This window comes from Curtobacterium luteum (genome assembly GCF_014646995.1).
Classification (GTDB): domain Bacteria; phylum Actinomycetota; class Actinomycetes; order Actinomycetales; family Microbacteriaceae; genus Curtobacterium; species Curtobacterium luteum.
Genome location: NZ_BMOI01000002.1, coordinates 124,496 through 180,933, shown reverse-complemented (window position 1 = coordinate 180,933; position 56,438 = coordinate 124,496). Strand labels below are relative to the sequence as shown.

At 71.5% G+C, this 56,438-nt stretch carries 52 protein-coding genes and 1 pseudogene (1 of these 53 cut by a window edge); 22 read left to right on the top strand and 31 right to left on the bottom strand.

Annotated features, from left to right (window positions below):
* A protein-coding gene (locus tag IEY20_RS04245; protein WP_175328137.1) for a GNAT family N-acetyltransferase crosses the window boundary here: on the bottom strand, positions 1-356 show its 5' portion. Its footprint begins 187 nt before the window's first position; the window shows 356 of its 543 coding nt (coding positions 1-356); the start codon lies at positions 354-356; its stop codon lies beyond the left edge, outside the window.
* A gap of 22 nt (positions 357-378) precedes the next feature.
* Between IEY20_RS04245 and IEY20_RS04240 the strand changes: the two genes are divergently transcribed.
* On the top strand, positions 379-582 hold the full coding sequence (locus tag IEY20_RS04240; RefSeq protein WP_175328138.1) for a hypothetical protein: 204 nt from the start codon (positions 379-381) through the stop codon (positions 580-582).
* Positions 583-1,014: 432 nt separating this feature from the next.
* On the opposite strand, the gene IEY20_RS04235 is transcribed toward IEY20_RS04240, so the two are convergent.
* From IEY20_RS04235 to IEY20_RS04225, 3 genes are all read right to left on the bottom strand, one after another.
* Positions 1,015-1,425 carry a DUF2087 domain-containing protein gene (locus tag IEY20_RS04235; RefSeq protein WP_188888926.1) on the bottom strand — a complete coding sequence of 137 codons (411 nt, stop codon included), beginning with the start codon at positions 1,423-1,425 and terminating at the stop codon, positions 1,015-1,017.
* A 122-nt stretch (positions 1,426-1,547) separates the two neighbouring features.
* Positions 1,548-2,870 carry a GNAT family N-acetyltransferase gene (locus IEY20_RS04230; protein ID WP_175328139.1) on the bottom strand — a complete coding sequence of 441 codons (1,323 nt, stop codon included), beginning with the start codon at positions 2,868-2,870 and terminating at the stop codon, positions 1,548-1,550.
* A 117-nt stretch (positions 2,871-2,987) separates the two neighbouring features.
* Positions 2,988-4,478: a cryptochrome/photolyase family protein gene (locus IEY20_RS04225; RefSeq protein WP_175328140.1), complete on the bottom strand. Its 1,491-nt coding sequence runs from the start codon at positions 4,476-4,478 to the stop codon at positions 2,988-2,990.
* A 165-nt stretch (positions 4,479-4,643) separates the two neighbouring features.
* Between IEY20_RS04225 and IEY20_RS04220 the strand changes: the two genes are divergently transcribed.
* A complete protein-coding gene (locus IEY20_RS04220; protein ID WP_175328141.1) occupies positions 4,644-5,531 on the top strand; it encodes an SDR family oxidoreductase in 888 nt (295 codons plus the stop codon).
* A 36-nt stretch (positions 5,532-5,567) separates the two neighbouring features.
* Here IEY20_RS04220 and IEY20_RS04215 read toward each other — a convergent pair whose 3' ends face one another.
* Positions 5,568-6,095, bottom strand: coding sequence for a hypothetical protein (locus tag IEY20_RS04215; protein ID WP_175328142.1), 528 nt, complete (start codon positions 6,093-6,095; stop codon positions 5,568-5,570).
* 136 nt (positions 6,096-6,231) lie between these two features.
* Between IEY20_RS04215 and pnuC the strand changes: the two genes are divergently transcribed.
* Together pnuC and IEY20_RS04205 are read left to right on the top strand one after the other, a co-directional pair.
* Positions 6,232-6,897 carry a nicotinamide riboside transporter PnuC gene (gene pnuC / locus IEY20_RS04210; RefSeq protein WP_175328143.1) on the top strand — a complete coding sequence of 222 codons (666 nt, stop codon included), beginning with the start codon at positions 6,232-6,234 and terminating at the stop codon, positions 6,895-6,897.
* Between the two features lie 112 nt (positions 6,898-7,009).
* Positions 7,010-7,744: a hypothetical protein gene (locus IEY20_RS04205; protein WP_175328144.1), complete on the top strand. Its 735-nt coding sequence runs from the start codon at positions 7,010-7,012 to the stop codon at positions 7,742-7,744.
* Here the strand turns inward: IEY20_RS04205 and IEY20_RS04200 are convergent.
* Positions 7,698-8,924, bottom strand: coding sequence for an ABC transporter permease (locus IEY20_RS04200; protein ID WP_175328145.1), 1,227 nt, complete (start codon positions 8,922-8,924; stop codon positions 7,698-7,700). The genes IEY20_RS04205 and IEY20_RS04200 overlap by 47 nt on opposite strands.
* Entirely contained in the window at positions 8,921-9,868 is a 948-nt protein-coding gene (locus IEY20_RS04195; protein ID WP_175328146.1) for an ABC transporter ATP-binding protein, read from the bottom strand. Before IEY20_RS04195 ends, IEY20_RS04200 begins: the two co-directional genes overlap by 4 nt.
* Positions 9,869-9,956: 88 nt before the next feature.
* On the opposite strand from IEY20_RS04195, the gene IEY20_RS04190 reads away from it, so the two are divergent.
* Positions 9,957-10,379 (top strand): chemotaxis protein CheY, encoded by a 423-nt coding sequence (locus tag IEY20_RS04190; protein WP_175328147.1) that lies wholly within the window; start codon positions 9,957-9,959, stop codon positions 10,377-10,379.
* Positions 10,376-10,699, top strand: a complete 324-nt coding sequence (locus tag IEY20_RS04185; RefSeq protein WP_031272560.1) for a winged helix-turn-helix domain-containing protein — start codon at positions 10,376-10,378, stop codon at positions 10,697-10,699. The genes IEY20_RS04190 and IEY20_RS04185 overlap by 4 nt, the downstream gene beginning before the upstream one ends.
* A gap of 150 nt (positions 10,700-10,849) precedes the next feature.
* Here IEY20_RS04185 and IEY20_RS04180 read toward each other — a convergent pair whose 3' ends face one another.
* Genes IEY20_RS04180 through IEY20_RS04165 form a run of 4 tightly spaced genes read right to left on the bottom strand, consistent with a single transcriptional unit; the run spans position 10,850 to position 15,756 of the window.
* Complete coding sequence (locus IEY20_RS04180; RefSeq protein ID WP_175328148.1) at positions 10,850-12,520, bottom strand: glycoside hydrolase family 13 protein; 1,671 nt, start codon at positions 12,518-12,520, stop codon at positions 10,850-10,852.
* Between the two features lie 50 nt (positions 12,521-12,570).
* Positions 12,571-13,476: a carbohydrate ABC transporter permease gene (locus tag IEY20_RS04175; protein ID WP_175328149.1), complete on the bottom strand. Its 906-nt coding sequence runs from the start codon at positions 13,474-13,476 to the stop codon at positions 12,571-12,573.
* A complete protein-coding gene (locus IEY20_RS04170) occupies positions 13,476-14,447 on the bottom strand; it encodes a carbohydrate ABC transporter permease (protein ID WP_175328150.1) in 972 nt (323 codons plus the stop codon). Before IEY20_RS04170 ends, IEY20_RS04175 begins: the two co-directional genes overlap by 1 nt.
* A gap of 10 nt (positions 14,448-14,457) precedes the next feature.
* Positions 14,458-15,756, bottom strand: coding sequence for an ABC transporter substrate-binding protein (locus tag IEY20_RS04165; RefSeq protein WP_175328151.1), 1,299 nt, complete (start codon positions 15,754-15,756; stop codon positions 14,458-14,460).
* Between the two features lie 134 nt (positions 15,757-15,890).
* Here IEY20_RS04165 and IEY20_RS04160 point away from each other — a divergent pair, with 134 nt between their 5' ends.
* The gene (locus IEY20_RS04160; protein WP_175328152.1) at positions 15,891-17,072 is read left to right on the top strand and encodes an ROK family protein; all 1,182 of its coding nucleotides are present in this window, start codon (positions 15,891-15,893) and stop codon (positions 17,070-17,072) included.
* On the opposite strand, the gene IEY20_RS04155 is transcribed toward IEY20_RS04160, so the two are convergent.
* Positions 17,047-17,673, bottom strand: a complete 627-nt coding sequence (locus IEY20_RS04155; protein WP_229727871.1) for an NUDIX hydrolase — start codon at positions 17,671-17,673, stop codon at positions 17,047-17,049. The two genes, IEY20_RS04160 and IEY20_RS04155, sit on opposite strands and share 26 nt — an antisense overlap.
* Before the next feature lie 72 nt (positions 17,674-17,745).
* Positions 17,746-18,705 carry an NADP-dependent oxidoreductase gene (locus IEY20_RS04150; protein ID WP_175328153.1) on the bottom strand — a complete coding sequence of 320 codons (960 nt, stop codon included), beginning with the start codon at positions 18,703-18,705 and terminating at the stop codon, positions 17,746-17,748.
* Positions 18,706-18,809: 104 nt separating this feature from the next.
* Between IEY20_RS04150 and IEY20_RS04145 the strand changes: the two genes are divergently transcribed.
* From IEY20_RS04145 to IEY20_RS17020, 5 genes are all read left to right on the top strand, one after another.
* Complete coding sequence (locus IEY20_RS04145) at positions 18,810-19,325, top strand: MarR family winged helix-turn-helix transcriptional regulator (protein WP_175328154.1); 516 nt, start codon at positions 18,810-18,812, stop codon at positions 19,323-19,325.
* Positions 19,326-19,479: 154 nt separating this feature from the next.
* Positions 19,480-20,601, top strand: coding sequence for a glycoside hydrolase family 5 protein (locus tag IEY20_RS04140; RefSeq protein ID WP_175328155.1), 1,122 nt, complete (start codon positions 19,480-19,482; stop codon positions 20,599-20,601).
* A 64-nt stretch (positions 20,602-20,665) separates the two neighbouring features.
* Complete coding sequence (locus tag IEY20_RS04135; RefSeq protein WP_175328156.1) at positions 20,666-21,211, top strand: cysteine hydrolase family protein; 546 nt, start codon at positions 20,666-20,668, stop codon at positions 21,209-21,211.
* Positions 21,212-21,256: 45 nt separating this feature from the next.
* Positions 21,257-21,520 (top strand): type II toxin-antitoxin system prevent-host-death family antitoxin, encoded by a 264-nt coding sequence (locus IEY20_RS17025; RefSeq protein ID WP_229727861.1) that lies wholly within the window; start codon positions 21,257-21,259, stop codon positions 21,518-21,520.
* 28 nt (positions 21,521-21,548) lie between these two features.
* Complete coding sequence (locus tag IEY20_RS17020; protein ID WP_229727859.1) at positions 21,549-21,788, top strand: type II toxin-antitoxin system RelE family toxin; 240 nt, start codon at positions 21,549-21,551, stop codon at positions 21,786-21,788.
* Between the two features lie 19 nt (positions 21,789-21,807).
* On the opposite strand, the gene IEY20_RS04125 is transcribed toward IEY20_RS17020, so the two are convergent.
* From IEY20_RS04125 to IEY20_RS04075, 11 genes are all read right to left on the bottom strand, one after another.
* Positions 21,808-22,239: a hypothetical protein gene (locus IEY20_RS04125; RefSeq protein ID WP_175328158.1), complete on the bottom strand. Its 432-nt coding sequence runs from the start codon at positions 22,237-22,239 to the stop codon at positions 21,808-21,810.
* Between the two features lie 79 nt (positions 22,240-22,318).
* Complete coding sequence (locus tag IEY20_RS04120; RefSeq protein ID WP_188888925.1) at positions 22,319-23,641, bottom strand: alpha-hydroxy acid oxidase; 1,323 nt, start codon at positions 23,639-23,641, stop codon at positions 22,319-22,321.
* A complete protein-coding gene (locus tag IEY20_RS04115) occupies positions 23,638-25,101 on the bottom strand; it encodes a rhamnulokinase (RefSeq protein WP_175328159.1) in 1,464 nt (487 codons plus the stop codon). The genes IEY20_RS04120 and IEY20_RS04115 overlap by 4 nt, the downstream gene beginning before the upstream one ends.
* Before the next feature lie 8 nt (positions 25,102-25,109).
* Entirely contained in the window at positions 25,110-27,212 is a 2,103-nt protein-coding gene (locus IEY20_RS04110; RefSeq protein ID WP_175328160.1) for a bifunctional aldolase/short-chain dehydrogenase, read from the bottom strand.
* A gap of 4 nt (positions 27,213-27,216) precedes the next feature.
* A complete protein-coding gene (gene rhaI / locus IEY20_RS04105; RefSeq protein ID WP_175328161.1) occupies positions 27,217-28,386 on the bottom strand; it encodes an L-rhamnose isomerase in 1,170 nt (389 codons plus the stop codon).
* Positions 28,387-28,577: 191 nt separating this feature from the next.
* Positions 28,578-30,893, bottom strand: coding sequence for an alpha-L-rhamnosidase (locus IEY20_RS04100; RefSeq protein ID WP_175328162.1), 2,316 nt, complete (start codon positions 30,891-30,893; stop codon positions 28,578-28,580).
* A 122-nt stretch (positions 30,894-31,015) separates the two neighbouring features.
* Entirely contained in the window at positions 31,016-31,888 is an 873-nt protein-coding gene (locus IEY20_RS04095) for a carbohydrate ABC transporter permease (protein ID WP_229727869.1), read from the bottom strand.
* A gap of 5 nt (positions 31,889-31,893) precedes the next feature.
* Positions 31,894-32,748, bottom strand: a complete 855-nt coding sequence (locus IEY20_RS04090; protein ID WP_083882108.1) for a carbohydrate ABC transporter permease — start codon at positions 32,746-32,748, stop codon at positions 31,894-31,896.
* 80 nt (positions 32,749-32,828) lie between these two features.
* On the bottom strand, positions 32,829-34,154 hold the full coding sequence (locus IEY20_RS04085) for an ABC transporter substrate-binding protein (RefSeq protein WP_175328163.1): 1,326 nt from the start codon (positions 34,152-34,154) through the stop codon (positions 32,829-32,831).
* Between the two features lie 498 nt (positions 34,155-34,652).
* Positions 34,653-35,744, bottom strand: a complete 1,092-nt coding sequence (locus IEY20_RS04080; RefSeq protein ID WP_175328164.1) for a LacI family DNA-binding transcriptional regulator — start codon at positions 35,742-35,744, stop codon at positions 34,653-34,655.
* A gap of 124 nt (positions 35,745-35,868) precedes the next feature.
* Positions 35,869-36,879, bottom strand: coding sequence for a LacI family DNA-binding transcriptional regulator (locus IEY20_RS04075; protein WP_175328165.1), 1,011 nt, complete (start codon positions 36,877-36,879; stop codon positions 35,869-35,871).
* A gap of 155 nt (positions 36,880-37,034) precedes the next feature.
* On the opposite strand from IEY20_RS04075, the gene IEY20_RS04070 reads away from it, so the two are divergent.
* From IEY20_RS04070 to IEY20_RS04055, 4 genes are all read left to right on the top strand, one after another.
* Complete coding sequence (locus IEY20_RS04070; RefSeq protein ID WP_204620550.1) at positions 37,035-38,393, top strand: MFS transporter; 1,359 nt, start codon at positions 37,035-37,037, stop codon at positions 38,391-38,393.
* A gap of 59 nt (positions 38,394-38,452) precedes the next feature.
* Positions 38,453-38,794: an L-rhamnose mutarotase gene (locus tag IEY20_RS04065; RefSeq protein ID WP_175328196.1), complete on the top strand. Its 342-nt coding sequence runs from the start codon at positions 38,453-38,455 to the stop codon at positions 38,792-38,794.
* Positions 38,795-38,865: 71 nt separating this feature from the next.
* Positions 38,866-39,777 (top strand): metallophosphoesterase, encoded by a 912-nt coding sequence (locus tag IEY20_RS04060; RefSeq protein WP_175328166.1) that lies wholly within the window; start codon positions 38,866-38,868, stop codon positions 39,775-39,777.
* Positions 39,778-39,921: 144 nt separating this feature from the next.
* Entirely contained in the window at positions 39,922-40,950 is a 1,029-nt protein-coding gene (locus IEY20_RS04055; RefSeq protein ID WP_175328167.1) for an NADP-dependent oxidoreductase, read from the top strand.
* Between the two features lie 28 nt (positions 40,951-40,978).
* On the opposite strand, the pseudogene IEY20_RS04050 reads toward IEY20_RS04055, so the two are convergent.
* From IEY20_RS04050 to IEY20_RS04040, 3 genes and pseudogenes are all read right to left on the bottom strand, one after another.
* Positions 40,979-41,864 (bottom strand): annotated as a pseudogene (locus IEY20_RS04050) (ABC transporter permease).
* Positions 41,851-42,807, bottom strand: coding sequence for an ABC transporter ATP-binding protein (locus IEY20_RS04045; protein ID WP_175328169.1), 957 nt, complete (start codon positions 42,805-42,807; stop codon positions 41,851-41,853). The pseudogene IEY20_RS04050 and the gene IEY20_RS04045 overlap by 14 nt, the downstream one beginning before the upstream one ends.
* Complete coding sequence (locus IEY20_RS04040; protein WP_175328170.1) at positions 42,804-43,868, bottom strand: LolA family protein; 1,065 nt, start codon at positions 43,866-43,868, stop codon at positions 42,804-42,806. The genes IEY20_RS04045 and IEY20_RS04040 overlap by 4 nt, the downstream gene beginning before the upstream one ends.
* Before the next feature lie 170 nt (positions 43,869-44,038).
* On the opposite strand from IEY20_RS04040, the gene IEY20_RS04035 reads away from it, so the two are divergent.
* Positions 44,039-45,520 (top strand): FGGY-family carbohydrate kinase, encoded by a 1,482-nt coding sequence (locus IEY20_RS04035; protein WP_175328171.1) that lies wholly within the window; start codon positions 44,039-44,041, stop codon positions 45,518-45,520.
* Positions 45,521-45,542: 22 nt separating this feature from the next.
* Here IEY20_RS04035 and IEY20_RS04030 read toward each other — a convergent pair whose 3' ends face one another.
* Positions 45,543-46,673: a zinc-binding dehydrogenase gene (locus IEY20_RS04030; RefSeq protein ID WP_175328172.1), complete on the bottom strand. Its 1,131-nt coding sequence runs from the start codon at positions 46,671-46,673 to the stop codon at positions 45,543-45,545.
* A 347-nt stretch (positions 46,674-47,020) separates the two neighbouring features.
* On the opposite strand from IEY20_RS04030, the gene IEY20_RS04025 reads away from it, so the two are divergent.
* Genes IEY20_RS04025 through IEY20_RS04010 form a run of 4 tightly spaced genes read left to right on the top strand, consistent with a single transcriptional unit; the run spans position 47,021 to position 51,365 of the window.
* Positions 47,021-47,677, top strand: coding sequence for a DUF2291 domain-containing protein (locus IEY20_RS04025; protein WP_022903662.1), 657 nt, complete (start codon positions 47,021-47,023; stop codon positions 47,675-47,677).
* Positions 47,674-49,203, top strand: coding sequence for a sugar ABC transporter ATP-binding protein (locus IEY20_RS04020; RefSeq protein WP_175328173.1), 1,530 nt, complete (start codon positions 47,674-47,676; stop codon positions 49,201-49,203). The genes IEY20_RS04025 and IEY20_RS04020 overlap by 4 nt, the downstream gene beginning before the upstream one ends.
* A 20-nt stretch (positions 49,204-49,223) precedes the next feature.
* Positions 49,224-50,342: an ABC transporter permease gene (locus tag IEY20_RS04015; protein ID WP_022903660.1), complete on the top strand. Its 1,119-nt coding sequence runs from the start codon at positions 49,224-49,226 to the stop codon at positions 50,340-50,342.
* Positions 50,343-50,381: 39 nt separating this feature from the next.
* Entirely contained in the window at positions 50,382-51,365 is a 984-nt protein-coding gene (locus IEY20_RS04010; protein ID WP_175328174.1) for a D-ribose ABC transporter substrate-binding protein, read from the top strand.
* 220 nt (positions 51,366-51,585) lie between these two features.
* On the opposite strand, the gene IEY20_RS04005 is transcribed toward IEY20_RS04010, so the two are convergent.
* The 3 genes from IEY20_RS04005 to IEY20_RS03995 form a co-directional block, all read right to left on the bottom strand.
* Positions 51,586-52,080, bottom strand: a complete 495-nt coding sequence (locus IEY20_RS04005) for a ribose-5-phosphate isomerase (RefSeq protein WP_175328175.1) — start codon at positions 52,078-52,080, stop codon at positions 51,586-51,588.
* On the bottom strand, positions 52,077-53,816 hold the full coding sequence (locus IEY20_RS04000) for a dihydroxyacetone kinase family protein (protein ID WP_175328176.1): 1,740 nt from the start codon (positions 53,814-53,816) through the stop codon (positions 52,077-52,079). Before IEY20_RS04000 ends, IEY20_RS04005 begins: the two co-directional genes overlap by 4 nt.
* A 71-nt stretch (positions 53,817-53,887) precedes the next feature.
* Positions 53,888-55,201 (bottom strand): RbtT/DalT/CsbX family MFS transporter, encoded by a 1,314-nt coding sequence (locus IEY20_RS03995; protein WP_217504241.1) that lies wholly within the window; start codon positions 55,199-55,201, stop codon positions 53,888-53,890.
* Between the two features lie 203 nt (positions 55,202-55,404).
* Between IEY20_RS03995 and IEY20_RS03990 the strand changes: the two genes are divergently transcribed.
* Positions 55,405-56,373: a sugar-binding transcriptional regulator gene (locus IEY20_RS03990; RefSeq protein WP_175328177.1), complete on the top strand. Its 969-nt coding sequence runs from the start codon at positions 55,405-55,407 to the stop codon at positions 56,371-56,373.
* Positions 56,374-56,438: the final 65 nt, after the last annotated feature.

The following is a 56,438-nucleotide window of genomic DNA, read 5'->3' as shown; positions in this document are numbered from 1 at the left end:
GTCGCGTACCCGTGGCCCCAGGACGTCCGGAGGAACTCGAACGCCAGCTCGGGGTCCCCGGACCGGGCGACGCTGTCCCGCACCAGGCCGCAGTACCCGATCGGGGCCTCGTCCTCGACCAGTTCCACGACGAGGAGGCCCGGCGTCGGCTCCGGCTCGTAGCCGAGGATCCAGGCCTCCATGTCCGCGAGCGAGGGGCTGCCGTCCGCTGTCAGACGCCGACCCGCCGGCACACGAGGGTCGCGTTCCGCCCAGAGCCGACGGCGGAACGCGGCGTCCGCGACGGTCCACGGCCGGAGCCGCAGCCGCTCGGAGCGGAGCCCGTCGTGCTCCTGCGTCCCCCTCGCCCGTCCCATCCGAGCAGTATGGTCCAGGAGCGTGCCGACCGTGCTCGACCTCCCGCTGCTGACGGACCGTTTCGTCCTCGCCCCGCTCGGCGCCGCCGAACGGACGGCCTTCACGGCGTACCGCCGTGATCCGGCCGTCGCGCGGTTCCAGTCGTGGTCACCGGCCTGGAGGCACTGGGTCACCTCGTCGACGCCCTGTTCCGTCAGCAGACTGCGCACCGGGTCACCACGATGACCGACGCCCGCAACGAGGCGGCACCTCGGCTGTTCCGGCGGCCTGGGTTCCGGCACGAGGGGCGCGTGACGACGGACGCGGGCCTGCCGGCCCCCCGCTCGGCGAGCGCTCGGCGGGTCGAGCCCTGTGCTTGCCGCCGCCGACTGACGGTCGGAGGCTCTCCACGGGCATGAATCGTCGGTAGGTCGATCGGGAGTCGGGCGCTCCATCCCGTGCCGGCCCCGCGGCCGCCGCGAGTCCTGCCGAGAGCAGGTCCACGAGCGCGGGCTGCTGCGCGTGTGCTCGGGCGTGGGTGCTGGTGAACACGATCGTGCGCATCCGTTCTGGCCTTCCGACCTCGTCTCTGCAGGGTCGTTGCGGATCCGGTGAAACGGTTCAAGCTGCGCAGCGCAACCGGACGCGGCGGCCACCGTTCGCCCTGCACGATGACGCCTAGCGCGCGAACCGGTACGCCGCCCCGTCGTCCGTCCGCTCGAACAGCCCGTGGTCGACCGCGTCACGCCGGACGACCGCGACGTCCTCGGCGAACATCGCGATGGCGGCGTTCAGCACCGGTTCGCTGACCGGGCGGTCCCGCCCGAGGCGGTCACCCACGATCCCGACGATCCGCAGCGACAGCGGGACCCGTTCGGCCTCGGCGTGCGGCATGCGTCCGATGCGGTCGAACTCGAGCGCGGCCGCGGGTGCCTGCAGCAGCTGCAGCGTCCGCGCGGTCGAACCGAGCAGCGCGCGGTCGGGGCCGTCCTCGTCGACCCAGTCGAAGGCGTCGACCGCGGTTCGGGTCCGGTCGTCGAGCACGCCGTCGCCGACGACCGCGGAGCGGAGCGTCGGACTCGCGAGCACGGCCACCGCCTGCCGCGCCCGCGCCACCGCCCGAGCGACGTCGGAGGGCCCGGCCGCCCGCCCGTCGGACGGCCCGGCCGCCCGCCCGTCGGAGGGCCCGGCCGGAGACGCTCCGCCGGCCATCAGAAGTACGTGATGCCGTGCGGCGTCCGGGCGGGCAGGAGCATCGCGCGGAGCCGGGTGACCGCGGCGGGGTCGGCGGCGCGCACGAGTCCGGCGGCGGCGAGCGTCACGGGCGACACCGACCCGATGAGCAGCGCACCGAGGTCGGCGACGTCGAGTCGGACGTCCGCGTCGTCGACGGGGGAGTCGTCCGTGCGCGTGACGGTCCCGCGACCGTCGACCACGTCGAGCCGGTAGGTGCCGGTGGCGTGGCCGAGGGCGTCGTCGACCGCCAGCGTCAGCGACCCGTCGACGGCGAACGGCCGCGACCCGAGCACGGCCGGGACGTCGAGGACGCGCAGCCAGACGTGGTCCTCCTCGTGGTCGACGTCGTGGGCGCGGTTGTCGCCGAGCGCCGCGACGATCGGGTCGTCGAGGCGGGAGCGGCGGTACCGCACCACGTCGTTGAGGTCGATCGACAGCAGGAACTCCCAGAGGGACAGGTACGCCTCGTCGGTCGCGTAGACGAGGTCGACGACCTCGAGCACGGTGTCGTCGTCGCGGCCGTGGCCCTCCGTGACCCGCCAGGTCACGTAGCCGTCGACGTCCCCGGACGCCTCGGGCCGGTGCACCGCTGCCCGGACGTCGCGCGCGGGCTCGCCGTCGGACCCGCGCAGGCCGAGGGCGACCGGCCACGTGCCGGTGTTGCGCACCATCGAGCCCGGGGTGCGGGCGTCGAAGCGGGCGAAGACGTCCCGCGCGGGACCCGCCTCGAGCCACTCGGGCGTGACGACGGTGACGACACCGGAGGTCGGCGCGAGCAGCGGCAGCGCCCGGGCACGACGGACGTGGACGGCCCGCTCGCGGATCGCGCAGCCGAAGCCGAAGCGCCGGTAGATCGTGCCCTCCGAAGCGGTGAGGGACGCCATCGGGTACCCCTCGGAGACGCCCTGCTCGAGCGCGTGCGTCATCATCGCCCGGAGGATGCCCCGGCGCCGCTCGGTCGGCCGGACGGTCACGGCGGAGATCGCCTGCGTGTCGACCGTCGAGCCGTCGCCCCAGCTCAGGGCCTTGCGGAACCAGGCAAAGGTTCCGGCCGGCCACGTCTCGTCGACGGAGCCGGGCAGCGGACGGCGCACGTACGCACCGAGCCAGGTCTGGTCGTCTGCGGCGTACTCGGCGACCGCCGTGGCGGCGTGCTCCGGCTTCGGGTGCGTCTCGTGGAAGCCGAGGCCGACGGCGCGCATCCACGCGTCCGTCTCGTCCGTGGGCGTCCCCTGCTCGTCGAGTGCGGGCGCGATCGTCCGCAGCTCGTACCGTTCGTCGAATGCCTCGTTGCTCACGTCCCCGACACTATCGGGAGCCCGCGACAGCGCGACAGCGCTCCGGGCGCGGCAGGGCACCGGACTGGAGGCGCGGGTCGGCCCCGCCGCGACGGCGCGCCTGGTCGAGGTGGGCCGTCAGGGGGTGCCGCGCCGCGCCTCCTGGGCGATGACCTCGTCGAGGTCCGAGAGCTTCCGCATCTGCTGCAGGGGACGCGCCATCCGGTTGTTGTGGCGCAGGGCGGGCTCGGTCCGCGCCAGGAACGCCCAGTACCCGGCGGTGAAGGGGCAGGCGTCCTCGCCGACCCGCTTCGTCGGGTCGTAGCGGCAGCCGCCGCAGTGGTCGGACATCCGGTCGATGTAGCGCCCTCCGGAGGCGTAGGGCTTGGTGGCGACCATCCCGCCGTCCGCATGCTGGGACATCCCGATGATGTTCGCCGGCATCACCCAGTCGGTGCCGTCGACGAAGACGTCGGTGAACCACTCGGTCAGGTGGACCGGGTCGTAGCCGCGCTGGAGGGCGAAGTTCCCGAGCACCATGAGCCGCTGGATGTGGTGCAGCCAGCCGTGGTCGTGCAGCCCCTCGATCGCCGTGCGGAGGCAGGCGGCGTCGATGTCGGATGCGTCGAGTTCCTGCCACCAGCGGGGGAGCCGCTCGTGTGCGTCGAGGGCGTTCTCGGACGCACCGTAGTCGTCGCCGAACCACCAGTAGAGGTGCCACACGTAGTCGCGCCACCCGGCGATCTGGCGGACGAACCCCTCGACGCTCGAGAGTGGTGCGTCGTCGTCGCGGTGTGCCACGAGCGCGGCCTCGATCGCGTCGCGCGGGTCCAGCACGCCGAGGTTCATCGGCACGCTCAGCAGCGAGTGCGCCATCGTCCAGTCGTTCGTGAGCGTGGCGTCCTCGAACGGCCCGAAGTCGTTCAGTCGGGTGCGCACGAAGTCGTCGAGGGCGTGGTGTGCTTCCTCGGGGGTCACGGCGAAGCGGCGTCGGTCGTCCGCCCCGACGAACCGGGCGAGCTCGTCGTGCTCCCACCGGTCGAGGTCCCGCCGGACCTCCTCGTCGACCTCGTCCTCCTCGGGCCACCACGGCTCCGGGAGGCCGAGCGTCGTGGCGCCCTTCGGCGGCGACTCGCGGTTCTGGTCGTCGAGGCTGAACTTCCCGCCGACCGGCTTGTCCGAGTGCATCAGCCAGCCCTCGCGCTTGCGCACGCGCTCGTAGAACGCCTCCATCCGGAACCGGCCGGTGCCCTGTGCGGCCCACTCCGCGAACTCGTCCTCGTCGGTGACGAACCCGCGGCTCGGCAGCACCTCGGTGCCCTTGCCCCAGTGCCGCACCTGTGCGCGGAGCGTCCGCGACGGCGGGTCGACGACCTCGAGGTCGCTGCGACCGACGAGGGCCTCCTTCAGCGTCTCGACCTGGACGTGCTCGACCCGGTCGCCCTCGCCGGCGTCCCGGAGCGCCTGCACACGGTGCCGGAGCGCGCTCAACCAGAGGTGCGCCTTCGCGCGGTGCATCGGACGCGCGGTGAAGAACTCGCGGGCCTCGACCACGAGGAGCGGGCCGCCGTCGTCGAAGTCCGGGCCGTACTGGCCGGGGAGGATCAGGCGGCGGCGCTGGTCGGTCATGCGCCGGACGGTACGCGAGCGCCCGGGGCCCGGCGCGGGGCGTCCCCCGACTCCACGGCGACTCCGCGGGTGGCGCGCGATGTGTAGGGTGACGGGCATGCAGTGCCGCTGAACCGTTCCCCGACTCCCACCCGTGCGCCGCTCGGCGCCGTCGAAAGGTTCAGCATGCCCTCCACTCTCCCGCCCCGGCACCCGTCTCTGCCCCTGGCCGGCAAGACCGCCCTCGTCACCGGTGTCTCGCGCCGCCGCGGCATCGGGTTCGCCGTCGCCGCGAAGCTCGCCGACCTCGGCGCGAGCATCGTCGTGCACCACCACCGCCCCCACGACCTCGACCTGCCGTGGGGCGGTGACGACCTCGACGCCGTCCGTGCCGGCCTCCGCGAGCACCTGACCGACGGCGCCCGGTTCGCGGACCTCCCGGGTGACCTGTCGGACCCGTCCACGATCCCGGCGCTGATCGACACGGCAGCTGCGCTCACCGGCGACCTCGACGTGCTCGTCTGCAACCACGCCAAGAGCGGCGGCGACGGCAGCATCCTCGACATGACCCCCGAGCGGCTCAGCGCGTTCTGGGAGGTCAACACCCGGGCGACGCTCCTGCTCACCGCCGAGTTCGCCCGGCGCCGGGCACCGCGGACGGAGACGCCGCGGCGCCCCGGCGACCGGATCGCGGGGTCGGGACCGTACGACGAGGCCCAGGGACACGTCTTCTGGATGACCTCGGGACAGATCCACGGCGCGATGATCGGCGAGGTCGCCTACGCCGCGAGCAAGGCCGCGCTCGCCGGGGTCACCGCCACCGTCGCCAAGGAGTTGCTCGAGCTCGGCATCGTGCTCAACACGGTCAACCCCGGGCCGGTCAACACGGGCTACATGGACCCGGAGACGACCGACCGGTCGCTCGACGGGCTCGACGAGTACCTCGCGAGCACGCCGTTCGGCCGGGTCGGGAGGCCGCAGGACCCGGCCGAGCTCATCGGGTGGCTGGCGACGTCGTCCGGCAGCTGGGTGGTGGGGCAGGTACTGACGTCTGACGGCGGCTTCTCGTTGTAGTCCGGTCCCGCGGTCGGTCGCCCCTACCCGCGGCGCTCAGTCCGTGGCACCCTTCGGCGGGTCGACGAGCAACGCCACCCGGTCCGCGAGGTACCCCTCGAGCGGCACCGCGTCGCCCGCCGTGGGGGACCACCGGACGAACGGCTCATCGCCCTCGACGAAGAGCACCCCGTCCGACCGGACCAGGGTCTCGTCGAGCGGGATCGGTGCCGCGCTGTGGTTCACGGTGTCACCCGGGGCGGAGTGCCCCTTCTGCGCTGCCGCCCGGTAGGCCCGGCGCACCTCGGCCGACACCGACACGAACTGCGACCGCCCCGGTTCGGTGACGCGGGTGATGCGGCCGGTCGCCCAGACCCGCTCGGCCGTCTCGGGGGAGGAGCCGAGCAGCAGCGCGCCGACCCGCCACACCCGGCCGAGCGAGCGGATCGTGGGATCGCGCCTGATGCCGAGGAGCGCCCTCGGCTCGACGTACTCGCCGAGGGCCTCGTCACGGGCGTCCGCGGCGTCGAGCGCCCGTGTCGCCTCTGCGAGCAGCGCCTTCGCCCGAGCAACTCCGTCCGTCACGGTCCCCGAGCGTAGCCCCGTGGGCCGGGGCGCCGCGCCGTGCGACGCCGCCCGCCCGCCGTCACACCGCGCAGCACGGCCGCTGGAATGCGCCTGCACGCCCTACCGTTGCACCGACCGGAGACGAGGAGGGCCCATGGGCATCGTGCGGTGGTTGTTCGACGCGCAGATCGTCATCGGCGACCAGACCGTGCTCTGGCGCGAGGTGATCGGCAACGTGTTCGGCCTGCTCAGCGCCCTCGGGGGCATGCGCCGCAAGGTCTGGGCGTGGCCGGTCGGCATCCTCGGCAACGCACTCCTCTTCACCGTCTTCATGGGGTCGCTCTTCGACACCCCGAACCCGGTGAACCTGCTCGGCCAGGCCGGCCGCCAGGTGATGTTCATCGTCGTGAGCGTGTACGGCTGGTACCGCTGGACGCACCGTCCTGCGGAGGCGACGACCGTGATCGACCCGAGCTGGGCCTCCTGGCGGACCCGCGGACTGCTCGTCCTGGGCATGGTGGGCGGCACCGCGCTCCTGACCCCCCTGTTCCGCGCCCTCGGCTCGTACGAGCCGGTCTGGAGCGACGCGTGGATCTTCGTCGGGTCGCTCCTCGCGACCTACGGCATGGCGAAGGGGTGGGTGGAGTTCTGGCTCATCTGGGTCGCCGTCGACCTCGTCGGCGTCCCGCTGCTGTTCTCGGCCGGCTACTACGCGTCCGGGCTGATGTACGTCTTCTACGGCGTCTTCACGCTGACCGGATTCTTCGTCTGGATGCGGCAGCGCACCCGGCCGTCAGCGGCGCCGGTGACGGTCGGCTGACGGCCGGGAGGCACGGCTCGGATCCGCCACGGACCGCGCGTTCCCCACCGGTCACCGCGACACCCCCGGTCGGGTTGCAGACATCTGCTCACTCTTCGGGTGCAATGGGCGGATGACCGAGAACCACGCGGCCGCGCTCGAGGACGAACAGTCGCTCGCGGAGCGGATCGTCCGGGGCGCCATCCGCGCCTACCGGCTGCACCCGTTCGACCAGGTCGACGCCGCCGTCGTCGCCGAGGTGGCCGGGGTGCCCCTCGACGCCGTCGCCCGCGTCTTCCCGACCTGGGACGCGCTGCTGCTCGTCACCTACGACCGTTGGACCCAGCTCCGGGGAACGCGACGCACCGTGCAACCGAGCTGCACCATCGAGCACCTCCGGATGACCCTCGCCGAGGACGTCGCCGACCCCGGGCTCGTCCGGGTGCTCGCGGGCGTGATCAACATCGCCGCCGCGGAGACCGGGTTCGCGGAGCTGTTCCGCAAGCGGTTCGAGGAGTACGTCGGCAACCTGACGCGAGGCCTGCAGCGCGACTTCGACGCCGACGTCGAGCAGGCGGTGGTCCCGGCCGACGTCGCCGCGACCCAGCTCCTCGCCGTCTACGAGGGCCTGCAGATCCAGATGCTCGTGCGCCCGCACGTCGACGTCCTCGTCGAGTACGACCGGGCGGTCCGCACGCTGCGGCAGGGCTGGCGGCAGCGCGAGGTGCCGGCGTGGGACCTCGACGACGCGCCCGCGCAGCAAGCCGGGTCGGCGGCGCCCGCTCCGGCGCAGGGTGCTGCTCCGGTCTCGCCGCCGAGCGTCACCGAGCGGTCGGCCGTCCGCGACGCCACGACGCGATCTGCTTGAGGGTCACCTTCGACCCGTACTGCGCGACCGAGTGCCGGAACAGGTACTGCGCGAACCACAGCAGCGCCGCAGCGACCACGTAGACGATCACGATGCAGACGATCGACTCGGTGACGCTGAGCGATCCCACCGCGTTCCGCACCATGGCGGTCACCGGGGTGAACGTCGGGAAGTACGTGAAGAACGCGGCGACCGGCGACGTCGGGTTCGTGGCCACGAAGAACACCGCGTAGACCGGGATGATCAGGGCGAAGATCGCGGCCGACTGCAGCGACGAGGCGTCCTTGATCGACGGGACCGCGGCACCGACGCTGACGAACAGCCCGGAGGCGAGCAGCACCCCGCCGACGAGCAAGAGTGCACCCACGAGCATCCGCCAGGGGTCGACGACGATCCCGCCGAGTCGCGACGCGAACAGGGGGAGCGCGACCGCGAAGGTCACGAGCCCGGGCAGCAGGAACACTCCGATCTGGACGAGCCCGACCAGCAGCATGGCGATGACCTTGCCGCGGATGAGGTCCCCGGCGGTCACCGTCGTGAGGATCATCTCCGAGATCCGGTTCTCCTTCTCCTCGACGACCACGGTGACCATGCGTGCCGCGAGCAGGATCACGAGCCCGAAGAACGCCGCCGCGAACAGCGCCGGCGGCAGCACCGACAACCACCCCGGGGCGACCGCGCCGTCGGCGTAGGTCGTCACCGTCGTGTCCGGCGGGTCGCGGAGGAGCTGCACGGCCTGCGGGTCGTCCACCGCGGCCGCGACGCTCTGCTCGACCACCCGCTCCGCGAGCGACGAGTACCGCCCGTTGCCGAAGAGTCCGCGGTCGGCGGCCTCCACCCGGATCGGTGCGGTCGCGGGTGACTCGGGGAACTCGATGAAGGCGTCGAGCCGGCCGGCACGGACTGCCGCGCTGTCCGCCGCGGCGTCGGTGGAGCGGGTCCCACCCCACTTCGCGGCGACTTGCTCGGACACGAGTCCGGAGTGGTCGACGTAGCGGAACGGGGTCTTCGTCGCGGAGCTGTTCGACACGACCGAGTCCGCGCCGGCCGACTGCCCGAGGCCGACGAGCAGCGTCACGAGCACGATCACCACGGGCAGCGCCAGGGTGCCGATCCAGAACGCGGGCTTCTTGACGGCGCGGACGAACTCGAACCGCACGACCGTCCCGAGCCGGCTCACGCTGCTGCTCCCTGCCGCGGCTCGTCGGCGACCAGGTCTTCGCCGGCGTCGTGCCCGTAGACCTGCACGAAGATCTCGTCGAGGGGGATCCGCCGCATCTCGAAGCCGGTCACGTGGACCCCGGTACCGACCAACGAGGCGAGGATGTCCGACCCGTCCGCGGCGGCGGCACGCGTCGGGACGAGGTAGGCGACGTGACCCTCGTGCCGGGCGAGTCGGTAGAGCGGGGACGGGGGCACCGGACCGTCGAGGCCGACCTTCGCGACGGCGCCGCCGAAGGCGTCCTGCACGTCCGGGATGGACCCGTACGCGGCCGCCGTGCCGTCCTTGAGCAGGAGGATCCGGTCGCAGAGCCGCTCGACCTCGTCCATGTGGTGCGTGACGAGGACCACCGTCGCGCCGTCGGCCTTCCGCTCGTCGACCAGGTCGAGCAGCAGGCGACGGTTCACCGGGTCGAGACCCTTCGTCGGCTCGTCGAGGATGAGCAGGCGCGGCCGGTCCATGATCGTGATGCCGAGCTGCACCTTCTGCTGCTGGCCGCCGGAGAGCTTGTCGACGCGGAGCTTCGCGCGGTCGGCGAGCCCGACCCGTGCCAGGTACTCGGAGCTCCACGCGGCGGCCTCGGCGCGCCCGAGACCACGGAGCTGCCCGAAGTAGGTCATCACGTCGATGACGGACTCCTTGCGGTAGAGGCCGCGCTCCTCGGGCAGGTAGCCGATGCCGCCGGTCGCCGGCCTGTAGGGGTGTCCGTCGATCGTGAGCGAGCCGGACGACGGCGTCGTGATGCCGAGCAGTGCCCGGATCGTCGTGGTCTTGCCGGAGCCGTTGCTGCCGAGGAGGCCGAAGGTCTCGCCGGGAGAGACGTCGAAGGACAACCCGTCCACCACCGTGCGGTCCCCGAACCGCATGACGAAGTCGTGTACCTCGATGCTCGCCCCACTCATGCACGTGACCCTACCGGCGCTCGCTCGACGACTGGTACTTGCCAACGTGGAAAGTACTTGCGAGGATGGAGAACAGAGAGGGGAACCCATGACCGAGATCCAGCCGTCCGAGGCCCGCGCACTGCTGACGCAGGCCGACCGACTCTCCCGCCGCGCACACGATGCCGTGCGGTGGCCCTACGTGGCGTTCATCGTGGCGCTGGGCGCCACGACGTCGCTCGGCACCTTCGCGATGGGCCTCGGCACCGGGCGTGCCTTCGGGGCCGCGTACTTCGGCACCATCACGGTCGTCACGGCGCTCGTGCTCTGGTTCACGATCGCCATCCGCGGCCGTTCGGCCTTCGCCCGCGGGCGCCGGTGGACGGCGTACATCGCGGCCTGGGCGGTCACGTACTGCGCCGCGATCGCCGTCGTCGCGTGGGTCCACGGCTCCGTGCTGTGGTCTGCCGTCACCTCAGGTGCCGTCCTCGTCGTCGCGATCGCCTGCGCGGCGTGGGAGTCGCGATCGTGACCACCACCGACGGGGCGCACCCGCGACACCGGCTCGACGACCTCCTGCAGAACCCGGTGCGGTTCTCGGTCGTCGCCGCGCTCGACCGCGCCGGCACGCTCGGCTTCCGCGAGGTCCGGGACGCCGTCGAGGTCACCGACTCGGCGCTCAGCAAGCAGGTGAGCGCACTCGAGGCCGCCGGCTACGTCGCGGTGTCGAAGGGTTTCGTGGGGAAGACACCGCGCACGTCGCTGACGCTCACGAGAGCGGGGCGGGCGGCATGGCGCGCGCACCTCGCGGCGCTGCGGGAGATCGCGGGCCCGCCGGACGCGGACCGCTGACGCGACCGCCTGACGGACTGGCGCGCCCGGCTCAGCGGCAACGCGAAGCGTTGCGCCGGGCGCGCCGACCGAGCCTGCGAGGGAGGACGGTGCCTGCCCGCACCGTGCCTCCAGTCCGTCTCCTGGTCGCGTCGAGGACGCGCGCGTCCGTCAGGACCGCAACCAGGCCGTCCCCACACCCGACAGTGCGCCGTCTGCCACCGGCGCGGAGGCGAGCAGGAGCTCGCCGGAGGGGAGGTCGTACGGCTCGTCGCCGAACACGGTCACACTCGTCCACCCGTTCGGACGGCGGAACGCGAGCACGTCGTCGCGGCCGGTCTCGAGCCACTCGAGGTGTTCCTCGGACTGCAGCTGGCCGCGGAGCCCGAGGGCCTTCCGGTAGAGGTTCAGCGTCGAGTCGGGGTCGGCGTCCTCGGCCTCGACCGAGGAATCCGCGAACCAGGCTGGCTGCGGCAGGTGCGAGCCGCCCGCGCCGAAGCCGAAGGACGACCCCTGTCGGGTCCACGGGATCGGCACGCGGCAGCCGTCACGGCCGACGTCGACGCCCGGGTTCCGGAAGAACGCGGGGTCCTGTCGTTCGGCGTCGGGGATGTCGCCGACCTCGTGCAGGCCGAGCTCCTCGCCCTGGTACAGGTAGGCGGACCCTGGGAGCGCGAGTTCGAGCAGCGTCGCGGCCCGGGCACGGCGGAGACCGAGGTCCCGGTCGAGGTCGTCCTGGGAGCCGCCGGCGAGCAGCCACGCCGAACCCTGCTTCTCCTCGGCGCCGTTCCGGGCCGGGAGCGCGTAGCGGGTGGCGTGCCGGACGACGTCGTGGTTCGAGAACACCCACGTCGTCGACGATCCGGACTGCTCCGCGAGACCGAGGTTGAACTCGATGATCGTGCGGAACTGCGCGGCGTCGAAGTCGGCCTCGAGCAGGTCGAAGTTGAACGCCTGCCCGAGCCCCTCGGCGCTGGCGTAGCGGGCGCGGCGGTCGGCGGCGACCCACGCCTCGGCGACCGCGGTCCGTGCCGGCGTGTACTCGTCGAAGACCTTCCGCCACTCGGCGTAGATCTCGTGCACGTCGTCGCGGTCCCACAGGATGTGCTGCCCGTCCTTCGGGCTCGCGAGCACCTCGGCCCAGGTGGGCAGCGGCCCCTCGGGCAGGTCCTTCGCCAGGCCGTGCGCGACGTCGATGCGGAAGCCGTCGACCCCGCGGTCCGACCAGAACCGCAGCGTGTGCAGGAAGTCGTCGCGGACCTCGCGGTTCGCCCAGTTGAGGTCGGGCTGCTCCTTCGCGAAGTTGTGCAGGTACCACTGACCGTCGCCGACCGCGGTCCAGGCCGGGCCACCGAAGATCGACACCCAGTCGGCCGGCGGTTCCGCCCGGTCCGGACCGGACCCGTCACGGAACACGTAGCGGTCACGGGCGGGGGAGCCCGCCGGAGCGGCCAGCGCCTCACGGAACCACGCGTGCCGGTCGCTCGTGTGGTTCGGCACGACGTCGACGATGACGCGGATGCCTGCGCCGTGCAGCGCTGCGACCATCGCGTCGAAGTCGTCGAGCGTGCCGAGGCGCGGGTCGACGTCGCGGTAGTCGTCGACGTCGTAGCCGCCGTCGGCGAGGGCGGACGGGTAGAACGGGCTGAGCCAGACCGCCTCGACGCCGAGCGACGCCATGTAGGGCACCCGCTCGGTCACGCCGGGCAGGTCGCCGATGCCGTCGCCGTCCGCGTCCGCGAAGGAGCGCGGGTAGATCTGGTAGACGCTCGCCTGGCGCCACCAGGTCGCGTCGGCGGTGGATGCTGCGGGCTGGACTTCGGGGTCGAGCACGTCGGTCACGATGGGCCTTTCGGTATCGGGTTCGGGGTGGGTCGTGTCGGCTGAGCCGGTCACTTGATCGCGCCCTGCGTGACCCCGGCCATCACCCAGCGCTGCGTGAACAGGTAGACGATGATCGCCGGTGCCATCGCCATGAGGTACGAGGCGAACGACACGTTGTAGTTGTTGCTGAACTGCGTCTGGAACATCTGCTGCAGCACCGGCAGCGTCTGCAGCGCCGGGTCGGACGTGATGAGCGACGGCATCACGAAGTCGTTCCACGACGCGAGGAACGCGAAGATCCCGACCGTGGCGCTCATCGGCGCGAGCAGCGGGAACACCAGCCGCCAGAACACCTGGCCCGTGCTCGCGCCGTCGATGCGCGCGCTCTCCTCGAGCTCGGCCGGGATCGACCGGAGGAACGCGGTGAAGAGCAGCACGCTGAACGACAGCTGGAACATGACGTGCAGGATCGCGACGCCGATCGGGTTGTCGAGGTGCGCGAGGCCGGTGAGCTTCACCTGCGAGAGCGCGAGCACCGGGAACGGCAGGAACATCGCGGCGAGCAGGTAGAAGAACGACCAGCGGAACAGCCGGCGCTCCCAGTTCCGTGCGATCGCGAACGCCGTGAAGGAGGCGAGGAGGATCGTGCCGACGACGGTGATCGCCGCGACGAGCACGGAGACGCCGAACGCCCGCGGGAAGTCGGTCAGCTGCCACGCCTGCACGAACCCGTCGACGCTGAACGGCGCCGGCAGCGAGAACGCGTTGCCGTCGACAGCCTGGCTCGTCGTCTTGAAGGCCATCGTGATCGTCACGTAGAGCGGCACGAGCACGGACAGGGCGCAGAGGACGAGGACGACCGTGACGGGCCAGTTCGCGCGCTCGCCGCGGCGGCCGGCGTTCCGGTCGGCGTCGACGGAGCGGATCGTACCGGTCGCGGTGGTCCCCGGCTGGAGGGGTGCCTGGATGGTCATCAGAGCGCTGCCTTCCCGCGGGTCGCCCGCAGCTGGATCACGGCGATGACCACCGCGATGACGAAGAAGATCGTCGCGTTCGCCATCTGGTAGGCGTAGTCGCCGCCGTTGAAGCCCTTGAAGATCGACATCGCGACGCTGGTGGTCGAGGTGCCGGGGCCGCCGTCGGTGAGGCCGACGATGATGTCGTAGGAGTTCAGGAAGTTCTTGAACCCGATGATGAGGTTGATGAGGATGTAGCCCGCGGTGAGCGGCGCCGTGATCGACACGAGCTGCCGCCAGGCGCTCGCGCCGTCGAGGGCAGACGCCTCGTACACCTCGGCCGGGATCGAGAGCACGCCGGCGATGTAGATGAGCAGCGTCGACGGGATCGCCTGCCACGCGGTCACGACGACGACCGCGACCCAGGCCAGGTCCGGGTTCGCGAGGATGCTCTGTTCGAGCGGGGCGAAGCCGAGCGTGGTCGCGAGCGCCGGCAGGCTGTTCGCGAAGAGGAACGAGAACACGTAGGCGATGACGATGCCCGAGATCACCATGGGCAGGACGAACACGGCGCGGAGCGCGATCTTGCCGCGGATCTTCGAGGTCAGGGCGATCGCGAGGAGGAACGCGAGCGCGTTGACGACGAGGACCGTCACGAGCGAGAAGCCGATCGTGAAGAGGTACGCCTGCAGGATCGCCGGGTCGCTGAACACGGCGACGTAGTTCGTCAGGCCGATGAACCGGAAGTCACCGAACCCGACGGAGTCGGTGAAGCTCAGCACGATGCCCATCACGGCGGGGAGCGTGATCGCCAGCGTGAAGAGCAGGAGGGTGGGGATCAGGAAGACGAGGAAGAGCGGGTCGACGCGGTTGCGCCCGGTGCGCAGTCCGGTGCGTCCGGCGCCTCGTCGGGACTGGAAGCGCGGTGCGGCTCCGCCCCGTCGGCGGCTGCCCGCCGTCGTGACGGATTCTGTCGTGGTGGTGGCCAAGGTCGTCTCCTTACGCGGCCGTGCGGAGCGCGAGACGCGCCCAGTCGCCGTCGAGGGTGCGGAGTTGCGGAGCGGGGGCACCGCCGAAGGCGATGGACTGCAGGTAGTTCGCCACCGGGATCTCTGCGGGGATCAGCTGCGAGGCACCGAGGTAGAAGTTCGCCTGGTCGTACGAGTCCTGCATGCCGCGGAGCGCCGGGTTCGACGCCGGCGGCGAGTCCTTCCGGACGCCGAAGCCGTTGTTGTCGGCGTTGTACTGGTCGTTCACCGCCGGGCTCATGAGGAACGACAGGAACTCGCGCGCCGCCTCCTGCTTCCGGGACGCCTCCGGGATCCAGAGGCCCAGGTCGACGTTCACGCGCACCTTGTTGTCGGCGGCGTCGTCGGTCGCGGGGAACGGGAACGTGCCGAGCTCGATGTCCTTGTTCGACTTCGCGATCTCGCCGAGCGCCCACGGCCCCTGCAGGTACATCGCGGCCTTGCCCTGCGCGAACGCGAGGTTGCCGTCGCCGTACCCGCGGCTCGCCGCGCCCTTCTGGTGCCACTGCAGGAGGTCCACCATGCGGTCGACCGGTGCGGCGAAGTCCTTCTCGAACGAGACGCGGGAGCCCTTCCCGACCTGGGTGCCCTCGCGGTCGAGCGCCGCGAACGTCTCCTGCAGATCGAGCATGCCGCCGACGGAGTAGTCGAACATGCCCTGGGCGATGGTCCAGTTGTCCTTGTACGTGCCGTACATCGGGGTGATGCCGGCCTTCGTGAGGCGTTCGCACACGGAGCGGAACTCGCTCCACGTGGTCGGGACCTCGATGCCCTGGTCGGCGAAGATCCGCTTGTTGTAGATCACCGAGGCGGCGGTCACCGAGTACGGCAGCACGCTCGTCCGACCCGGGTGGTCGGCGGTCTGCCGCATGAGCGGCCAGAGGTCCGGGTTGATCGTGTCCTTCTCGGGCAGGTCGCCCAGGTCGGTCAGCGCACCGTGCTCGACGAACGACACCATCGCGTAGTTGTAGTTCAGGCACCCGAGGTCCGGCGGCCGGTTCCGGACGAAGTTCGCGGACATGTTCGACGTCGAGTCGCGGATGACGCGGATCTTCGACTGGCTGTCGTGGAACTTGGCGATGACGTCGTCGAAGTAGCCGATGACCTCGGGCTTCGACACGTAGAACGTGATGGTCTCGGGGCGTGAGCTCGAGGACCCGAGCGGGGCGCACCCGGCGAGCGCGAGGCCCGCACCGATGCCGCCGGCACCGAGCAGGAAGGACCTGCGACTGACCGCGGCGGCCGTCCCCTTCGTGGCGTGTGGTTGCACGTCGTCTCCGTCCGCGCGGACCCGGCGTCCCTGCCGTTCCGCGCCGCGGGCCGGCTCCGGTGCCGACTCGCAGGACTAAATCTAGCGACAAAATCTAATCGCGCAAGAAACTCGTGTCGCGGTAGGGTGCGGGCATGCAGCCGTCCCGTCGATCGAGTGCCGAGGTCGTCCTCGCGTACGCGTTCGACTCGTCGGCGTTCACGGCGACCGAGGCCATCGGTGCGACGGGGCTCACGCGGTCCACGGTGCTCGCGGCGTGCGGTGAACTCGTGCAACTCGGCTGGCTCCGGGCGCTCGACGACGCCCGGGCGGCGGGGGAGTACCACAAGGGTCGACCTGCACGGCGCTACGCCCTGGACGACCGCGCCGGGGTCGTCGTCGGCGTCGATGCCGGGCAGCACCGGGTGTCCGTCGCCGTGGCGGACCTCCGCGGCACCGTCGTCGGTCGCGCAGTGGCCTCGCTCGGCGAGACCGGGCTCGACGTCGACGTCCGGCTCGGCGCCGTCCGTGACGCCGTCGCCTCGGCGGTCGCGGACGCCGGCGTGGATCCCGACCGGGTGCTCGTGGTGGTCGTGGGGATCCCGGCACCGGTCGACGGGCGGGGGGTCTCGCCCCGGGACGGTGGCTACTGGGACCGGATGAACCCCGGGTTCGCCTCGCTCGCCGGGTCCGGCCGGGTCGTGGTCGAGAACGACGCGAACCTCGCCGCACTCGCGGAGCGACCGTCGTCGGGGGACGCCTCGTTCGCCGCGCTGCTGTCGGGCGAGCGCTTCGGTGCCGGCATCGTCGTCGACGGCTTCCTGCTGCGGGGTCCCCGTGGCGGCGCGGGGGAGATGCGCGTGCTCGACCTGGTGGACGGGGTGGGATCGCCCGAGGGCATCGGCGCGACGGCGCGCCTGCTCGTCGCGGAGGCCGCCGAGCGGGTCCCGGCGGGGTCGCTGCTCGCCGGGCGGAACGGTTCGGAGCGGCTGTTCGAGGCCGCAGCGCTCGGTGACCCCGTCGCGGTCGAGGTCGTCGACCGGCTCGGAGACCGTCTGGCCCGGGTGAGCGTCCTCCTCGCGAGCCTGCTCGACATCGACCGCGTCGTCGTCGCGGGCGCGATCGCGGATGCCGTCGGGCCCGTGCTCGAACGGGCTCGCGTGCACCTCGCCGGCTGGGACTACGACCCCGTCCCGGAGCTCGTCGCCTCGAGGCTCGGAGCCGACGTCGTCGTGCTCGGTGCCGTCGCCCGGGCGCTCGACGAGGTCCGGTCGGAGCCGCTCGCGCTGTCGCTCCCCGTCCCTCCCGTGGTCAGCGTTCCGCTGGCAGCGGGATGACGGCCCGGTCGTCCCACGGTTCCGTCCACCCCAGTCGGTCGAACAGTGCGTCGAGCAGCATCGCCGTGAAGCCCCACACGGTCTCCGTCCCGTGTGCCGTGTCGAGGGTGAACGCCGGACCGCGCCACTCCTGACCCTCCCGCCGGATCACGGTCACACCACGGTGTGCCGGGTCGAGCAGGTCGGCGACCGGGGCCCGGAAGACCGTGGCCGACTCGCCTTCGTCGACGGCCCGGACGGGCGACGGTGCGCGCCACCATGCGAGCACCGGCTCGACGAGGTGGTTCGAGTGGGCGAGCGGTACCGCTGGGAGGACCCCGAGGACGTCGACGCCGGTCCGGTCGAGCCCGGTCTCCTCGTGCGCTTCGCGGAGAGCGGTGTCCGCGGCGTCGGCGTCGCCTGCGTCGATCCGACCCCCGGGGAAGGCCACCTGGCTCGGGTGGGCGCGGAGCGTGTCCGCGCGCCGGAGGAGCAGGACGTCGAGGTCGTCGGAGACCCTCGGCGCCGACGCGCGGCGGTCGCTCGGGTGGTCGTCCAGGACGCCGAAGAGCATGAGGACGGCGGCGCGCCGGGGTGAGCGGAGGGTCGGGAGCGTCGGCACGAGCGGCGCGGTGGTCTCCCGACCGACCGTCGCCAGCGCTGCCCGTGCCTGCTCGTCGCTCACGTCCCCACCCTAGGCGGACGGCGCTGCGGAGCCGTCGCCGTCGGCCAGCACGATGACCTTGCCGGCGATGCGACCGGCGGCGCCCTCGGCGTGCAGTGCCGGCAGGTCCGCGAGCGGGATGCGCCGCGTCACCTCGACGTCCAGCTCGCCGGTGTCGACCAGGCGCACGAGTTCGGTCAGGCGCTGCCGGTCCGGCTGCACGAACACCGTGACCGCCCGGACCCCGCGGTCCTCGTCGCCGGGGGTGGCGATGAACGCCGTCGTGCTCACGACCGTGCCACCGTCGCGGACCAGGGCGACCAGGGCGGCGAACCGCTCCGGCTCGAGGGGGGCGAGGTTGAGCAGCACGTCGACCTGCCCGTCGACCGCGGTGAGGAGGTCCTCGGTGGTGTGGTCGACGACGACGTCCGCACCGGCCGCGCGCACTGCGTCGGCGCTGCGCGGGCTCGCCGTCGCGACGACCTCGATGCCCGCGCGCTCCGCGAGCCGGACGGCGTACTTCCCGACGACCCCGCCGGCTCCGACGACCAGCAGTCGCTGCCCGGCGGTCAGCCGGCCCTCGTCGAAGACCGCCTGCCACGCGGTGAGCGCCACGGAGGGCAGTGCCGCCCCGTCCGCGAGCGGGATGCCCGACGGTGCCGCGACGAGCGACTCGGCCGGGGCGACCACGAACTCCGCGGCGCCGCCGTCCCGCTCCATGGGGAGGAACCCGATCACGGCGTCACCGAGCCGGAGGTCCGTGACGCCGTCCCCGACCTGCTCGACCGTGCCCGACACGTCGTACCCGGGGACGTGCGGGAGCACGACGGGGATCGGGAGGAAGCCGCCCCGCATGCCGTTGTCCGCCGCGTTGTAGGCCGACGCGGCGACCCGCACCAGGACCTCACCGGCACCCGGCGTCGGACGATCGACGTCCTCGATCCGCAGGACCTCCGGACCGCCGACCTCGTGGAAACGCGCTGCTCGCATGATCTTGCCCTTTCGTTGGTGGAGCATCATGTGCTTCGAATTTGAAGCATCTGACGAGGACGGTACCACTGCTTCGAATTCGAAGCAACAGGTAGGATGCAGTCATGTCCGGATCCGAACCGAGCACGACCCTCGACGCCAGTGAGCTCGCGGCGTACTTCGCCCTGATCGAGGTCGGGAACCTCGTCCGGCACGCGGTCGAGCAGCAGCTCCGCGACGCCGGGGACCTCAGTCACGTGCAGTTCCAGCTGCTCGCCACCCTCGGTGACGCCCCCGGTGGGAGTCGGCGGATGACCGAGCTCGCCGACGGCGTGGTGATCAGCCGCAGCGGTCTGACCTACCAGGTGGGCCTGCTCGAGCGATCCGGGCTCCTCGCCCGCGGGCAGGCGGCGGACGACGAACGGGGTGTCATGGTCACCCTCACCGACGCCGGGCGATCGAAGCTCGGCGCAGTCTTCCCCGGACACGTCGCGCTCCTCCGTGAGTTGGTGTTCGACGCGATCGGCCCGCACGACGTCGAGGACCTCGGGCGGGTGCTCGGCGTTGTGCGTGACCACCTGCGCAGCGTGCCGCCGCGCTCCGCGACGTCCCGTCGTCGACGCAGCGCATCCGTCGACTGAACGGGCCCGCAGGAGCGTTGACACCTCGACGAAGCGGTGGAACGCTCGTGCATGTTGACGTTGCCATGGCGGAAGGGACCCGCGGGTGACGATCGACTCCGGTACGGCGACGACGCCGTGCCGCTGCAACGGAGCAGACAGGGAGCACGCACACATGCACGCACCGACCACCCGGCGGGGACGACTCCTCACCGCATCGCTCGCCGCACTCGCCGGCGCCACCGCCCTCGCGCTCGCGAGCCCCGCCGTCGCGACCGGGGTACCCGCCCCGGCGGCCGCGACCGCCGCACACGGGAAGCCCGCACCCGCACTCGACCCGACGCAGTTCCACGGCGTCAACTGGGCCGACCCTCGCGACAACTACGCGAACGGCCCGGTCGTGCTGTCCGGACTCGCCACGAGCGACGACTACCGCACCGTCTACCGGACATCGGAGCGGATCATCCGTGGCTTCCGGAAGGACCTCGGCGCGAACACCGTCCGGATGCCGGTCAACCCCTCCTCGGTCGGCACCGCCTGGTGGCGTTCGTACAAGGGTGCGATCGACGCCGCCCGGCACGAGGGCTTCCGCGTCGTCCTCGGCTACTGGGAAGGGGACGGCGCGAGCAAGGACGGGCGCGTGGACGACCCGGCTGCCTGGACCGCCATGTGGGACACGCTCACCACGACCTACGCCCATGACCGCGGCGTGTACTTCGAGCCGATGAACGAGCCCTTCGGGTACACCGCCGACCAGTGGATCCAGGTCGCGACGGACTGGGTCGACCGGTACACCGCCCGCGGCATCCCGCGTGACCGTGTGTTCGTCAGCGGGGTCGGCTACAACGACCACGTCGACGCGGTCTGCGCTGCGCCGGCGCTCGCCGGTACCTACGTCTCGCAGCACTACTACGGCTTCTGGGGCACGCACGACGCCGCCGGGTGGGCCGCCGACTTCGAGTCGCGCCTGGGCGACCAGGCCTGCTCGGCCCGCACCGTGCTCGACGAGTTCGGCGTCCCGATGACGACCGGCATCGACTACCGCGGGTCCGCGACGACCGGCAACGCCGACGCCGACAACTCGGTCGCGTTCCTGCAGACGGTGACGACGATCGCCCGGGAGCGGCACCTCGGCGCCGTGTACTGGCCAGGGCTGCGGACCGACGACACCTACAGTCTGACCACCATCCAGGGGTCCGGGAAACACCTGTCGCTCGCGGTGACGAACCAGTCCGGCGTCGCGCTCCTGCACTGGGCGTGGGGTGCGGGTCGTCGCGCCCCGTTCACGGTCGGCTGATCGCGGTTCGCCGACCCGTCGGGCACCCGGCACGGACCGGGTGCCCGACGGGCATGATCGGGGCATGACCCGTGCGCTGCTCCTCATCGACGTCCAGCTCGACTACTTCCCCGGTGGAGCGTTCCCGCTCGTCGAGCCGGAGGCAGCCGCCGATGCCGCCGGCGCCGTGCTGCGCCACTTCCGCGAGACCGGCGAGGACGTCGTGCACGTCTTCCACACCGCCACCGATCCCGATGCCGGGTTATTCGTGCCCGGGACGCCCGGCGTGGCCTTCCACCCCGATGTCGAACCGCGGGCAGGCGAGACCGTCGTCGAGAAGCACGAGCCGAACAGCTTCATCGGCACCGGCCTCGAGCGGCTGCTCCGTGACCGGGGCGTCACCGACCTGGTCGTCGTCGGGATGATGACCAGCATGTGTGTGGACTCGACCGCCCGCGCCGCCTCGGAGCTCGGCTTCGCGTGCACGGTGGTGGCCGACGCCTGCGCCGCCCCCGACCTCACGCTCGGCGACACGACCGTCCCCGGCGCGTCGGTCCACGCGGCGTTCCTGGCCGCGCTCGACGGCAGTTTCGCCACCGTGGTCCGGAGCAAAGACCTCCTCGACGCCTGATCCCACACCTTGACGTACGAAACGTACGGATCGTACGATCCGTACATGTACTCCCTCCCGGCCAGTGAGGCTCGACAGCGGTGGTCCGACCTCCTCAACCATGCACACCGCGAGCCCGTCGGCATCACGATCCGCGGTCGTGAACAGGTCGTCGTCCTCGATGCCGACCTGGCGCACCGGGCGCTCGCCGCGCTGGACGACGCGATCGACCGAGCCGCGGTCGACGCTGTCCGCGCCGAGCTCGAGGACGACCCGGAGACGCTGCCGCTCGCGGACGTCGCGCGGGAGCTCGGGATCGAGCTTGACTGAGGCTGCACCACCTCGGTACGCCGTCGAGTTGACGAAACGTGCCGCGAAGACCCTCGGCAAGCTCGATCGACCGGTGCAGCGCCGGATCCTCGCCGCGCTCGTCCTCCTGCAGACCAACCCACGTCCGCCCGGCATGACCGCACTCGTCGGCAGACCCGGAGAACTGCGTGTCCGCGTGGGGGACCACCGGGTCGTCTACGAGGTCCTTGATGATCGGTTGGTCGTGCTCGTCCTGACCATCGGACACCGACACGACGTGTACCGCTGACGTCCGGTCCCGCACCGGTTCAGCCCGTTGCGGCGATCGTCACCGGAACGTCCGCGCCCGCGCGGTCCCCGACCGTGCTGTGCACCCCGAGCACGGCGTCTCCCGACGGCAGGTCGTCGGGCAGCTCGAACCGACCCGCCACCCGGAAGCGCGACCCCTCCGGCGTCGGACGCCCGAGCACGACCGCCCGCCCCGTCGAGGCCGGCGTGATCGTCACCGCGACGTCATCCGAGGCGCGAGGCGTCCCGCCGGTGTCCTCGCACGTCTGCCACATCCAGTCGACGCTGAGCGTGACCTGCCCGCCGGGGCGGAGGTCCGAGTCACCGAGACGGATCTCCTTCGCGGCGCACGACCCCGCGCTGCTGCTGACCGCGGAGCACCCCGCGCTCGACACCCCGAGCGCCACGACGAGTGCCGCCACCGTCACCGTCCGCGTCGTTCTCCACCCCATGCGCCCCATGACACCACGGTCAGCCGGCGGTACGGGTCACGATCCGGTCACCGGGGCACCGGGGCACCGGGGCACCGGGTCAGCGTGGGATGGGTGTGAGGCGTTGGAGTTGGGTGACGTGTCCGGGTCGGAGTTCGTCGAGGGTGGCGACGCCGAGCAGGCGCATGGTGCGTTCGATCTGGTCGGAGAGGATCTGGATCATGCGGTCGACGCCGGCTTCGCCGCCGGCCATGAGCCCGTAGAGGTAGGCGCGGCCGACCATCGTGAACTTCGCGCCGAGGGCGATGGCGGCGATGATGTCCGCGCCGGACATGATGCCGGTGTCGAGGTGCACCTCCGTGTCCGCGCCGACTTCCTTCACCACGGACGGCAACAGGTGGAACGGCACGGGTGCGCGGTCCAGCTGCCGGCCGCCGTGGTTGGACAGGGTGATCCCGTCGACGCCCATCGCCGTCAACCGTTTGGCGTCGTCGAGGGATTGGACGCCCTTGACGACGACCTTGCCGGGCCATTGGTCCCGGATCCATGCGAGGTCCTCGTAGGTGACGGTGGGGTCGAACATGTGGTCGAGGAGTTCGCCGACGGTGCCGGACCAGCGGTCGAGGGACGCGAACGCGAGGGGTTCGGTGGTGAGGAAGTCGAACCACCACCACGGCCGGGGGATCGCGTTGACGATCGTCTTCACACCCAGCTGTGGCGGGATCGAGAAGCCGTTGCGCTTGTCGCGCAGCCGGGCCCCGGCGACGGGGACGTCGACGGTGACCAGCAGCGTGTCGAACCCGGCTCTCGCTGCCCGGTCGACGAGCGCCATGCTCTTGTCGCGGTCCTTCCACATGTAGAGCTGGAACCAGTTCCGGCCGTGCGGGTTCGCGGCCTTGACGTCCTCGATGGCGGTGGTGCCCATCGTCGACAGGCTGAACGGTATGCCGGCGCGTCCGGCGGCGCGTGCGCCGGCGCGTTCGCCCTCGGTCTGCATCATCCGGGTGAAGCCGGTGGGGGCGATCCCGAACGGCAGCGCGGTCGGCGCCCCCAACACATGCCGGGACGTGTCGACGTGGGACACGTCGCGGAGGATCGCGGGGGTGAACTCGATGTCCTCGAACGCCTGCCGTGCCCGGGCGAGGCTGATCTCGGCCTCGGCGGCGCCCTCGGTGTAGTCGAACGCCGCACGAGGGGTGCGCCGGGCAGCGATCGCTCGGAGGTCCCAGATCGTCAGCGCGGAGTCCAGGCGCTGCCGCCGGCCCGGCAGCGTGGGCTTCTTGAACTGCAGCAACGGCGCCAAGTCCCGCACCTTCGGGATCTGCCGCACGACGCGGGTCCGTGCCGCGGACGCCGGACCGGTGGACGCCGCGGGCGCTCCCGTGGCGGGGTCGACACGGTGTTGGTCGTCGGTGGTGGTCATGCGTGGCTCCTGACGGTGGTGCGGTGGGACCGGGCGTCGGAGCCCGGAGCGGGGGTGTAGCGGACTGGGTCGACCGTCCGGGCGACGACGTGGCGGAGTGCCTCCAACGATGCACCCCCGAGCCCGGCGAGGCCGAGACTGCGCGCCTGGACGAGCACGTTGCCGAGCGCGGTCGCCTCCACGGGTCCGGCGAGCACTGGGAGGCCGGTCCGGTCCGCCGTGAGCTGGCACAGCAGGCGGTTCTGCGATCCGCCGCCGACGACGTGCACGGCCCGGACTTCCTTGCCGGTGACGTCGATGATGGTCTGCAGTGTCGACGCGTACGCGGCGGCCAGCGACTCGAGGATCGACCGCACGAACTCGGCGCGGCTCGCCGGCGCGGTGCGTCCCCGTGCGGCGCACCACGCGGTGATCCTGGCCGGCACGTCCCCGGGGGCGGCGAACGCGTGGTCGCCGACGTCGAAGACCGGGACCGGAGCGGTGACGTCCGCGGCGGCGGCGAGCAGCGCCTCCAGGTCGATCGTCTCGCCGCCCCGTTCCCAGCTGCGGACGCTCTCGGACAGCAGCCACAGTCCGGAGACGTTCTTGAGGAACCGGACCCGGCCGTCGACGCCTCCCTCGTTCGTGCAGTTCGCGTCGCGCGCCGCGTCCGTCAGGACCGGTGCATCGAGTTCCATGCCGACCAGCGACCACGTGCCCGACGAGATGTACGCGACGTCCGGGTCGGTCGCGGGGACCGCGACGACCGCCGAGGCCGTGTCGTGCGAGCCGACGAGCGTGACCGGCACGTCTCCGCCGAGGGACGGCAGCAGGGTGCCGAGTCGGTCGCCCGGGTCACGGAGCGTAGGCAGCAGCTCGGCCGGGAGGCCCGTGGCGGCGACCAGGGCCGGGTCCCACTCGCGGGTGGTCGCGCTGAGCAGGCCCGTGGTCGATGCGTTCGTCCGCTCGGCGGCCTCGACGCCGGTCAGCCAGGAACCGAGGAGGTCGGGGACGAGCAGGACGCGGTCGGCGAGGTGCGCGTCCGGGTCCGCAGCGAGCTGGAACACGGTGTTGAAGGACAGGTGCTGCAGCCCGTTGCGCTCGTACAGCTCCGCTGCGGACACCCGCGCCTGCACCCGCGAGACCCCCTGCTCGTGGCGGGCGTCCCGGTAGTGGGAGGGCAGACCGAGCAGCCGGCCCTCGCGGAGGAGCCCGTAGTCGACGGCCCAGGAGTCGATCCCGATGCTCGCGAGGTCCGGGTGCGCGGCCCTCGCACGCTCGATCCCCGCCACGACCTGCCGGTACAGCTCGACGACGTCCCAGTGCAGGGCGTCCCGACCGCGTTCGTGCAGGGCGACCGGACCGTTCGGGAACCGGGCCACGGGCTCGGTCCGGACGCCGTCCCGGTCCACGTGACCGACGATGACCCGGCCGCTGGTCGCACCGAGGTCGACCGCGGCCACGCTGCCGCTGTTCGTCATGGCGTCGCCTACCGCAGGAACGCCGCGGCCACGCCGGCGTCGACGGGCACGTGCAGCCCGGTGGTGTGGGAGAAGTCGGACGTGCAGATGGCGTACACGGCGTTGGCGACGTTCTCCGGCACGACCTCGCGCTTCAGGATCGTGCGCTGCGCGTAGAACTTCCCGAGGTCCTGCTCGTCGACACCGTACGTCTTCGCCCGGTTCGCACCCCAGCCCGACGCGAAGATGCCGGAGCCTCGGACGACGCCGTCGGGGTTGATGCCGTTGACGCGGATGCCGTGCTCGCCCAGCTCGGCCGCGAGCAGCCGCACCTGGTGGGCCTGGTCGGCCTTCGTGGCGGAGTACGCGATGTTGTTCGGGCCGGCGAAGACCGAGTTCTTCGAGGAGATGTAGACGATGTCGCCGCCGAGGCCCTGCTCGATGAGGACCTTCGCCGCGGCCTTCGACACCAGGAACGAACCCTTCGCCATGACGTCGTGCTGCAGGTCCCAGTCCTGCTCGGTGGTCTCCAGCAGGCTCTTGCTGAGGCTCAACCCGGCGTTGTTGACGACGAGGTCGAGGCCGCCGAAGTGCAGCAGCGTCGCCTGGATCGCCTGGTCGATCGCCTCGGCGCTCGTGACGTTCGCGACGACACCGATGGCCTGGTCCGGGCTGCCGATCTCGGCAGCTGCGTCCTGTGCCTTGGCGAGGTCGAGGTCGGCGACGACGACCGAGGCGCCCTCGGCGGCGAGGCGCTTCGCGATCGCCTTGCCGATGCCCGACGCGGCCCCGGTGACCAGCGCGATGCGGGTCGCCAGTGGCTTCGGCTTCGGCAAGCGCTGGAGCTTCGCCTCCTCGAGCGCCCAGTACTCGATGCGGAACTTCTCGGACTCGTCGATGGGTGCGTAGGTGCTGAGCGCCTCGGCGCCCCGCATGACGTTGATCGCGTTCGTGTAGAACTCGCCGGCGACGCGGGCGGTCTGGGCGTCCTTGCCGTACGAGAACATCCCGACGCCGGGCACCAGCACGACGAGCGGGTCGGCGCCCCGGATCGCCGGACTGTCCGGGGTGGCGTGCCGGTCGTAGTACGCCTGGTAGTCGACCCGGTACGCCTCGTGCAGCTCCCGCAGGCGTGCCGTCTGCTCCTCGACGGTCGCCGTCGCGGGCAGGTCGAGGATGAGCGGCTTCACCTTGGTGCGGAGGAAGTGGTCCGGGCAGCTCGTGCCGAGCGCCGCCAGCTCCTCCGCGCGCGAGGACGCCAGGAAGTCGAGGACGACGTCGCTGTCCGTGACGTGTCCGACGACCGGCTTGTCGTGCCCCGCTATCCCGCGGATGGTCGGTGCGAGTGCGGCGGCACGGGCGCGCCGCTCGGTCTCGGGCAGCGCCTCGAAGCCGGGGCGGACGGGGCCGAACGGCTGGTCCTTCCCGTGTTCGGCGATGTACTGCTCAGCGGTGTCGATGATCCACCGCGAGTTCGCTTCTGTCTCCTCGGACGTCGAACCCCAGGCGGTGATGCCGTGGCCGCCGAGGATCGTGCCGATCGCCTCGGGGTGCTGCTCCTGGATGGCGGCGATGTCGAGGCCGAGCTGGAAGCCCGGTCGCCGCCAGGGCACCCAGACGACCTTGTCGCCGAAGATCCGCTCGGTGAGTTCCGGGCCGTCGGCGGCGGTCGCGATGGCGATGCCGGCGTCCGGGTGCAGGTGGTCGACGTGGGCGGCGTCGACGAGTGCGTGCATCGCGGTGTCGATCGACGGTGCCGCGCCGCCCTTGCCGAACAGGGTGTGGTCGAACGCGGCGACCATCTCGTCCTCGCGGTCGACACCCGGGTAGACGCCGCGCAGTGCACGGACGCGGTCGAACCGCAGGACGGCCAGCCCTGACGGCGTGAGGGTGCCGAGGTCGCCCCCGGAGCCCTTCACCCAGAGCAGCTCGACGGCCTCGCCGGTGACCGGGTCGGTGTCGGTGCCCTTCGCGGACGTGTTGCCGCCCGCGTAGTTCGTGATCCGCGGGTCGGAGCCGAGCGCGTTCGAGCGCGCGATGAGCGCGCTGACGGTCTCGTCTGCTGTCGTGGGGTGCGGCGTCGCGCCGTGCGTTGCGGGGTCCACCCGTGCCTCCAGGCTGTTCGTCGTCATCGGTTCACGCACCCCATCCGGCTTGGACGCCGCCGACACGGTCCTCGGCGATCTGCTGCTGGTACCCGGAGTCGAGGTACGCGCGCATCGGGTTCGCGGGCAGTCCGCGGGACTCGCGCCACGCGGCGAGGTCGGCACGGACGTCCGTCTGGAACGCGTCCATGAAGACCTCGTTCGCACCGAGGACGTCGTGCGCCTCCTGCGCTGCGGTCAGCGCGACGCGGTCGAGGAGCAGCGCCCGGGCGGTCATCTCCTGCACGTTGAGCACCGAGCGGATCTGCCCGGGGATCTTGTCCTCGACGTTGTGGCACTGATCGAGCATGAACGCGACGTCCGGGTTGTCGTACCCGCCACCGCGGACGACCTCGACGAGGATCCGGAACAGCTGGAACGGGTCAGCCGCACCCACGATGAGGTCGTCGTCGGCGTAGAAGCGCGAGTTGAAGTCGAAGCTGCCGAGCTTCCCGAGCCGGAGGAGCTGCATCACGATGAACTCGATGTTCGTGCCGGGGGCGTGGTGCCCGGTGTCGAGGCACACCATCGCCTTGTCGCCGAGCGCCGCCGTCTGCACGTAGCTCGTGCCCCAGTCCGGGACGTCCGTGTGGTAGAACGACGGCTCGAAGAACTTGTACTCGAGCACGAGGCGCTGGTCGTCGCCGAGCCGGTCGTAGATGGTCGAGAGCGAGTCGTGCAGGCGGTCCTGGCGGGAGCGCATGTCCTCCTGGCCGGGGTAGTTCGACCCCTCGGCGAGCCAGATCTTGAGGTCGCGCGAGCCCGTCTCGTGCATGACGTCGATGCACTGCAGGTGGTGGTCGATCGCCTTCTGCCGGATCGCCTCGTCGACGTGGGTCAGGGCGCCGAACTTGTAGTCGTCGTCCTGGAAGGTGTTCGAGTTGATGGTGCCGAGCTGCACACCGTGCTCCTCGGCGTGCCGGCGGAGGTCGGCGAAGTCGTCCACGAGGTCCCACGGGATGTGGAGAGCCACGGTCGGTGCGAGGCCCGTGTACCGGTGGACCTGGGCGGCGTCGGCGATCTTCTCGTAGGGGTCACGCGGTGTGCCCGGCGTCGAGAAGACCTTGAAGCGGGTGCCGGAGTTGCCGAACGCCCAGCTGGGCAGTTCGATCGCCTGCCGTCCCAGTTGGTCGGCGATGGTGCCGAAGGCTGCTGTGGTCATCGTGTCACTTCCTCGTGGCGATTGAATCGTTTCATAATGTACGCGGGGCCGGTGCGGCGCGCAAGCGCGGAGCCCGGGTCGGTACGAACCACGTCGCCGACATCGAACCGGATGCTGGGCGTGGTTCGACGTCGGGAACGTGGTGCGACGAGGGGCGGGGCGGCGCCGCCGGGCGCAACCCGTCCCGGGCACTAGCCCGCCGGCACCGCCACCGGAGCGCGGAACTCGTGCTCCCCGCCCCCGACCCGCCGCTCCTCGAGCCCCGGCAGCCGTACGGTGGCCGAGACACCCTCCGGCACCGTCGCCCGGACGACGAGGTCGCCGTCGACGAGGTCCCACCGCACGGCCATCAGCCCGTGCCGGGTCTCGAGCGACGTCGCGGCCCATGTCAAGCTCCCGCCCGGCTGCGGCGCGACCAGGACTTCCCCGTAGCCCGGGGTGAGTGCGGACAGTCCGCCCACGACGCGGTGCATCCAGTCCGCCACGGCCCCGAGGGCGTAGTGGTTGAACGAGGTCATCTGGCCGGGGTTGATCGTCCCGTCCGGCAGCATCGAGTCCCACCGCTCCCAGACCGTCGTCGCGCCCATCGTCACCGGGTACAGCCACGACGGGCACTCGGTCTGCAGGAGCAGTCGGTAGGCGTCCTCGAGGTGGCCCGTCCGCGTCAGCGCGTCGGTGATGAACGGCGTCCCGGCGAAGCCCGTCGAGATCCGGTACCCGGCGGCAGCCGCGAGTTCGGCGAGCCGGTCGCCCGCTCGCTGCTCGTCCTCGGGGTCGAGGATCCCGAACACGATCGCCAGCGTGTAGACGGTGGTGCAGTCGGAGCGGATGCGGCCGTCGTCCTGCAGGTAGTGCTCCCGGAACGCGGCCTGGAGGTCCGTGGCGAGTTCCCGGAACTCGGCCGCCTCCGCGTCGTGGCCGCCGAGCACCTCCGCTGCGTCTGCCGCGATCGTCGCGGACCGGTACGCGCACACGGTGGCGACGACGCCCTTGTCCGCCTTCGCCGCGGCCGGGTCCTCCGGCGGGGCGTCCGGGTCGAGCCAGTCGCCGAACTGGAAGACCGTGTCCCAGAGCCCCTCGGGCGACAGCAGCGAGCGGATCCGGCGGACGTGCGCGGCCATCGACGGGAACTGCTCCGCGAGCACCGCGGTGTCGCCGTACGCCTGGTACAGCGTCCAGGGCACCCAGACCCCGGCGTCCGACCACAGCGCGGTCGCGTCGGGGTCGCGGAAGTCCTCGGCGGGGGAGTACTTCAGCACGTCCGGCACGACGAACGGGATGATCCCGTCGGCGTGCTGCTGCTCGAGCCACACGTCCCGGAGCCAGTCGCCGAGGAAGGCACCCGTGTCGAAGAGGTAGGACGCCGTCGGTGCGAACGCGGCGATGTCGCCCGTCCACCCGAGCCGTTCGTCGCGCTGCGGGCAGTCGGTCGGGACGCTGAGGAAGTTGCCCTGCATGCCCCGGACGACGTTCTCGTGGAAGGTGTCCAGCAGCTCGTGACTGCTCGCGAACGTCCCGGTCCGGCGGAGGTCGGAGCCCACCTGGACGGCGGTGAGTGCGCTGCGGAGCTCGTCGAGCGTGCCGGGCCAGCCGTCGACCTGGGCGTAGCGGAACCCGTGGAACGTGAAGCGCGGCTCGAACACCTCGACGCCGTTCCCGCTCAGGGTGAACCGGTCGGTCGCCTCCGCACTGCGCAGCGGGCGCGTCCCCAGCTCGTCGTGCTCGAGGACCTCGGCGTGCCGCAGCGTCAGGACGGTGCCGGCCTCGCCGCTCGCGGTGACGCGGACCCAGCCGACGAGGTTGACCCCGAAGTCGACGAGCGTCGCGCCCGCCGGACTCGTCCACACCGCGACGGGCGCGACCTCGGCGAGGGGCCGGACCGGCGGCACCGTGTCCGCCACGAGCACGCGATCGCCGAGGTCGACCACGTGCACGCCGCTCGTGCGGCCCTCGTGCCCCGCCACGCTCGGCACCGTGACCGGTCCTGGGGCGAGGAACGAGCCGTCCCGCAGTCTGCCGTCGACGTCCTCGCCGTCGTAGAGCTGGTCCGCGGTGATCGCGCTCGACAGGGCCTGCCAGTCGGCGTCGGTCCCGATCCGCTGCTCGTGGCCGTCCGCGAAGGCGATGCGCAGCTCCGCGAAGCCCGCGACCTCGTCGGCGTACCAGCCGCCCCCGCCGCCCCACGCCAGGCGCCCCGCCGCCCAGCCCTTGCCGAGGATGAGCGCGAGCACGGCGTCGGCGCCCGCGGCCGTCTCGGCCAGGTGCGGCGTGACGTCGTGGGAGGCGACCCGGATGCGCCACTCGTAACTCGTCCACCCGGGTTCGAGCAGGTGGTCGGACACCCGCTGCCCGCCGAGCCAGGCCTCGACGACGCCGAGTGCGCTGACGTCGAGCGTCGCGGCGGTCACGGCGCCGTGGCCCTCGTCGAGGGTGAACTGCCGGCGCAGGATCGGTGCGCTCCCGAGGTCGTCGTCGCTCGCGATGAACGATGCTGTCCAGTCGGTCATGTGGTCGGTTCCTTTCGCGCGACCGGTCGTCGTCGACCGGTGCTGGAGTCGGGGCCGGGTCGCCGCCGGAAGTGGGCGACCCGGCGGAGGCGATCCGTGCCTCCAGGCCGTGTGGTCGGGCGTCAGCCCTTGACGGCGCCGCTGGTCATGCCGGCGACGATCTGTCGGTTGAAGAAGATGTAGAGGACCAGCGGGGGGATCGTGATGAGCAGGACGTCGGTGAAGAGCAGGTTCAGCTGGCTCACCGACTGGCTCTGGAAGGAGAACAGCGTCTGCTGGACGGTCTGGTTGTCGGCCCCGGGCAGGAAGTACAGCGGGTTGGCGAAGTCGTTGAACACCGCGACCGACTGCACGAGGACCACCGTGATGACCACCGGCTTGAGGAGCGGCAGCACGACGCCGAAGAAGAGGCGGATCGGGCCCGCGCCGTCGAGCACGGCGGCCTCGTCGAGTTCCTTCGGGATCGTCGCGACGAACGCCCGGAAGAGCAGGATGCAGAACGACAGGCCGAAGGTGGCCTCGATGAGGATCATCCCGCCCATCGTCTTGAAGAGGTTCAGACCCTGGAGCACCCAGATCGTCGGCACGATCGCCGGCGGCACGATGAGTCCGGCGAGCACGAAGAAGTTGATCACGCCGTTCCAGCGACTCGGGCGACGCTGCAGGGTGTAGCCGACCATGGCCGAGAACACCACCATGATGAGGACGCTGCCGACCGTGAGGACGGTGCTGTTGAGGAACGCCCTCAGGATGCCGCCGTCGCCGGACCCGAGGACCGCGGCGAGGTTCTGCCACAGCTGGAACTGCTCCGGCAGGGTGAACCCGAGCTCGTTGGCATCGGCCGGGGACTTCATGGCCTGGAGCAGGATGAAGGCGAACGGGACGAGGAACACCACGAAGCTGACGACGATCGCGATGCTGCCGACGATCCACTTCCGGGTCGTCTCGCGGCTGGCGCGCCGTGGTCGGACCGTGGTCGTCCGCCGATCTGCGATGGTGGTCACAGTTCCGCCTCCTTGCGGTTGATGAGCCAGGAGATCGGCACCATGATCGCCGTGACGACGACGAACAACACGACGTTGCCCGCGGTCGACAGCCCGTAGAAGCCGGCCTGGTACTGCTTGTAGATCACGCTCGCGATGACGTCGCTGGTGAAGCCGGGGCCACCGCCGGTCATCGCCCAGATGAGGTCGAACGAGCGGAGACCGCCGATGAGCGACAGGATGATGACCGTCCCCATCGCGGGGCGGGACAGTGGCAGCGTGATGTTCCGGAAGATCGTCCACGAGCTCGCGCCGTCCACACGGGCGGCCTCGAAGTACTCCTGGGGGATCGCCACGATGCCGGCGATGAAGATGAGCGTCGCGATGCCGACGCCCTTCCAGATGTCCACCGCGGCGACGCTCCAGAGGGCGAACGCCGGGTCGGTCAGCCACCCCGGGGTGGGGAGTCCGACCGAGCCCAGGACGCCGTTGACGATGCCGTGGAAGGGATCGAGCAGCGCCTTGAACGTGATGCCGATGCCGATCGTGGAGACGAGCACCGGGAAGAACACCACGGCACGGAGGTAGCCCCGCCCGAGCACGGGGCTCGTGAGGAGCAGCGCGAGGGCGAGTCCGAGGACCACCTTCGCCGCGCTCGTCACGAACCCGTACTCGAACGTGTGCACGAACCCGGAGACGAGCTGCGGGTCCTGGAAGAACCGGACGAAGTTGTCGAAGCCGATGAAGGTCTGGTCGAACAGCGTCCAGCGGGTGAGCGAGAAGTAGAACCCCGCGAAGGTCGGGACCGCGAAGAACACGACGTACAGCGCGATCGCCGGGATGAAGAACCACGCCGGGTAGTACGAGCGCATCTTCCTGCGCGCCGGCCCCGGCCCGGCCTTGGTGGTCTGCGGCGGGGCCACCGCCGTCGTGAGCGTCGCGGTCACCGACCTCACCAGCCCTGGAGCCCGAGCTGCTGCGCCTGCTGCACGACGTCCTGGTCGTACTGCTTCGCGCCCGTCGAGGCCGAGGAGATGCCGGAGCCGACTTGCACGCAGATCTTCTCGAGGTTCGGGCCCTTGATCGGGGAGAGGAACTCGAGCGCGGAACCGGCCTTCTTGTCGGAGACGTACTTCGCGACGTCGGAGACGATCGGCGGCACCGAGTCGGGCAGCGTGCACGAGCTGATCGCGTACGGGCCGCCCGGCGTGCTGGTGTCGTTCTGCACCGTGCAGCCTTCGGACGAGTTCGCGAACGCGACGAACTTCTTCGCCGCCGTGAGCTTGTCGCCCGTGGCCGTCTTCGGGATGTAGAGGCTGTTCGGCTGCCACTGGGTCAGCGTCGTGTCGTCCGCGTTCGCCGCCGGGATCGCGAAGGCGCCGATGTCGTCCACCGCGTCGGGGTTGTCCTGTTGGATCGTCGCGATGGCGTTGGTCAGCATCGGGTACTGGGCACCGGTGCCGTCGGCGAGCATCTTGAGGCCGGCCGCCTGCGTCGCCGAGGCGAAGTCCTCGTTGAGGAGGCCCTTGTCCTTGATCTCGGCGAGGTGCTCGAAGCCGGCGAGTGCCGGTTCCTCCGTGTAGCTCTCCTTGTGCTTCGTGTACTGGTCGGCCCAGTCCGACTGCTGCGCGGTGATGTTCGCGAAGTCGCCGAGCACGAGGAGCTGGCTGGTCCAGGTGTCGCCGTAGGTCTGGATCACCGGGGCGACGCCCCCGGCGGACTTGATCTTCTCGCTGTTGCTGATGAACTCGTCCCAGGTTGTCGGGACCGTGAGACCGAGCTTGTCGTAGACCTTCTTGTTGTAGAGGATCGCGCCGGCGAAGGACGTGAGGAACGGGGCGCCGTACATGCCCTTGTCGGTGCTGACCGTCGTCTTGTACTGCTCGTCGACGTCCTGCGCCCAGCTCTCACCGGAGAGGTCGACCAGGGTGTTGTCGGGGTTCAGGGCCTGCAGGAGCGAGCCGGAGTTGTACCCGAACACGTCGGACATCTCGCCGGTCGAGAGCTGCGTCTTGACGAGGTTGTCGCCGTCGGTGCCCTGGGGGCGGGTGTCGACCTTGACGGTGATGTCCGGGTTCGCCTTCTCGAACGCGGCGACCAGTGCCTTGGTGGTGGTGGCCGTCGTCGGGGCGTTGTCGGTCTGGAAGGTGATCTGCGTCTTCCCGCCGGTGTCCGCGGAGCCGCCGGAGGAACACGCGGCCGTGCTGCCGATCAGGGCGACGGCACCGCCGATGGCGAGCAACCGGGTGGTCAGACGGCGCGAGGGTCGTGCTGGCATTCCTTACCTCCTCGTAAGGCCCGGGCGGGGGAGGCCCGGGAGAAACGGACCGGAGCCTGCGTCGGTGCGGACTCCGGAGGTGCTGTTGAAGCGTTTCAATCGGAATGGAACCACGCGGATTGAAGCGTGTCAATCACCCGGACGGATTCGTTACCGAACGTGCGGCGGCTGGCTCCCCGCCCCGAGTCTCGGCCTGGCGGACACTTCTCGCGGCCCGGGGCCCGAGAGATGTCGGGTGGCGCGAGTCTCGGGGCGGCGAACCCGAGACTCGGCGGCAGAGGAGGGGGCACCGCCCCGCGGCAAGGGACGCCCGAGTCTCGGCCTGGCGGACACTTCTCGCGGTCCGGGGCCCGAGAGATGTCGGGTGGCGCGAGTCTCGGGGCAGCGAACCCGAGACTCGGAGCAGCGAACCCGAGACCCGGCGCGCGAAACCCGGCGCCCCGAGACCCGGCGCGCGGGCGGCGCGCGAGACCCGGGGCGGGGAGGCGCCGCTGGACCTCAGGCCTCCGTGCGCCGCGGGTCGCTCGGCTTCGTCGCCGCCTGCGCCGCCGCACCCCGGGCCCGCCCGAGCGTGCTCTCCCGCGCGATCAACTCGCTCCCGAGCACCACGGTCCGGTGCACGTGCCCCGGTCCCTCCGCGAGCTCGGCCAACAGGAGCGTGATCGCCTCCGCGCCCATCTCCTCGCCGTGCTGCGTGACCGAGGTCAGCGGCACCGCCCCACCCCACGCCACCGAGTTGTGGTCGCAACCCGAGACGGGGATGTCCTCCGGCACACGGATACCCGCGGCGCGCAGCTCCGTGACGACGGCCATCGCCAGCAGGTCCGTCACTCCGAGGACGCCGTCCGGCCGCTGCCCGGGGGGCATCGCGGCGATCCGGACCCCTGCGTCGGTCCCGCCCGGCGGGTCGATGTCCTCGGCGTCCACGTCGATGAGTTCGACCTCGGGGTGCTCGGCGACCGCGCGGAGGAGGCCCACCCGCCGACGCGCGACGGGCTGCCAGTCCGGCCGTGCGCTCACGAACGCGATGCGCCGACACCCCTGCTCGATGAGGTGCGTGGCAGCCACGTAGCCCGCCTGCTCGTTGTCGACGATGACCGAGCACGCGTCGACGTCGTCCGGCTCGTAGTTCACGTAGACCACCGGGAGACCGTGCTGCCGAACCGCCTCGACCTGCTCGCGCGAGGTGGTCATCGAGGCGAACAGGATCCCGGACACCCGTGTGCTCTCCATGAACGCCAGGTGCTCGGCCTGCGCCTCGAGGTCGTTGTCGCTGTTCGTGACGAGCAGGGTGCTGCCCTCGGCTCGCGCTGCGGTCTGCGCTCCGGTCACCATGTCGGTGAACAGCGAGTTCCGCAGTGAGCTCACGACGAGGCCGATCGACCGCGTCCGACCGGACGCGAGGGCGCGCGCGTTCCGGTTCGGCGTGTACCCGAGCGCGTCGATGGCGTCTCGGACCTTGGTCGCGGTCGCTTCCGCGACCCGCTCGGGGTGGTTCAGGACGTTCGAGACCGTCGCGAGCGACACCCCGGCGCGCGCCGCGACGTGGTGCACGCTCGGCGGTCCGTCTCGCCGCGGGGTCTGCACCATCCTCCGATCGTAGGCTGCGGGGCTGCGCGCGCCGGACGGGAGGCGCGTGGCGGGCGCGCACCGCGCCTCCCGTCCGGTGGTGGTCGGCACCGCGACCGGCGCTGCCCGACGACCCGGGGCGGCCTCAGCGATCGGCGACCGTGGACTGCCGCACCACGAGTTCCGGCGTGAACTCCACGTGCTCGAGGTCGATGTCCTGCCCGTGCTCGACCTGTGCCACGAGCAGCTCGATCGCGCGCCGGCCGAGGTCCTGTGCCGGCTGCCGCACCGAGGTCAGCGGCACCACCGCGGCCTCGGCGAACGCGATGCCATCGTACCCGACGATGGCGATCTGCTCCGGGACCGCGACGGAGCCGCGCATGATGAACGCCTGCTCGAGGCCGACGGCGAGCAGGTCGTTCGCCGCGAACACGGCGTCCGGGCGCTCGGCGGCCGGGCGGGCCTGGAGCTCCTCGCCGACACGGCGCCCCTCGAGCACCGAGAGGGACCGGGTCGGGACGACCTCGAGGTCGATGCCGGCGGTCGTCGCGGCGAGGCGGGCTCCGGCGAGGCGGTCGGCCACCTGTCGGATGCCGGACGGCCCACCGACGAAGGCGACCCGACGTCGGCCGACGGCGGCGAGGTGCTCGACGGCGATCCGCCCCCCGGCGACGTCGTCGACGGACACGGACGCGAAGTGCTCGTCGTCGGCGCGCCGGTCGACGAGCACCACGGCGGTGCCCTGGTCACGGAGGCGCTCCAGCCGACCGAGGTCGTCGCCGGCGGGGGAGACGAGGAGCCCGGCGACGCGGCGTTCCTCGAACAGGTCGACGTAGGTGCGCTCCCGTTCAGCGGACTCGTCGGAGTTGCCGATCAGGACCGCGAGGCCCTGTGCCATCGCGGCGTCCTCCGCGCCCCGGGCGACGTCGGTGAAGAACGGGTTGCCGCCGTCGAGCACGATGAGTCCGACCGTCGAGCTCCGGCCGGCGCGGAGCTGCCGCGCCGAGTCGTTGCGGACGAAGCCGAGCGAGGCGATCGCGGTCTGGACCCTCTCGACCGTGGCGGGGGCGACCTTGTCGGGGCGGTTCAGCACGTTCGAGACCGTGCCGAGCGACACGCCCGCGAGCGCTGCCACGTCCCGCACGCTGACCGCCATGCCGCCATCCTGGCACCCGCCGGCCGTCCCGGGCTGTTCGACGTGCCGGAGCGTCGGGTCGGCGCCGGGACTTGCCGAAGGCCCCCCGGGCGCGTATGGTCCTCGCAGCACCACCGTTGAAACGATTCATCGACGAACACGCGAACGGAGGACCAATGGCGGTCCGCATCGGAGCCCGGAACACCACGGGCTGGAAGGCGACCGTCTCGGTCGCCATGTCGAACTACATCGAGTCGGGGTCGATCATCGCGATCGCCACGAGCCTCAGCCTCTGGCAGGCGCAGTTCCACATCGGGGACCTGCAGGTCGGACTCCTCGCGAGCCTGTCCGCGAACGCCTTCGGGGCCGCGGCCGGCGCGATCATCGGCGGTCCGCTCTGCGACCGGTACGGCCGGAAGTTCATCTACACCTACGACCTGCTGCTCTACATGCTCGGCATCCTGCTCGCGGTGTTCGCCGGCAGCTACGGCATGCTGCTCGTCGGCTTCATCCTCACCGGCATCGCGGTCGGCGCCGGCGTCCCGGCGAGCTGGACCTACATCGCCGAGCAGGCACCGGCCGACAAGCGCGCCGCCCACGTCGGCACCGCGCAGCTCGCCTGGTCGGTCGGCCCGATGGTCGGGTTCGCGCTCGCGATCGCCGCCGCGCCCCTGGGGTTGCTCGGCAGCCGACTCATCTTCGCGCACCTCTTCGTGGTCGCGGCGATCGTCTGGTGGTTGCGGCGCGGCCTGCCGGAGTCCACCATCTGGAAGGACGAGCGCGCTGCCACGGGGACCGCGAACTTCTTCCACGGCGTGACCCAGCTGTTCAGCCGCCGCCGCAACCTCACCGCGATGCTGTTCCTGTTCGGTGTCTACGCGCTCTGGAACACCGTCGCGGGCCAGGCGGGCATCTTCCAGCCGCGCGTCTACTCGGCCACCGGCGTCACGAGCGTCCCCGAGCAGTACGGGCTGCAGATTCTCGTCTGGGCGTGCACGGTCGCCGCGACCTACTTCGGCTTCATGCGCTTCGCCGACCGGATGAGCCGCCCGGTCCTGTACGCGATCGGCGCCGCACTCGCCATCGTCGCCTGGGCCGTGCTCATCTACGCGCCGGCGACCCTCGGCACGCTGCTGTTCTTCGCCATCGCGTGGGGCATCTCCTCGGGCATCGGCGCGCAGGCGTTCTACGGCCTGTGGACGAGCGAGCTCTTCGCGACCCGGTACCGCGCCAGCGCCCAGGGCGTGCTGTTCCTCGCTGCCCGGGTGATGGTCGGCCTCCTCAGCATCTGGTTCCCGCTGCTCCTGAGCGACATCGGACTGCGTGCGCTCGGCGGCCTCATCCTCGGGCTGCTCGCACTGTCGTTCCTCGTCGGGACGATCTGGGCACCGGACACCCGCGGCAAGCGCCTCGAGGAGATCGAGGCCGAGCGGTACGGCACCATCACGAGCACCACCGGCACCGTCCGGACCGTGGAGGAGCACGAGGAGCGTGAGCAGTCGCTCCGCGACCGCCCCGAGCGGGCGCCACGGTGACCGACACGGACCAGCGTGGGCCGCGCCTCCCGGCGGGTCGGACGGGAGGCCCTGATCGCGTGGTGCGGGTCTGCTTCCGTCTGCAGGTGGCGACGGAGCACCTCGACGTCTACCGCACGCAGCACGCGGCCGTGTGGCCGGCGATGCTCCGGACGATCGCCGCGGCGGGACGACGGAACTACTCGCTGTTCCTCGACGACGACGGCCTCCTCATCGGGTACTACGAGACGGACTCGGTGGCCGACGCCGATGCCGCGCTCGCCGCCTCCGAGGTCGCCGCGACGTGGGAGGCGCACATGCAGGGCCTCTTCGACGGTGCCACAGGCCGAGCGGACCAGACCGCCCGGGTGCTGCCGGAGGTCTTCAACCTCGAGGACCAACTCGCCGCGCTCGATGACTGACGCCAGGCCTCCGGGGGAGTGCGTCACGAGCGCACAGCAGGGTGATCGACCCGCCGACTAGCGTGACCGCCATGCAGCCGCTCGCGCCCGGATCGCTCCGCATCCTCCACCTGTCCGACACCCACCTCACCGGTGACGGCGCCCTCCACCAGGGCTCGACCGACACGACCGCGGCCCTCGACGCCGTGCTCGCGTCCGCCGAGGGCGTGCCGGACGTCGGGCTCGTCGTGGTGTCGGGCGACGTCTCCGAGGACGGCACCCCGGCCTCGTACACGCGCCTGCGCGAGCGCGTCGGCGGGTGGGCCGAGCGGCACGCTGCCGCGCTCGTCACCGTCCCGGGCAACCACGACCTGCGGGAAGGCTTCCGGCAGGTGCTCGCGAACGGGCACGTCCTCGGCGAGGGCGGTCGTCCACTCGCGCACACCCTCGAGTACCTCCCGCCCTCGGTCCCGGTGTCCGGGCAGTCCGTCGTCGCCGGGCGTCGGGTCGTGACGGTCGACACGAGCGTCCCCGGCTCCGGGTACGGGCTGATCGCGGACGAGGCCCTCGACCGGCTGCGGCGTGCCCTGTCCGACGGGGAGCCGTCGGACGGCGGCTCCGTGGTCGTGCTGCACCACCCGCCGCTGCCGGCCCCGACCGCACTGCACGAGGCCCTGCGGCTCCGGAACGCCGAGGCGTTCGCGGACGCGATCCGCGGGACGGACGTCCGCTTGGTCCTCGGCGGCCACCACCACCACCACTCGGCCGGCTCCATCGCCGGGGTACCGGTGCTCGTGGCCCCGGGGGTGGCGAACGACACCGACGTGGTCGGTGCGTACGACGAGGAGTCGGCGCACATCGATGCGGGGTACCTCGTGGTCGACCTCGCGGCGGACGGGTCGGTGTGGTCGTCGCCGGTGCGGGTCCCGCGGCCGGACACCGATCCGCTCGCGTTCCACCTCGGTGCCGACGCGGTGACGCGGATCATCGACGCGGCCGGTTGACCGGTGCGTCCCGGACCGGACGGGAGGCGCGTGGCGGCGCCGCCACGCGCCTCCCGTCCGCGGGTGGGAAGTCCCCCGGTCGTGCGGACACCACCCGGCCCGCACGAGTAGACGAGAGGCAGAACGTCTTCGAAGGAGCGCGCCATGCGACACGGCAACGCAGTGCAGTACGACCGCTACGGCGGGTTCGACGTGGTCCAACTGGTCCCGCAGGAACGACCGGACGCCGGTCCCGGCGAGATCGTCGTCGAGGTGGTGGCCGCCGGGCTGAACCACATCGAGCGGTTCCTCCGTGAAGGCAAGTTGCGTGAGTTCATCGACCTCGACTTCCCCGCCCACCAGGGCGTCGACTTCGCTGGCATCGTCCGTGCCCGGGGTGAGGGCGTGAAGGACCTCCGCGTGGGCGACGAGGTCCTCGGCCACGCCCCGACCGGCGGCGCGCACGCGAACTGGGTCAGGGTCCCTCGCGGTGCGGTGATCAAGAAGCCGGAGCTCGTCGGGTGGGAGGTCGCCGGAGGGCTCTACCTCGCCGGCTGCACCGCGGCGACGATCGTGCGCGGACTGCGGCTCGGCCCGCAGGACACGGTGGTGATCAGCGCCGCAGCGGGCGGGGTCGGTCACATCCAGTGCCAGCTCGCCCACGACGCGGGAGCCACGGTGATCGCCCTCGGCAGCGCCCGGAACCACGACTACCTCCGCCAGATCGGCACACTGCCGGTCGTGTACGGCGAGGGCGAGGAACAGCGCATCCGCGAGATCGCGGACGGTCGGGAGATCACCGCGTTCATCGACAACCACGGCGAGTCCGATGCCGAGCACCTCTCCGAACGCCTGGGCATCCCCGCCGACCGGTTCGTGTCGTCGGAAGAGCGTCGCGACGTCGAACTCCGGTTCCTCCGCGCCCCCGCCGAGGACGACGAGGCCCGCGAGCTGCTCACGATGCTCACGAAGGCCGTACAGGACCGCCGGGTGCAGGTGCTCATCTCCGGCTTCTACCCGTTCGAGTACATCGTGGACGCGTACGAGGACCTCGCGCAGATGCAGTCCCGGGGCAAGGTCGTCATCGGGATGCAGACCGTCGAGACGGGTGCGCGGATGGACTGGTACCGGTCCGAGAAGAACCGTGACCTGCGCGATCCGGTCCGCCGGCCCCAGACCGCCGACGCCGGCTGAACCCCTTCGCGGAGGACGTGCTCGGCGACTAGCTGAGCACGTCCTTCGTCGCGAACCGGCTGTACGCCAGCGCGCCGAACACGACGACGTACCCGAGCTGCAGCAGCGCGTTCGCGCCGAACGAGTCGAACGAGATCGGGTCCCGCAGCAGGTCGCCGAAGCCGAGCCACTGGTGCGAGAACAGGTACGGGTGCAGCCAGTCGAGCTGCGGGAGCTGGTCGAGCACCTGCGACGCCCCGGCGAGCACGACCGTCGCGGCCATCGCCCCGACCGGGACGTTCGTCAGCGTCGAGGTGAACAGCCCGATCGCCGACAGCCCGAGCATCGACATCGCGACGTACAGCGCGAGCAACAGCGCCCGGCCCGCGTACGACCACCCGCCGACCTGGGTGCCCGACAGCAGGGTCACCGGGCCGATCGGGAACAGCAGCGCCCCGATCGCCGCTCCGACGAGGACGATGAGGAGCGTCGCGGCGAGGGCGAACGCCACCGTGCCGACGTACTTCACGAGGACGAACCGCAGGCGGCCGGTCGGAGCGACGAGCAGGTAGCGGATCGTCCCGTGGCTCGCCTCGCCGGCGACCGTGTCGCCCGACACCACCCCGATCGTCAGCGGCAAGAACAGGGGGATCGAGACGGTCAGCGCGGTGAACGCCACGAAGAGGCCGTTGTTCGTGATGTCGCCGAGGAACGCCGGCCCGCCGCGGTCAGGGCCCTGTCGTGGCCCGGACGGCGATCGCGATGAGGATCGGGACGAGCGCGAGCGCGCCGAGCATCGCCCAGGTGCGACGGCGGCGGAACAGCAGTCCGAGTTCGGAGCCAAGCAGGGCGAACGGGCGACGACGGGTGGCCGCTGCACGGCCGGTGCCCGCCCGCTCGACGTCCGGGCCGGACGAGACGTCAGGCAGCGACATCGAAGCCCTCCCCGGTGAGCGCGACGAAGCGGTCCTCGAGGGTGCCGCCGCCGACGGTGATGCCGCGGACGCGGACGTCGGCCCGGACGAGCTCCGCGGTGACGTCCTCGGCGAGCACGGCCGAGGGCAGCTCCGCCACGAGGACGTCCGCGCCGCCCTCGTGGCGCGGTGTCAGGCCGAGCCGGGTGAGGACGGAGCCGGCCTGGCCGACGTCGGGCGTCCGGACCGTCAGCGTGCGGACGCCGGCCGAGCGCAGCTCGTCGAGGGACCCCTGCGCGACGAGCTCCCCGGCGCGCATGACCCCGGCGTGCGTGCACACCTGTTCGATCTCAGCGAGCAGGTGGCTCGAAACGAAGACCGTCGTCCCGTCGTCGGCGAGGGAGCGGATGAGGTTCCGGACCTCGCGCGTGCCCTGCGGGTCGAGGCCGTTCGTCGGCTCGTCGAGCACGAGCAGGTCGCGCGGGCTGAGCAGGGCGTTCGCGAGGCCGAGGCGCTGCTTCATGCCGAGCGAGTACGCGTGCGCCTTCTTGTCGGCCGCGTGGGACAACCCGACCCGGTCGAGCGCCGACGCGACGCGGTCGGCCCGGGTCCGGGGGTCCGTGGTCGGGTCGGCGGCGTCGAACCGCGCGAGGTTCGCGCGGCCGGACAGGTACGGGTAGGAGGCCGGACCCTCGACGAGCGCCCCGACGCGGGGGAGTACCTCGAGCAGGGCCTCGGGCACCCGACGCCCGAGCAGTTCGACCGACCCGCCGGTCGCGCTGGAGAGCCCGAGCAGCATCCGGATCGTCGTCGTCTTGCCCGAGCCGTTCGGGCCGAGGAACCCGTACACCGAGCCGCGGGGGACCTCGAGGTCGATCCCCTTCACCGCGTGCTGCTTCCGGAACACCTTCCGCAGGCCATCGGTGCGGATCGCGTACCCGTCCGGAGCAGCAGCGTCCGTCACTTGGCCGCGGCCACGAGGGCGGAGACCGGCACGGCCCCGGCGAGCACCCGTCCGTCGGCGGTCAGGTACACCGACACCAGGGACGTCTGCACCGCGCGACCGCCGTCGACCGGGCGGGTGAGCTGGTCGAGCAGCCCGTCCGCGTCAGCACCGAGCGAGGACGTGTCCGCCGTGCCCGCGGGGAGCTCGGCGACGGTGTCCCACCCGGAACCCGTCGTCACGACACCCGCACCGGCGCCGTCGTGTCCGCGGTGGTCGCCGTCGCCACGTGCCGTTCCGGACAGGTCCTTCGTGTGCACATCGGCACCGCTCGGCGGCGTGAAGTCGAACAGGCGGGCGGCCGGAGCGCCGTAGTCGAGGCTCGTGAAGCCGACCTGGAACGCCGGCGTCGACTGCCCCTTCGCGGCGACGGTGACCCGCAGCGGGAGTCCGGTCTGCTGGTCGACCGCGAGCTGAACCGACCCGACGAGGGTGTCGGACGACTTCGGCGAGAGGGTGACCGACCAGGCGTCGTGCCCGGCGACCGAGGTGCTCGTCGGCTTGGAGACCGTCGTGCTCGGGGTGATCGCGTCGATGGCACGCCGGGCGAGGTCGGCCGGTGTCGCGGTGCCGTCCTGCTGCGTCGATGCCTTCGCGGGCAAGGTCACGTGCGTCGCCTCGCGCTGCTTCGAGTCCCACGTCCAGACGTCCGAGCCGTTGCGCACGAGGTCCTGCTCGGCCAGCTGCGTCGTGACCTGCACGCGCTGCTTGTCGGCTCCGTCGACGTAGAGCCGAGCGGTGTGCGACGTCGTGAGCATGCTCAGCGCATCCGACGCGTCACCCTGCAACGACGAACCACCGGAACCGGACGGGAGCTCGGGCAAGCCGAGGTCGCTCGTCTGCTCGACCTTGCCGGAGTACTGCGCGTCGGACGACTGCGCGACGCTCGCGATCACGTCCGCGGCGCTCGGGTCGGACCCGGCGATCGGCGTGGACGCCGCGTTCGCGATCATCGGCGCCGCGACGGCGCCGGCGACGACGACCGGTGCGATGACGGCGGGCAACCAGGCTGACTTCTTCATCGGGATCCCTCCTGAGAGGTGTGAGCGGTGCGTGCTCGGCGGTACGAGCTGGATGGTGCGTGCGGGACGGGGGCACCGTACGTCCGGCAACCGACAGAACGCTGGGCATCGCCGACCTCCCTAGACTCGGAGCGCGGACGCGGTCCGCGCGCGACCTCGAAGGAGACGGCATGCGGGCGGTGCTCGGAGTGGACATCGGCACGTCGAGCACCAAGGCGCTGCTCGCCCGGCTCGACGGGACCGTCCTCGCCGAGTCGAGCCGACAGCACGACGTCGACCGGCCGGAGCAAGGGCTCGTCGAGATGGACGGCGACTCGTGGTGGGCCGAGTTCGCCGAGCTCACCCGCGAGCTGCTGCGCTCCGTACCGGACGCCGACGTCGCGGCCGTCGGGGTCAGCGGGATCGGACCCTGCGTGCTGCTGACCGACGCCGACGACCGACCGTTGCGACCTGCCGTGCTCTACGGCGTGGACACCCGTACGGCGGACATGCTCGACGAGGTGACGGCCGAGCTCGGTGGCCTCGATCCGGTCCGGGCCCGCTGCGGCAGCGCGCTGACCACGCAGGCAGCGGGCGTGAAGCTCGCCTGGCTCGCACGGAACGAGCCGGACACCTGGGCGCGGGCGGCGCGGTTCACGATGCCGTCGTCCCGGGTCGTCGGGCTGCTGACCGGCGAGTACGTCCTCGACCACCACTCGGCGAGCCAGACGACCCCGCTCTACGACGTGCACGAGCACCGCTGGATCCCCGAGTGGTGCGATGCGCTCGCGCCGGGTCTGCTCATGCCGCGGTTGGTGTGGTCGGGCGAGCGGGCGGGGGCGGTGACCGCAGCGGCGGCAGCGGCCACGGGCCTCCCGGTCGGCATCCCGGTGACCGCCGGCGCGATCGACGCCTGGGCCGAGGGCGTGAGCGTCGGCGAGGCCGTGCCGGGGCGCATGTTCCTGCAGTACGGGACGACGATGTTCATGATCGCGCCGACGACCGGAGCGATCGCGGTGCCGGGGATGTGGACGACGGTCGGGACCCGACCGGGACAGGCCTGCGTGGCGGGTGGCACGGCGACCTCCGGGGCGATCACCGAGTGGCTGCGACGGCTCTTCCACGGCGACTGGTCGACGATGCTCGAGGAGGCCGAGGCCTCGGGTCCGGGCGCGAACGGACTGCTCATGCTGCCCTACTTCGCGGGGGAACGGACACCGATCGCGGATCCGCACGCGCGCGGCGTGGTGGCCGGGCTGACGGTCCGACACACCCGGGGCGACCTCTACCGGGCAGCGCTCGAGGCGACGGCGTACGCGGTCCGTCACAACCTCGAGACACTCGCGGCGGCCGGCGTCGAGGTCCGGGAGCTCGTGGGGGCGGGCGGCGGCCTCCGTGGGTCGCTCTGGCCGACCATCGTGTCCGACGTCACCGGACTGCCGCAGACCGTCCCGAGCGTGACGGTGGGGGCGTGCTTCGGATCGGCGTTCCTCGCGGCGGGGCTCGTCGCCGACGTCGACATCGCGACGTGGAACCCGGCCGACCGGGTCATCCACCCAGACCCGGAGGCGCACCGCGGCTACGAGGCCGGGTACCGCGACTTCCGCGACCTCTACGATGCCACGGCCGCGATCGTGCACCGACTGGCCCGGCGGACGGCTCCGCACCGCTGACGGAGCCGTCCACCGGCGACGCTCAGGAGCGCCGGGACGGGATGATCGAGACCTTGACGCTCGCACCGGCCGAGTCGCCGACCAGGTCGAGCGCCTGCTGGAAGTCCTCCAGCGCGAACTGGTGCGTGCAGATCTCCGACATCGGCAGGGTCTCCGACTCCAGGAGCTTGATCGCTGCCGGCCAGGTGTGCGGCCCGAGGTGCGCCCCGCGGACGTCGAGCTCCTTGTCGTCCGAGATGATCGACCAGTCCACGGACACGTTGTCCTTGAAGACCGAGTACTCGACGAACGTGCCGAGCTTGCGGAGGAGGTTGAGGCCCTGCGGCACCGCCGACGGGTGTCCGGTCGCCTCGATGTAGACGTCGGCGCCGTACCCGTCGGTGAGCTCCTTGACGCGGGCGACGGCGTCCTCCTCGGCGATGTTGATCACGATGTCCGCGCCGACCTTGCGGGCGAGCTCGAGCTTCTCCGGCACCACGTCGAGGGCGATGATCCGGAGGGGGTTCTTCTGGCGGGTGCCGGCGATCGCGGAGAGGCCGATCGGGCCCGCGCCGGCGATGACGACCGTGTCACCGAACTTGATGTCGCCTCGCTCGACCGCGTGGAAGGCGCAGGACAGCGGCTCGGCGAACGCGGCGACCTGGCCGGGCAGGTCGCTCGACACCGGGTGCGTGAGGGCCTTGGTCGGTACGAGGACGTACTCGGCCATCGCGCCGTCGTAGCCCTTGAAGCCGAACATGTCGTGGACGTTGCACATCCAGTAGATGCCCTCGAGGCAGTAGCGGCACTCCCAGCACGGCACGATCTGCTCACAGGCGATGCGGTCGCCGAGCGACACCTTGCGCTTGGCGAGGGCGTCCTCGTCACCGGCGACGATCGTGCCGACGAACTCGTGCCCGGGGATCCGGTCGGTCTCGGCCCACGCCGGTCGGTTCTCGTCACCCCAGAACTTCGCTGCGCCGTGGTAGCACTTCAGGTCCGACGCACAGATGCCGACCGCGTCGGTACGGAGGAGCAGTTCGCCGGGTCCGGGCGTCGGGACGGGGCGCTCCTCGAGCCGGTAGTCACCGGGGCCGTGGACCACGACGGCGCGCATGGTCGCCGGGATGGTCGCGGAGCCGCTGCTCGTGGGGGTCTCGGTCGTCGTGGACATGAGGATCTCCAGGGGTCGTGGTCTCGCCGCGTCATCGCGGCGAGGGCGACACTACGCGACACGGAACAAAAGTCAAGAACAAGATTTCTGCCGACGGGTCACCGTGTCCGAACGCAACGATTTCGGCGCGTCCACTTGCAGAAATTTCGTCACGCACATAATTTCTGCCTTGCACCACGCTGAGTGGTGCCGGTCCGCCTCCCGACGGACCGACGCAACGGAGCGAACCACGAGGAGCACGCGATGACGCGAGCCGACCACAGGACCCGGCGTCCCGACGCGACGCGGGCTGCCACCAGCCTCCCGGGCTGCCGAACGGCCCGAGCCGTCCGCAGCGGGGGCGTCCGATGACCGCCACCGGCGCGGTCCCGACCGTGCGGAACCGTCGGGCCGTCAAACGGGTCGTCCTCGTCGCGGCCGTCCTGGTCGTCGTCGTCGCCATGGCGCTGTCGGTCAAGGTGGTCGGCAAGGGCTCGACGGTCGGTGCCGGTCCTGCCGCCTTCTCCGCATCGACATGGGGGAAGACCAACTTCCCGAAGGTCCAGGCGGCGATCGCGAAGCGCGCGGTGCCCGCGACCGAGCTCGCGCCGGCGATCATCGCCGACCCCGCCGCCGCGGCGAAGAAGTACGGCGTCGACGCCGGCACCGGGCCGGAGTTCGCGACCACCTTCACCGGCACTGTCGGCGCCCCGCAGGACGGCATCTACCCGGTCACGGTGTCCGGTCTCCCGAGCGGGCTGCTGGTCCGCATCCAGACCGGGCCCGCCATCAACGGCACCGACCTGCGCGACGCTCCGGGGACGATCGAGTTCGGCCAGTTCACCAACCAGATCGACTACCAGAACGCGGGCGCGGCACTCAACGACCAGCTGAAGAAGCAGGTGCTCGCCGAGGTCGACACCGGTTCGCTGCAGGGCAAGAAGGTCACCGTCACCGGCGCGTTCCAGCTGATCAACCCGAAGGGCTGGCTCGTGACGCCGTCCGCACTGGAGGTGAACGGATGAGCGGCGACGACGCGATCGGCACGGTCGTCCTCGAGGCGGCCGACATCGTGAAGACGTACGGTGCGACCCGGGCGCTCAAGGGGGTGGCGTTCGCGGTGCACCGCGGGCAGGTCACCACGCTGTTCGGGGAGAACGGCGCGGGCAAGTCGACGCTCATGAAGATCCTGTCCGGCGTCGAGCAGCCCACCTCCGGCACGCTCACGCTGCGCGGCGAGCCGGTGTCGTTCGCGGACACCGTGGACGCCCGCGAGCACGGCATCTCGATCATCCACCAGGAGCTGAGCCTGGCGCCGAACCTCACGGTCCGCGACAACATCTTCATGGGGCGTGAGCTGCGTGGGCCCACCGGGGTCGACTACGCCGAGGAGGCCCGACAGGCCGCGGCGGTGCTCGCGGAGCTGGGCGAGGACATCGACCCGCTCACCCTGGTGTCCGACCTGCGCCTCGGGCAGCAGCAGCTCGTCGAGATCGCCCGGGCACTCTCGGTCGATGCGCGGATCCTCATCATGGACGAGCCGACGAGCGCGCTCTCGGCGTCCGAGGTCGAGGTGCTCTTCACGGTCGTCCGCGACCTCAAGGCCCGTGGGGTGTCGATCGTCTACATCTCGCACCACCTCGAGGAGGCCCTCGAGATCACCGACCACGCCGTGGTGCTCCGGGACGGGTCGGTCACCGCGACGGCCCGGCGCGCGGACATCGACCTCGAATGGGTCGTCCGCGCGATGGTCGGCGAGGGGTTCGACCTCGGTTCGCCCCCCACCGGGTACGAGTTCGGCGCACCCGCGCTCGCGATCGAGGACGTCGTGGTCGCCGACCCGGACGTCCCGGGGCGGAACGTCGTCGACCACGTGTCGCTCTCGGTCCGGACGGGTGAGATCGTCTGCATCTACGGCCTCATGGGTGCTGGTCGGACCGAGCTGCTCGAGGCCGTCGCCGGACGCACGCCCGTCGACGGCGGTGCGATCCGCAAGGGCGACCGCGACCTCGCCGGGCTGTCCATCGCCGAGCGGATCGACGCCGGGCTCGGTCTCGTGCCGGAGGACCGGCAGCGGGACGGCCTCGTGCAGACGATGACCGTCGGTTCGAACATGTCCCTGGCGTCCATCGGCGCGTTCGTGCGCGGTCTCTTCCTGTCCGGTCGCCGCGAGGTCGACCTGGTCACCGACTCGATCCAGACCGTCCACGTGAAGACGGCCGGGGGCGGCGCCATGATCGGCTCGCTCAGCGGCGGGAACCAGCAGAAGGTCGTCATCGGCAAGATGCTCGCGACCGACCCGGACGTCATCCTGCTCGACGAACCGAGCCGGGGCATCGACATCGGTGCCAAGGCCGAGGTCTTCCGGCTGCTCGCCGAGCGCGCCCGACAGGGCCTCGCCGTCGTCTACACCACCTCAGAGGTGGGCGAGTGCCTGAGCATCGCCCACCGCATCGTCGTCATGAGCCGCGGGCGCATCGCCGCCGAGTTCGGTTCGGACGTGACCAAGGAAGCGATCATGGCCGCCTCGGGCGAAGCCGTGGTCGCATGACCGCCAGGAACGGAACAACCATGACCACCACGACCGCCGGTCAGCGGCGCCCCGCCCTCTTCCCCGACGGGTTCAGCGTCGGACGTCTGCTGCTGCAGGGACGGGCCTACTTCGCGCTCGTCGTCATCATCGTCGTCTTCTCGATCCTGTCGCCGAACTACTTCACGGTGAGCAACCTCCTCACGATGTCGTCGCACGTCGCCGTGTACGCCATCCTCGCGCTGGGCATGCTCCTGGTCATCCTCAACGGCGGCATCGACCTGTCCGTCGGCTCGACCCTGGGGTTCTCGGGCGTGATCGCCGGGTTCCTCATGAAGGGGGTGGCCATCGGCGGGGTCACGCTCTACCCGAAGGTCTGGGTCGTGGTCGTGCTCGCGTGCGCCTCCGGAGCGCTCATCGGCCTCGTCAACGGCGTGCTCGTCGCACGGTTCAAGGTCGCACCGTTCGTGGCGACCCTCGGCATGCTGTACGTCGTCCGCGGCATCGGCCTGCTGATGACGAACGGGCTGACCTACAACAACCTCGAGGGGAACGCCGCGCTCGGCAACACCGGGTTCGACTGGCTCGGCTTCAACCGGCTGCTCGGGCTCCCGATCGGTGTGATCGTGATGATCGTCGCCGCCGTGGTCGGATCGCTGCTCCTCAACCGCACCGTCTTCGGCCGCTGGCTGTACGCCTCGGGTGGCAACGAGCGCGCCGCGGAGCTGTCCGGTGTGCCGGTGAAGCGCGTGAAGATCCGCGTGTACGTCCTCTCGGGCCTGTGCGCCGCGATCGCCGGCCTCATCCTGTCGTCCGAGCTCACGAGCGCCAGCCCCACGGCCGGCAGCTCGTACGAACTGACCGCGATCGCAGCGGTCGTCATCGGCGGCGCGGCGCTGTCAGGCGGTGTCGGCAACGTCCGCGGCACGCTGCTCGGTGCGTTCGTCATCGGCTTCCTGTCCGACGGACTCGTCATCATCGGCGTCTCCGCCTACTGGCAGACCGTCTTCACCGGCGCCGTCATCGTGTTCGCCGTCCTCCTCAACGCGGTCCAGTACAAGCGTCGTCCGGCACGTGCCGGCGGTGCAGCGGGCCCCCGACAGACCTCTCCCACCGACACCCAGCCCCCGGCGGTCGTCGGCGAGAAGACAGCCGTCTGACCCTCCCGTCACACGGTCCACAGCGAAAGGAAACCCACCATGAACCGCAAGCTCGCAACGGTGCTCGCAGCGGGAGTCGGACTGAGCCTGGTCCTGACGGGCTGCTCCGCCGGCGGTGCCGCGTCCGGCGGCGACGGCTCGTCCAAGAAGGGCGGCCTCATCTCGATCATCGTGAACGATCCGTCGAACCCGTACTGGAAGACGGAGGGCGACGTCGCGTCGGCCGAGGCGAAGTCGCTCGGCTACAAGTCGAACGTCTCGGCGTCGAAGGGTGACACCAACACCGAGAGCAACCTCGTCGACACCGCCATCACGAACAAGTCGGTCGCCATCATCCTCGACCCGGCCAACGCGAGCGGGTCGATCGGCGCCGTGAAGAAGGCGGACGCCGCCGGCATCCCGGTGTTCCTCGTGAACGCGGAGATCAACCAGGCCGGACTCGCGAAGGCCCAGCTCGTGTCGAACAACGCGCAGGGTGCGGCGATCGGCGCGCAGCAGTGGGTGAAGTCGGTCGGTGACTCCGGCAACTACGCGGAACTGTTCGGCGCCCCGTCCGACAACAACGCCCAGACCCGGTCGAACGGCTACAAGACCGTCCTCAGCCAGTACCCGGACCTCAAGGAGGTCGCCAAGCAGGTCGCGAACTGGGACCGGACGCAGGGCCACGACAAGACCCAGTCGATCCTCCAGGCCGACCCCGACATCAAGGGCATCATCTCCGGCAACGACGAGATGGCGCTCGGTGCGATCGCCGCCCTCAAGGAGTCCGGGAAGCTCGACCAGGTCAAGGTCGGCGGCTTCGACGGTTCGCCGGACGCGGTCGACGCCGTGAAGGCGGGCGAGCTGCAGTACACCGTGCTCCAGCCGGTTGCGACGTTCGCCAAGAAGGCCGTGCAGGAGGCCGACGAGTACCTCCGCACGGGAAAGACCGGCGCGGCGCAGGAGAAGCAGGCGTTCGACTGTGTGCTCATCACCAAGGAGAACGCGGACAAGGTGACCTCGCCGTTCACCCTCTCCGAGTGACGCGTCCCTGACCTCGGACGTCGGCCCCGGCCCTGCACCCATCGGTGCAGGCCCGGGGCCGACGCGCGCGTGCCGGGGACGGGGCCGTCAGCCGGAGCACGGTCCGCGACGGACGGCACGCGACGGACGGTCCGCCCACCGCGGGCACCACGAAGGACCGGCCGCAGCGATCCCTGTCGCTGCGGCCGGTCCTGGTCGGTCGGTCGTCCCGTGGTCGGTCTCAGTCGGCGGCGGACGCCCCCGCGTCGACGCCCGAGGGCGACGAGCCGTCGTACCCGCAGATCGCGGCCACCTTCTCCGCGCTCGCCGAGGCCGGGTCGAACTCGTAGCCGAGCCACTCCCGGACGAGGCGTCGGGCGAGCTCGACGCCGATCACGCGCTGGCCCAGACACAGCACCTGCGCGTCGTTGGAGAGCACCGAGCGCTCGACGCTGAACGAGTCGTGCGCCGTCACCGCACGGATCCCCGGCACCTTGTTCGCGCTGATCGCGACCCCGAGCCCTGTGCCGCACACCAGGACCGCCCGGTCCGCACGGCCGTCCGCGACCATCCTCGCCGCGTCCACGGCCACGTGCGGGTACGCGGTGTGCCCGTCCGCGTCGACGCCGACGTCCTCGACGGACGCCACCCGGTCGTCGGCGAGCAGGTCGCGCTTGATGATCTCCTTGTAGTCGTACCCTGCATCGTCCGAGCCGATCACGATCCGGTGGGTCATGCGTGTGTTCCTTCCTGTCGGTCTGCACGCGCGGCGAGGACCTCGCCGACGCGGGTGAGGATCAAGCCCATGGACGTCGCGCCGGCGTCGGGCGTACCGATGCTCTTCTCCGCGAGCGGCCGCGCCCGTCCGACGCGGGGACGCAGGTCGGCGGTGGCAGCTGCCTCGGCGACGGCGACCGCTGCGGCGGCACGCCACGCGGTCGCGGTGTCCTGGCCGGCGTCGACGCCCTCGCGGAGTGCGTCGACGAAGGGGAGGAGGGCGTCGAGGAGCGTCTTGTCGCCACGCGCGGCGCGGCCGAGGTGCACGATCGCGTCGGCGAAGGCCTGCGCGGCATCGACGACGTCGGCGGGGCGGTACTCGTCGCGGTCGTCGCGCAGCGACCGACCGAACGCCTCGAGCGCTGCGCCCCAGAGGACACCGGAGGTGCCGCCCGCGAACTCGGCCCACGCGTCACCGGCGCGTCCGAGGACGAAGGCGACCCCTGCCTCCCGGTCGAGCCGTTCGACGGCCCGGCGGGCCGCCCCCGATCCCTTGACCATGCCGCGGCCGTGGTCGCCGTCGCCCGCGACGGCGTCGATGCGGCCGAGCTCCTCCTCGTGCTCGCGGAGCAGCGCGTCGACCGCGTCGAACGCGGCGCGCGCCGTCGCAGCGGCCTGCCGGGAGGCGGTGGTCGCGTCCGGCACCTCGGTCGCCTCGGCCGCGGCGTCCTCCACCGCGTCGGCGGCGACGAGCGCCGCGACCGGCGCCGCCACCTTGCGGTACGCGGGCGTGTACGCGTCAGCGCGCCAGTACCGCTCGAGTTCGTCGTCGAGCCACTGCAGGGTCAGCGAGCAGCCGCCCATGTCGAGGCTGGTGACGAGCTCGCCGACCTCGGGCTCGACCACCTCGAGGCCGGCCTCGGTCAGCAGCGGGAGCACCCGCCCCCAGAGCAGGAAGAGCTCCTCGTACTTGGTGTCGCCGAGCCCGTTCAGGATCGGGGCGACGCGGGTCGTGGACCCGGGCCGCTCGGTCAGCAGCCGCTCGACGAGCAGCGTTGCGAGCTCGCGCGCCGGCAGCAGGGGGACGTCCTCGATGCCCGGCTCGCCGTGGATGCCGAGTCCGAGCCCGAGGTGGCCCTCGGGGACCGTGAAGAGCGGTTCGCCACCGCCCGGCATCGTGCAGCCGGAGAACGCGACGCCGATGGTCCGCGTGGCGGCGTTGGCGGCGTTGCCGACGCGCTCGACCTCGTCCAACGACGCTCCTGCCGCCGCGGCGGCCCCCATCGCCTTGAAGACCGAGAAGTCGCCTGCGATGCCGCGGCGCTGCGACGGTTCGTCGGCGCTGGCGACGTCGTCGGTCACGACCACGACGCGCGTCGGGATGCCCTCGGCGTTGAGGCGCTCGGCCGCGATCCCGAAGTTCATCACGTCACCGGCGTAGTTCCCGAACGTGAGCACGACGCCCCGGCCCTGGTCGGCGGCCTTCGCGACCGCGTACACCTGTGCGGTCGAGGGCGACGTGAAGACGTTGCCGACGACCGCGCCGGTGGCGAAGCCCGGGCCGACGACGCCGCAGAACGCCGGGTAGTGGCCGGACCCGCCGCCGACGACGACCGCGACCTGCGGGTCGGCGTCGGCGGTGGGGAGCGTCACGACCCCGCCGTGGACCGCGCGCACGCGGTCGGCGTAGAGCGCGGTCCAGCCTGCCAGCTGGTCCTCGGCGAAGTCCTCGGGGTCGTCGTGGATGGTCGTCATCGTGGTGGGGTCCTGTCGGTGGTGGTGGATGAGGGACCGGACGGCGGCGGGACGGCCGCCACCGCCCGGGGTCAGTGCGTCCGGTCGCCCTGCGGGACGCGCAGGAAGTGGACCATCACGAACGCGCAGGCGTAGAGGCCGACGAAGGTCCAGGTGACCGCCTGGCCGCCGCCGCCGAGTGCGAACACCGCCGCGACGACACCGGTGCCGAGGAACGCGGCGCCGCCGGCCGCCGTCGTGTACATCGCCATCGCGGCGCCCTTGTGGTCCGGCGCGAGGGCGGGCATGATCGCGCCCATCGGCACGAACCCGGCGAGGAGGCAGCCGAACACGCAGCCGGCGACGACGGAGAGCACGTAGCCCCAGTCCGACCCGGCGGGCACGAGCTGCGGTACGTACCACCACGCGACGAGGCCCGTCGCGGAGCCGACGATGCCGAACCACTTGACGGTGCGCTGCCAGCCGATGCGGTCGCCGACCCACCCGAACAGGGCGTTCACGAGGATGTTGGTGGCGTAGACGCAGACGGTCATGAGGAGCCAACGACCCTGGCCCCAGCCGCGGTCCTGGGCGATCACGGCGGGCAGGACGACGAACATCCCGAACTCCGGGGCGGTGTTGATCAGACGGACGAGGAAGCCCATGAGGACCTTCGGCCGGGTGACGGTGAGGCGCACGCCACTCGTCAGGACACGCCAGGTGCTCTCGCCCTCCGGGGCGATCCGGCTGAACCCGTTCGGCAGCCGGACGCTGAACAGCATGACGAGGAAGCCGATCAGGACGAGCCCGACGGAGGCGATCATCGCGCCGGTCTCCCCGCCCGTGCCACCGCCGAACAGCGGGATCGCGCCGATGGCGAAGAGCGACCCGAGCGTGGGGAGGCCGCCGGTGAACGCGACGTAGAACCAGCCGACCGCGGAGCCGTTCCGCTCGACGGGCGTCGTGATGTTCACCCAGACGAGGAACGCGAACGCGAACAGCGGGTAGCCGAACCCGCGGAGGGCGTACGCCACTGCTGCGAAGGAGACGCTCCCGATCGCGAGCGCGATGAGGAACAGCACCTCGAAGACCACCCAGACGGCGAACCCGAGCACCATCACGCGGCGCGGCCCGACGAGGTCGGACAGGGCACCGGACACGTAGGACCCGATGAGCGCCGCGAGGCTGTAGAACGTCACGATGGTCGCGACCGTCGTCTCGGGACTGCCGAGCACGGCCACCATGTGCGGCGTGATGAAGTTCGACTCGACGCCGTTGCCCGTCATGAAGACGAGGACCGCGACGAAGCCGAGCGCGAGCGGCCTCGGGATCCCCATCCGGTCCAACCGCCCCTCGGTCCGGCGTGCTGCTCGCGCGCTCGTCGCACGCTGTGTCGTCGTCGACATCCTCGACTCCTGTGTCCTGGTGGTCTGCGATCGGATCCGACCCTACACCCGTAGAACGTTTGCTCAGAACAGAATTTCCTCAATTCGCACGGCGCGCCGCGTTCCGCCGGTGTCACCGACCGGAGCGGGGATACGGTCGCGATGTCCGCGCGAACCGATCGCTCGTCGACCGGTGTCGGCGACGCTCCGAAAGGCGATGCCACATGTCCTCCGACACCCCCGCCGCACCGACGGAGGCCGGGCGCTCGCGGTTCCCGCTCGACACCGTGTACCAGGCGGCGCGGATGTACTACCTCGAGGACGCCACACAGGTCGAGATCGCGGCACGGCTCGGGGTCTCCCGCCCGACCGTCAGTCGGCTCGTCGCCGAGGCCCGCCGAGCGGGCCTCGTCCGCATCGAGGTCGTCGACCCCTTCCAGGACGAGACCGTCGCCCTCGCGGAGCGCCTGCAGGTCGTGCTCGGGCTGCAGGCCGTGCACCTCGCCGCGGTCACGCACCCCGCGACGCTCGGCGTCGACCTCGCCGGACCGATCGCCACGGCCTTCGAGGGTATGGGGCTCGCTCCCGGGGACGCCGTGCTCATGTCGTCCGGGCGGACCGTGTACGACGTCGCCCAGGCGGGGATGCCGCGGCTGTCCGGCGTCCAGCTCGTCCCCACGGTCGGAGGTCAGGCGGACCCGATGCCGTGGTTCCAGACGAACGAGATCACGCGGACCGCGGCCGAGCACTCCGGGGCGATCCCCGCGTTCCTGTTCGCCCAGGCGATCCCGTCACCCGCGATGCGCGCCACCCTCGACGAGGACCCGGCGTTCCAGCACGTCGTCGGTCTCTGGGGGAGTGCGAAGGGTGCGGTGCTCGGGATCGGCGCTCCGACGGCCACCCGGGACGCGATCGCCAGGGGCATCCCCGTCGAGGACGCGGCGTTCGACCTCGCCGCGGGTGACGTGTGCCTGAACTTCTTCGCCGCGGACGGGTCCGCGATCGAGTTCCCCGGCAGCGATCGCATGGTCCGGACCTCGCGCGAGGTGCTGGCGGCCGTTCCGCACGCCGTCGGCGTCGCGGTCGGCGAGGCGAAGGTCACGAGCATCATCGGTGCCGTCCGCGGGCGCCTCGTCAACGAACTCGTGACGGACGCGCCGACGGCGCGCGCCCTCCTCGACGCCCTCGCCTGACCGGCGCCCTCGCCTGACCGGCGCCCTCGCCTGACCGGCGCGCTCGCCTGACCGGCGCGCTCGCG

Excerpts from the sequence above, each read along its gene's own strand:
- IEY20_RS04125 (WP_175328158.1), bottom strand. The coding sequence starts at position 22,239 with ATGGGGTGGAGAACGACGCGGACGGTGACGGTGGCGGCACTCGTCGTG.
- IEY20_RS04150 (WP_175328153.1), bottom strand. The coding sequence starts at position 18,705 with ATGCGAGCAGCGCGTTTCCACGAGGTCGGCGGTCCGGAGGTCCTGCGG.
- IEY20_RS04035 (WP_175328171.1), top strand. The coding sequence starts at position 44,039 with ATGCGGGCGGTGCTCGGAGTGGACATCGGCACGTCGAGCACCAAGGCG.
- IEY20_RS04070 (WP_204620550.1), top strand. The coding sequence starts at position 37,035 with ATGGCGGTCCGCATCGGAGCCCGGAACACCACGGGCTGGAAGGCGACC.
- IEY20_RS04120 (WP_188888925.1), bottom strand. The coding sequence starts at position 23,641 with ATGACCACCACCGACGACCAACACCGTGTCGACCCCGCCACGGGAGCG.
- IEY20_RS04140 (WP_175328155.1), top strand. The coding sequence starts at position 19,480 with ATGCACGCACCGACCACCCGGCGGGGACGACTCCTCACCGCATCGCTC.
- IEY20_RS04080 (WP_175328164.1), bottom strand. The coding sequence starts at position 35,744 with ATGGTGCAGACCCCGCGGCGAGACGGACCGCCGAGCGTGCACCACGTC.
- IEY20_RS04100 (WP_175328162.1), bottom strand. The coding sequence starts at position 30,893 with ATGACCGACTGGACAGCATCGTTCATCGCGAGCGACGACGACCTCGGG.
- IEY20_RS04085 (WP_175328163.1), bottom strand. The coding sequence starts at position 34,154 with ATGCCAGCACGACCCTCGCGCCGTCTGACCACCCGGTTGCTCGCCATC.
- IEY20_RS17025 (WP_229727861.1), top strand. The coding sequence starts at position 21,257 with ATGTACTCCCTCCCGGCCAGTGAGGCTCGACAGCGGTGGTCCGACCTC.
- IEY20_RS04005 (WP_175328175.1), bottom strand. The coding sequence starts at position 52,080 with ATGACCCACCGGATCGTGATCGGCTCGGACGATGCAGGGTACGACTAC.
- IEY20_RS04225 (WP_175328140.1), bottom strand. The coding sequence starts at position 4,478 with ATGACCGACCAGCGCCGCCGCCTGATCCTCCCCGGCCAGTACGGCCCG.
- IEY20_RS04190 (WP_175328147.1), top strand. The coding sequence starts at position 9,957 with ATGACCGAGATCCAGCCGTCCGAGGCCCGCGCACTGCTGACGCAGGCC.
- IEY20_RS04075 (WP_175328165.1), bottom strand. The coding sequence starts at position 36,879 with ATGGCGGTCAGCGTGCGGGACGTGGCAGCGCTCGCGGGCGTGTCGCTC.
- IEY20_RS04025 (WP_022903662.1), top strand. The coding sequence starts at position 47,021 with ATGACCGCCACCGGCGCGGTCCCGACCGTGCGGAACCGTCGGGCCGTC.
- IEY20_RS04195 (WP_175328146.1), bottom strand. The coding sequence starts at position 9,868 with ATGAGTGGGGCGAGCATCGAGGTACACGACTTCGTCATGCGGTTCGGG.
- IEY20_RS04145 (WP_175328154.1), top strand. The coding sequence starts at position 18,810 with ATGTCCGGATCCGAACCGAGCACGACCCTCGACGCCAGTGAGCTCGCG.
- IEY20_RS03995 (WP_217504241.1), bottom strand. The coding sequence starts at position 55,201 with ATGTCGACGACGACACAGCGTGCGACGAGCGCGCGAGCAGCACGCCGG.
- IEY20_RS04015 (WP_022903660.1), top strand. The coding sequence starts at position 49,224 with ATGACCACCACGACCGCCGGTCAGCGGCGCCCCGCCCTCTTCCCCGAC.
- IEY20_RS04205 (WP_175328144.1), top strand. The coding sequence starts at position 7,010 with ATGACCGAGAACCACGCGGCCGCGCTCGAGGACGAACAGTCGCTCGCG.
- IEY20_RS04220 (WP_175328141.1), top strand. The coding sequence starts at position 4,644 with ATGCCCTCCACTCTCCCGCCCCGGCACCCGTCTCTGCCCCTGGCCGGC.
- rhaI (WP_175328161.1), bottom strand. The coding sequence starts at position 28,386 with ATGACCACAGCAGCCTTCGGCACCATCGCCGACCAACTGGGACGGCAG.
- pnuC (WP_175328143.1), top strand. The coding sequence starts at position 6,232 with ATGGGCATCGTGCGGTGGTTGTTCGACGCGCAGATCGTCATCGGCGAC.
- IEY20_RS04115 (WP_175328159.1), bottom strand. The coding sequence starts at position 25,101 with ATGACGAACAGCGGCAGCGTGGCCGCGGTCGACCTCGGTGCGACCAGC.
- IEY20_RS04090 (WP_083882108.1), bottom strand. The coding sequence starts at position 32,748 with ATGCGCTCGTACTACCCGGCGTGGTTCTTCATCCCGGCGATCGCGCTG.
- IEY20_RS04135 (WP_175328156.1), top strand. The coding sequence starts at position 20,666 with ATGACCCGTGCGCTGCTCCTCATCGACGTCCAGCTCGACTACTTCCCC.
- IEY20_RS03990 (WP_175328177.1), top strand. The coding sequence starts at position 55,405 with ATGTCCTCCGACACCCCCGCCGCACCGACGGAGGCCGGGCGCTCGCGG.
- IEY20_RS04040 (WP_175328170.1), bottom strand. The coding sequence starts at position 43,868 with ATGAAGAAGTCAGCCTGGTTGCCCGCCGTCATCGCACCGGTCGTCGTC.
- IEY20_RS04175 (WP_175328149.1), bottom strand. The coding sequence starts at position 13,476 with ATGACCATCCAGGCACCCCTCCAGCCGGGGACCACCGCGACCGGTACG.
- IEY20_RS04030 (WP_175328172.1), bottom strand. The coding sequence starts at position 46,673 with ATGTCCACGACGACCGAGACCCCCACGAGCAGCGGCTCCGCGACCATC.
- IEY20_RS04010 (WP_175328174.1), top strand. The coding sequence starts at position 50,382 with ATGAACCGCAAGCTCGCAACGGTGCTCGCAGCGGGAGTCGGACTGAGC.
- IEY20_RS04055 (WP_175328167.1), top strand. The coding sequence starts at position 39,922 with ATGCGACACGGCAACGCAGTGCAGTACGACCGCTACGGCGGGTTCGAC.
- IEY20_RS04160 (WP_175328152.1), top strand. The coding sequence starts at position 15,891 with ATGCAGCCGTCCCGTCGATCGAGTGCCGAGGTCGTCCTCGCGTACGCG.
- IEY20_RS04060 (WP_175328166.1), top strand. The coding sequence starts at position 38,866 with ATGCAGCCGCTCGCGCCCGGATCGCTCCGCATCCTCCACCTGTCCGAC.
- IEY20_RS04110 (WP_175328160.1), bottom strand. The coding sequence starts at position 27,212 with ATGACGACGAACAGCCTGGAGGCACGGGTGGACCCCGCAACGCACGGC.
- IEY20_RS04020 (WP_175328173.1), top strand. The coding sequence starts at position 47,674 with ATGAGCGGCGACGACGCGATCGGCACGGTCGTCCTCGAGGCGGCCGAC.
- IEY20_RS04000 (WP_175328176.1), bottom strand. The coding sequence starts at position 53,816 with ATGACGACCATCCACGACGACCCCGAGGACTTCGCCGAGGACCAGCTG.